The organism is Sphaerisporangium sp. NPDC004334, assembly GCF_053602655.1.
This window is the reverse complement of record NZ_JBSGDZ010000005.1, coordinates 57,506-112,915: the sequence shown is the minus strand read 5'-3', so window position 1 is coordinate 112,915 and position 55,410 is coordinate 57,506. Positions and strand designations below refer to the sequence as shown.

Below are 55,410 nucleotides of genomic sequence, written 5' to 3'. Positions count from 1 at the left end.
CCGGTGAGGTGCTGGTTCGCACCCTCTATTCCGGCGTGAGCCGGGGCACGGAGAGCCTCGTCTTCCGCGGCGATGTGCCCGAGAGCCAGCACCGGCTGATGCGGGCGCCGTTCCAGGAGGGCGATTTCCCCGGGCCGGTCAAGTACGGCTACCTCAATGTGGGAGTGGTCGAGGAGGGGCCACCGGCCTTGCGAGGCCGTACCGTCTTCTGCCTGTATCCGCACCAAACCCGCTATGTCGTCCCGGCCGACGCGGTGACCCTGGTGCCGGAGGAGGTGCCGCCGGCGCGGGCGGTGCTGGCCGGCACGGTGGAGACCGCGGTGAACGCGCTATGGGACGCGGCGCCGCTCATCGGCGACCGGGTCGCCGTCGTCGGAGCGGGCATGGTCGGCTGCTCCGTGGCCAGACTGCTCGCCGGGTTCCCCGGCGTACAGGTGCAGCTGGTCGATGTGGACCCGGCGCGGGCCGCCGTGGCCGAGGCGCTCGGCGTCCGCTTCGTGACCCCCGAGCAGGCCGCCGAGGGATGCGACATCGTGGTGCACGCCAGCGCGACCGAGGCGGGTCTCGCGCGGTCGTTGCAGCTCGTGGCGGGCGAGGGCACGGTGATCGAGCTGAGCTGGTACGGCGACCGGCGGGTGAGCGTGCCGCTCGGCGAGGCCTTCCATTCGGGGCGCCTGACCATCCGTGGCAGCCAGGTGGGCTCCATCTCTCCCGCGCGGCGTTCCCGGCGGACCTACGCCGACCGGCTGTCGCTGGCTCTGCGTTTCCTCGCCGACCCCGCGTATGACGCGTTGGTCACCGGCGAATGCGCCTTCACGGACCTACCCGAGGTGATGGCCCGCATCGCCGACGGCGATCTGCCCGGATTGTGCCACCGCGTCGTGTATGGTCCCGCGGAGGACTGATCGGCAGCCGACCTCTCGGAGGATGAAACTCCTTGTTCAGTGTCACCGTTCGCGACCACATGATGGTCGCGCACAGCTTCCAGGGTGAGGTCTTCGGCCCGGCTCGTCGGTTGCACGGCGCGACGTTCGTCGTGGACGCGACGTTCCGCCGGGCCGAGCTCGACGGCGACAACATCGTGGTCGACATCGGCCTGGCCACCGAGGAGCTCAAGGCCGTGCTCGGCGAGCTGACCTTCCGCAACCTGGACGACGAGCCGGCCTTCGCCGGGACCAACACCACGACCGAGTTCCTCGCCAAGGTCATCGCCGACCGGCTCGCCGACCGGGTGCGCGAGGGCCGGCTGGGCGAGGGGGCGCGCGGACTGGCCGGGATCACCGTCACCCTGCACGAGTCGCACGTCGCCTGGGCGAGCTACGAGCGCGCCCTTTGAGCTCGCCCGCCGCGTACATGGACGCCGCGTCCATGAGCACGGTGTACTTCGTCCTGCCCGGTGACGTGGACGACGTGTCCGTACCGAGCGGCGGCAACACCTATGACCGGCGCGTGTGCCAGGGCCTGGCCGCCGCGGGCCGGACGGTCCGCGAGGCCGCCGTCGGCGGCGCCTGGCCGGCGCCCGACGCGGACGCCCGGGCGGAGCTGGCGCGGGCGCTGGCTTCGGTCCCCGACGGCGCCGTGGTGCTGATGGACGGGCTGGTGGCGTGCGGCGTCCCCGAGGTCGTCCTCCCCCACGCCCGCCGGTTACGCCTGGCGGTGCTGGTGCACCTGCCGCTGGCCGCCGAGACCGGCATCGCGCCCGCGTCGGCGAAGGAACTGGACGCCGCCGAGCGGGCGACGCTGCACGCGGCCGCCGCGGTGGTGGTGACCAGCCCGTGGGCCGGGCGCAGGTTGATCGGCCACCACGGCCTGGCCCCCGGCCGGGTGCACGTCGTCCCGCCCGGCGCCGACCCCGCGCCGCTCGCGCGCGGCACCGACGGCGCGTCGCGGCTGCTGTGCGTGGCCGCGCTCACTCCGCGCAAGGGGCAGGACCTGCTCCTGCGGGCGCTCGGGACGCTGACCGGCCTGTCGTGGACCTGCGATCTCGTCGGGACGCCGGACCGCCGGCCCGAGTACGTCACGCACCTCCGCGAGCTGGTCGCCGGGCTCGGCCTGAGCGAGCGGGTACGGCTGACCGGCCCGCGCACCGGCGAGGCGCTCGACGCGAGCTACGCCGCCGCCGACCTGGTGCTGCTGGCCTCGCGCGGTGAGACCTACGGCATGGTGGTGACCGAGGCGCTGGCCCGCGGGATCCCCGTGCTGGCGACGGCCGTGGACGCGGTGCCGGAGACGCTGGGGCACGCCCCCGATGGGAGCGTCCCGGGGCTGCTGACGCCCCCGGAGGACCCGGTGGCGCTCGCGGACGCGCTGCGCCGCTGGCTCGGCGAGCCCGGCCTAAGAAAACGGATCAAGGGGTCGGCGTGTGACAGACGTGACATGCTGGACGGATGGGACGTGACTTCACGGCGCATGGCGGAGGTGCTGGAACGGCTCCGGCGACGGCCCTGGCCGGCGACGTGACCGCGCCCTCCTACAGCCCGCGATGGCTGGCACTGCGCGAGGCCGCCGACGCCGCGGCCCGCGCGGCCGGCCTGCTCGGCCCGCTACGCGCCTGGCTGGCCGGCTCTGGTACGAGCACGGGACCGGGAACGGGTGCGGCCCCGGGAACGAGCGCGAACCTGGGAACCAGCGCGGAGCCGCGAACGGCCGCGGACTCGGGAACGGGCGCGGAGCCGGGAACCGGCGGGGGCTCGCCGGCCGGCCCGCTGGTCATCCGTGATCTCGGGTGCGGCACCGGAGCCATGGGGCGCTGGCTGGCCACCCGGCTGCCCGGACCGCAGCACTGGATCCTCCACGACCGGGACCCCGGCCTGCTCGCCCTCGCCGCCTCCGGCGTCCGCGGCCCGGCCGGCGACGGCACCCCGGTCACGGCGCGCATCGAACAGGGCGACCTCACCCGCCTCGGCCCCGGCGACCTGTCCGGCACCTCGCTGGTGACCGCCTCCGCGCTGCTCGACCTGCTCACCGCCGAGGAGGTGGACGCCCTCGCCGGCGCCTGCGCGCAGGCCCGGCGGCCCGCGTTGCTGACCCTCTCCGTGGTGGGCCGGGTCGAGCTCGACCCGGCCGACCCGCTCGACGCCGACATCGCCGCCGCCTTCAACGCCCACCAGCGCCGGGTCACCGGCGGCCGCCGCCTGCTCGGACCGGACGCCTCCGCCGTCGCCACGGCGGCCTTCACCCGGCGGGGCGCCACGGTGCTCACCCGGCCCAGCCCCTGGCGGCTCGGCGCCGGTGAGCGGGCGCTGACCGCGGAGTGGTTGCGCGGCTGGGTCGGCGCCGCCTGCGAGCAGCGCCCGGACCTCGCGGCGGAAGGCCGGGCCTACCTCGCGCGCAGGCTGGAAGCGTGCGCGGACGGCGCGCTGCGGGTTGTGGTCGGGCACGACGACCTGCTCGCCCTCCCCGCCGGCGCCGAACCCGTCCCCGCCCCACTGGCGGACCACAATGACCCACCCGACGGTGAACCCGCGACCGGTGAACGCCGTTGATGAGCCGGATGTGGCCCTGGCTGCGGATGATCGTCGCGGTGGTCATCCTGCTCGTGCTGGTGTGCCGGCTCGGCACCGGCGCGTTCGTCGACGGGTTCCGGCTGGTCGACGGCCCGGCGGTGCTGGCCGCGCTGGCGATCGGACTGCTGACCACCCTGCTCAGCGTCTGGCGGTGGTCACTGCTGGCATGCCGGCTCGGCCTGCCGCTGCCGGTGCGCACCGCGGTCGCCGACTACTACCGGGCGCTGTTCCTCAACGCCGTACTCCCCGCCGGTGTGCTCGGCGACGCGCACCGCGCCGTACAGCACGGCCGGCAGGCCGGTGACGTCGGCCGCGGCGTCCGCGCCGTGGTGCTGGAACGGACCGCCGGCCAGGTGGTCCTGATCGCCGCCGGGGTGACCGCGCTGCTGGTCGAACCCTCGCTGGCCGCGACCATGGCCCGCGCCGTCCTGCCGGGGCTCGAGGTCACCGCCGCCCTGCTGGGCGGGCTCGCCACCGCAGGAGCGCTCGCGGCCTGGGCCTGGCGCAGGAAGGACGTTCCGCGATGGCGCCGCGCGGTCACGACCGCCTTGGCGGACGCGCGCCGCGGCCTGCTGGCCCGGGACGCCTGGCCGGCGGTGCTGGGGCTGTCCGCCCTGGTGCTGCTCGGGTACGTGGCGATGTTCGTCGTCGCCGCGCGCACCGCCGGCTCTGCCGCGCCGATCGGGCGGCTCGTCCCGCTGGCGCTGCTGGCGCTGCTCGTGATGGCCCTGCCGGTGAACGTCGGCGGCTTCGGGCCGCGCGAGGCGTTCTCCGCGCTGGCATTCGGCGCCATGGGGCTCGGCGCCCAGCAGGGGCTCACCACCGCGGTGGTGTACGGGGTGCTCGCCTTCGTCGCGAGCCTGCCCGGCGCCGTCGTCCTGCTGCTGCGCCGCGGCACCCGCCCCGCCGGCCGCGTACCGGCACCCGCACCGTCACCGGCTCTGGCACCGGCTTTGGTATTGGCGCCTTCTGCGGCCCTACGAGCCGAGGACGGCGAGGTAGTCGCCGAACGAACCGGTCAAACTCTCCAGAACGGCCTTGCCCTTGCCCGCCGAAGCCAGTGACGGCCTGCCGATGACCCCCGACTCCGTGTACGCCGCCATGCCGAGGGTGAGCAGATGCTGACGATCGTCCGCCAGCCGGTCGCCCGTTTCGTAACCGGGCCTGACCAGCCGCGGATGCGCGTGCAGCAGGATGGACGTCTCCAGTTCCCCCGCGTGCATGTCGCTCCAGGCGGAGGTCTCAATGCCCGCCGCGGCCCACGCCGCCTCCCAGTCGGCGGCGCCCGGGAACACCGCCATCCGCATCCCGGACCCGGCGGCCTCCTGGACGACGTTGCCCAGCACGTAGTTCCCGCCATGGCCGTTGACCAGCACCAGCCTGGTGATGCCGGACCGCTGCAGCGAGACCGCGATGTCGCGCACCACGGCGTACAGCGTCGCGGCCGAGATGCTGACCGTCCCCGGCCAGGCGGCGTTCTCGTGCTCGTGCGAACAGGAGACGGTGACCGGCGGCAGGAGCAGCACGTTATGGGCGGCCGCGAGCGCGCCGGCGATCGTGCAGGCGACGATCGTGTCGGTGGCCAGCGGGAGAAAAGGCCCATGCTGCTCGAAACTGCCGATGGGCAGCAGTGCCACCTCGGCGTGCCGCTCCCGTACTTCGGTCGTGGTGGCCAGCGGCAGCAGGTACGCGGAGTCGTCCATAGGCCGCCAGCCTGGGGCACCACCCGCGATCTCGCAACATTCAGCTTCAGCCGCCGAATGCCGGACGCCGGGCAACGAGGAGAGACAGATGGGTGAGCTCAGCATCTCGGGCGAGAACGTCGCCGAGGCCGACCTGGTGACCCGCCGGGGCACCTTCCGCTCGGTCGCCTTCCGCGACCCGCTCGACGGGCACGAACACCTCGCGCTCGTTTACGGTGAGACGAAGATGCGGGAGAACGTCCTGGTCCGGGTGCATTCCGAATGCGTGACGGGCGACATCTTCGACGCGATGCGGTGCGAGTGCGGCGACCAGCTCAACGCCGCGCTCGACGCGATCGTCCAGGCCGGAAGCGGGGTCCTGGTGTACCTTCGCGGGCACGAGGGGCGCGGCATCGGCCTGGTCGCCAAGGTGCGCACCCACGTGCTGCAGGACCACGACGGCCTGGACACCGTCGACTCGGCCACCGCGCTGGACCTGCCGGTGGACACCCGCGACTTCGGCCCGGCGGCCCGGGTGCTGAAGTACCTGGACATCCGGTCGATCCGGTTGATGTCCAACAACTCCGACAAGATCCATGCGCTCGAGTCACACGGCATCACGGTGTCCGCCCGCGTGCCGCTCCTCATGCAGGTGAACGACCACAACATGCGCTACCTGGTGGCGAAACGCGACCGGCTCGGGCACCACCTGCCGCACCTGGACGCGTTCCCGCACGGCCGGCTCGGCACCGCCGGCGCCTGACATGACCGACCACCTCGAACTGCTGCCCATCGCCAGGGAAGCCGTGGCGACGGCGCACCGGATCATCCGATCCCGGATGCCGCTTTCGGTCATGGCGAAGGGCGAGCGCGACATGGTGACCGACGTCGATCTCGCCGTCGAGGACGCGGTGCGCGGCTTCCTGGCCCGCGAGACCCCGGAGATCGGGATCGTCGGCGAAGAACGCGGACGTACCGGCTCTGACGGCGACGCGCTGTGGTGGGCCCTCGACCCGGTGGACGGCACGGCGAACTTCGCCCGTGGCATCCCGCTGTGCGCGGTGTCCCTGGCCCTCGTCAAGGGCGAGAACAGCGTGCTGGCGGCGATCGACCTGCCGTTCCTCGGCGTCCACTACACCGCCGCCGCCGGGCACGGGGCGTACATGGGAGACGAGCGCATCCGCGCCTCGGAGACGCGGGACCTGTCCGAGGCGATGATCTCGATCGGCGACTTCGCCGTCGGCCCCGGCGCGGATGCGAAGAACCGCGTCCGGATGACCCTGCTCGCCCGGCTCGGCGGGCAGGCGCAGCGCATCCGGATGATCGGCACCGCTGCGATCGACCTGGCGTGGGTGGCGCAGGGCAAACTCGACGCGACCATCATCCTGGCCAACCAGCCCTGGGACACGATGGCGGGCGTCCTCCTGGTACGCGAGGCCGGCGGCCTGGTGCTCGACCGGGACGACACCCCCCACACCGCCGCCTCAGCCGCCACCATCGCCCTCTCCCCAGCCCTCCGCACCCCCATCATGACCGCCCTCCACCACGCCCAGCGGTAGCAGAGCCTGATCCATACCAAAAGCGCGAAAGCCGGGCACCCGATATCCCTCGGTGGTCCCGGCCTCACTTCCGCACTCCCAGAGGCGCGGCATTGCCCGCGACACTACACTCCGCGGCCAGTAACCCGCAGGCATTCCCGAATAGCCGCCAACGCATCCGAGATGCCCGCTCATTCGTATTCGATATGCCCTTCTTCCTGCGCCCATCGCCTGAAGCCACCGGGACCGAAGGGGAGGAAATACTCACCCGAGATCAGATCATCGGCAAGCGCCTCCACCATGGGAAGAGTCAGCTGACGTTCTCTGATCGCACGGCACAGCAGCGGCAGAGTGGCTGTGACCCGGATGCCCTCCTCTTCGGCGATGGTGCGTGGAACGCTGTCATCGAGCACCACCTCGAACCCCCGGGTCTTCCCGAGAGCGAGCACGCCACATTCGCCGCGATTACGCCCATCGGCGACCAAGCGCTGCTGGTAGCCCGCGAAGGCGGCCAAGAAGCCCATGTCGTTGCTGCGGTCGACAGTGATCCACCCCGCGTCGAGGACCTGGTGCAAGGCGGGGTGATAATGAACCTGGCTCTTGAGTTCGTGTTCGACACTCTCCGGGAAGACAACGGGGCGGTCGCCGGCGAGGAACTTCAGAACGCCCAACCACCCATTCAATGCGAAATGCCGTAGCGGGCCGGTATCGAAGACCAACGCGTCCGACATTGGTGCCGGTGTCACGAAACGAACTTCCAGATCTCGTCTTCCCTGCGCACGCGGCGCGCGGGCAGATCGGATTCGGTGAAAGTGTCATGGAGTAGCTCAAGCGCACGTTCCTGACTGATCCGTTCGTCGCGAGTCGCGCGCAGGACCGCTCTCTGATAGGGGACGGGCAGACTTGTACCTTCGAGGTCGGCTGCGACAATCAGCCCGAGTTCTACGATATCGGCACGAGTCGTGGCGACACCTCGGACCAGTGCAGCGCCTTCCCCATCTAGGAGATCCAGCTCTTCGAGCCTTCTGGCGAGCGTCGCCATGTCGACCCGGAACTTACTGGCAAGGATTACTGCGGCTTCGCGAAGCTCACGCGACTCGCACTCAGCCCACGCGGCGCGCACCCCGCGCTCGGGCAGCAGCAGCGACCGCGCGAACCTGTCCAGGCGCGTCTCAAGGTCACTGCCCTGTCGATCAGCGACTCTCCAGTCGACGGTGTACTCGTCGGCTATCAGGTAGCGACCCAACTCATGCGCCGCTGCAAGGCGACGGCGCCCCACCTCGTTATGGCTGTTCACCAGGGCGACCCCGCCACGACGGAGCAAGATCGTCCCTGCGTCGGCCGTATCGACCCCCAAGTCGACGGAGAAGATCAGGAGGCCGATCGTGGCGGCCTTCCCCACCAGGTCGTGTATGGGCTCTGCGTCAGTGAGGCCGAGCATCGTCCGGGCGGAGATCACGAGAGCGTCAGCGTCCGATGGTGTTGTGGGAGCGGGCGGCGGCGCCAAGCCACCGTCAGGCAGCGCGAGTTCGTCAGGGGCCAGTCCGTCCACGAACTCGACATCGGCGGCGATATTCGCCAAAAGTCTGTCGATCTTCGAGTCGGCCGTGTCCAGCCCTTGGCCAGAGCGATGAGAGACCAGCGCTGGAATGGGCTCCGCGAAGAAGGAGGCCATGCTCACGCCAAGAGACGCCGCGATGTCCGACAGTTCGAGCGCGCTGACCTTACGGACTCCGCATTCGATCTTGTTCACCGCCGTGCGCTCAAGGCCCACGAGCTGAGCGAGTTCGCCCTGCTTCAAGCCGGCCCGCTCGCGCGCCTCACGGACTCTGGCACCAAGCGTCTTCTCGTCGACCTCAGCCACGTGTACGATTTTCGCACAGATGAAGGCCAGAGGCCTGCAGCGGTCACCCCAGTTGCCTCCGGTCAAAAAACTCGGCCGCACGCCAGGGCCCATGCGCCCTTGCTCCGCCGCACCTGGACCGGCCGTGCGCGTTCGATGCGCCATCCCTGCGCCTCCACGACAGCTCCCTCGGCAATCGTACGACCACAGACGGTGATGACCATTGCGCTCGCTGGGCCTGGGCTGCAAGCCCTTTCGGCCGAACGACCAGAGATCGACCAGTTGACCGGTTCGACATGTGTGATCTGAACCGGCCCGGTCGAGCGGCGGGGAACTGGACCTTACGGCTGCACCGGATCCCGTCCTACGGTCAGGACCGAGCGAAAGGCGGGCCCATGACGAACGTCGTGCTGAACATGAGTGTGTCCGTGGACGGCTTCAGCGCCGGACCCGATGTGACCGTCGAGCACCCCATGGGCGAAGGCGGCGAGCGGCTCCACGAGTGGCTGTTCACCAGCGGTTCGGATCGGGCCACGGCCGCCGGCGGCACATCACCGAAGGGAGTGGACGCCCAGGTCGCACAGGAGATTCTCGCGTCGACCGGAGCCGTTGTGCTGGGCCGGCGCACGTTCGACGTGGGAGTGGAACTGTGGGGGGACACCCCGTTCCCCGTGCCCTGCTTCGTGCTCAGCCATCAGGCCCGCCAACGGTTGGTCATGAAGAGCGCGGCGTTCACCTTCGTCACCGACGGCATCGAAAGCGCGCTCCGGCAGGCCCGAGCGGCGGCGCGTGGCAGGAACGTCCTCATCATGGGCGGGGCGAACACCGCACAGCAGTTCGTGAGGGCCGGGCTCGTGGACGAGATCCAGATTCAACTGGTGCCCGTGCTGCTCGGTTCGGGCACCCGGCTCTTCGACCACCTGGACACCGATCAGATCGAGCTGGAACGAGTCAGGTTGCTCGAGTCACCGAACGTGACGCACCTGCGATTCCACGTCGCAAGGTAGCGGGCCCGCCCGGAGCCTCCCGGCCGCAGCAGGTGATCGCCCTGGCCGTATATCCCGCGCCGTGATCGGGCGGTTTTGTTACGGTTTCTGGATGTCTTCTCAGCGTGTCCTCCTGCCGCGGGCGGCACCGGCCGCGGCAGGAGTGTCGTCCCGTGGGGTCGCCGCGCTGCTGGATCGGCTTGAGGCGGAGTCCGTCGAGTGTCACACCATCATGGTCGTGCGCCACGGTCACGTCGTCGCCGAAGGCTGGTGGGCGCCGTACTCGGCCGACCGCCCGCACCTGCTTTACTCGCTGACCAAGTCGTTCACCGCGATCGCCGTGGGGCTCGCGATCGACGACGGGCTGCTCTCGCTGGACGATCGGGTGGTGGAAGTGCTGCCCGACCACGTGCCGACCGGCATCTCAGAGCAGGGACGCCGCCTCACCGTTCACCACCTACTGTCCACGGGATCGCGGCACCCCAGTACTCGTCAGGTTCGATATCGACCGGATCGCCCGCCATGGCCTCGGTGACCTCGGCGATCAGCCGATCAGTGATGATCGCAAGATGATCGGCCGACGTGTCGTTGTCGAAGTTGCCCGAACCCCAGGTACCCACTCGATCCCCTTCGCCGACATTTGCGACGACGCCACAGCCTGCCCGGGCCCCATCGCTGATCGACGTTGACACTGACGAACGAGTTGGCCGACCCGAGCTTTCAGGTCGGGGTCAACGTAAGGGCTTCAGGCGGCCAGTTCGGTGCGCGTAGGTGGTCGCGGAACTCGCGGACGGCGACGGTGTCGGCGTAGGGGGCGAGGTGCTGTTCGAAGCTCTTGAGGAAGCCGACCGTGCGGGGAGAGGTGAGGGCCCTGGTCGCGGGGATGGCCGGGCGGGCCATCTCCAAAGCCTGATCCAACTCCCCCCAGCTCAAGTAGGCGTCAGCGGCGTTGACACGGTTGATCTGGGCGGATCGTGGGAGACGGTCCTGGAACTCGGCGATAGCCGCTTCCGCGTTCGCAAGCGCCCGTCAGAGCTGGAGTGACTGAGTACCTAGAACGATGGCGAGGGCCAGGCGGTCGGCGTCCTCGGTGCCGGGCTCGGCGGTGTAGACGGTGATGCGCAGGTCGTCCAGTGCGACGAACAGCGTGTCACAGGCCAGGGTGATCGGGCCGACCGCCGGGTGGTCGATGGTCTTCTGCCGGGACGGGTCGGTCAGAGGCGGTGGTGTCTCGGCGTCCCAGAGTTCGGCGAAGCGCGGGCTGCCGGAGGCCAGGTCGGTGATCAACCGTCGCAGGGTGCGGTCGGCGGGGTAGCGCGAGGCCGTTAGTCGCAGGTCGGCCACGAGCCGGGCTTCATGCTCGGCTTGCTCCTGCGGGGTGTGCACGACCCGGGAGGGCAGGCGGGCGACGTTGCGCCAGACGGCGTTGCGCTCCAGGCCGCGCCAGGTGGTCGTCTCGCCCATGAGCGCGTCGTAGGGCGCGTTGGCCAGCACGAGTGTCCAGCCGGCGTCGTACACGACGACCGGCGTGTACGACAGCCGGTCGAGCAGACGTTGCACGCTCGGGGTGACCCGCGACGGCACGACGTCCGGGCCGGGCGCGGCGTGCCCGGCCAGCCGGTAGAGCAGGTCGCGTTCGGTGTCGGACAAGCGCAGCGCCCGGGCCAGCGACTCCACGACCTGCGCCGACGGTGCGGTCGCGCGGCCCTGCTCGAGGCGGGTCAGGTAGTCGGCCGAGATGCCGGCGAGCGCGGCCAGCTCCTCGCGGCGCAACCCGCTGGCCCGGCGTCGGCGGCCCATCTGCACACCAACGGCCTCGGGTGCCACCCGGTCGCGCCAGCGGCGCACCGTCCGGCCGAACTCCCACACTTCCACGCTCTCCATTCTGCGGGCACCTGCACAAATTGTCCTGGCCCTGGCAGTCCTACGAAAACCGGACGACTGACTGCGGCCCGGCCGGTCCCGCAGGCTGGGGCCATGACCGAACCCGGAACCGTTCTGATCACCGGCCCGACCCGCAACCTGGGCCGTCACGCCGTGCTGGCCATGGCCGACCGCCCGGACGGACAGCGACCCGACCTGCTGCTGGTCGGCCGCGCCGGGCGGGACCTGAAGGTGGTCGCCGACGAGGCCCGCGCGCGCGGCGGCAGCGTCCGCGAGATCGGCTGCGACCTGTCTCGCCTGGCCGACGTCCGTGCCGCCGCGGCCACCGTGCGCGCCCTGCTCGCCGCCGGCGCCGTACGGCCGCTCCGCGCGTTGGTCGCCAACGCCGGCACCATGTCAAGCGACACCCGGCGGACCTCGCCCGACGGCTACGAGATGACTTTCGCCGTCAACTACCTCGCCCACGCCCAGCTCATCGGTGACCTGCTCGGTTCGTTCGCCGTCCCGGCGCGGATCGTGCTGCTCGGCTCGAACACCTATCACGCCAATCTCTGGCGCAAGCTGCTGGGCGTAGCCGAGGCCAAGTGGGCCGATCCCGTCGAGCTCGCCCGCCCGGCCACCGGTGAGCGGGCCCCGGGCATGGCCGCGTCCGGTGTCGCCTACTCCAATGCCAAGCTGGCGATCCTGTACTACGCCCATGAGCTGCAGCGTCGCGCCGACGCCGGGATCAGCGTGTCGGTGTTCGAACCGGGATGGATGCCCGGCACGGCGCTGGGCCGTGGCGCCCCCGAGGCGGTTCAGGCGATGAGCCGCGCCTTGGGCCGTGTACCCGGCGTGTCGACGCCGCAACGCTCGGGGCCGCTACTGGCTGCGATGGCCCTCGACGACAAGTGGGCGCACTTGCGCGACGGCGCGTTCGTGGTGAAGACCAAGCTGACCGAGGTGCAGCCGGTCGCCCACGACCGCGACCGGGAGCGGCGCCTGTGGGAGGCGACCACCGAGCTGTTGGAACGCGCAGGCGCGTCGCGTTAGTACGTACCGCCCGGGGCCGTGCCACGGCCGCCTCGATCGCCGCATCCACGTAGCCATTCCGGTGGCATCGGCCGCGTGGTGCGGGTTCATGGTCTTTGGCGATGCCCCTGGCCGAGGCCACTGTGGCGAGCTCAATCCGCGCTTCCTTGCCGGGGTCGGCACCAGCCAGCCGGGGAGGCGTCGGTCAACGGTGGGCCGTCGCGGTGAGGCGTCGCAGGGCGGCGTGGGCGGGCGGGCCCCAGGTGGGCTTACCACCGGGGCGGCCGTGAACACCGGCGTCTCCGATGAGGAGGCAACTCACGGCGCGTCCCACCGCCCACCCCCGGGCCCGGCGTACGGTCGCGGCGTCCGGGGCCGGCCGGTAGGCGCTGAAGAAGCGGTCCGCCGTGCCGTCCGGGAACAGACTCCACGCGGCGGCGAGGTCGCAGGCCGGATCGCCGGCGAACAGGTCACCGAAGTCGACCACGCCGCAGATGGTGCCGTCCGCGGTGAGGACGTTGGCCGGATGCAGGTCGCCGTGGACCCACAGGTCCGGGCCGCCCCAGGCGGGCGCGGCGGCGGCGTCGTCCCAGACCGCGCGGACGGCGTCCGGGTCGGGGATCAGCCCCCGCTCGGCGGCCACGGCGAGTTGCCCGGCGAAACCCTCGGTGTGTCCGGCCAGCGGCCCTCCGCGGGTCTGGCTGCCGGGCGCCTGCTCGGGGGCGGGCTGGTGGAGAGCCGTCAGGAACGCGGCCAGAACGTCGGCCGCTTCCGCTGCTCGCCTGACGGGGGCACGGTCGGCGGGCTCCCCCGGGACCCAGGTGGTGACGATCCAGGGGCGCGGGAACCGCGCGGAGGGCTCACCAAGGCGCTGCGGAACGGGCACGGGCAGAGGAAGGCGCGGGGCGAGACCGGGCAGCCAGGTGTGCTCCTTGCGCAGCAGCGCGCCGGCGGACTCCGTCGCCCAGGGCAACCGGACGGCGAGGTGGTCGCCGAGCCGCCACATCTGGTTGTCCCAGCCCCGGGCGCCGAACCGCAACGGGAGGCCCGCAAGATCGGGATGCTGGTCCCGGAGCAGATCACGCACCAACTCCGCGGTGACCTCGATCTCGGTGTGCGTCATGCCGAGCAACAGTAACCAGATCGCGGTTCGCCGTGGCCGAGAATTCCGGCCATCTCTGCCACAACCCGTCCGTGCAGCGCACCTGTCGTATCGCCACGGCCGATGCGTTCGCGGACGGCGGTCGCGACATCGCCAGAGCCCGTGCGGGCGGCCGGCGGTCGACACCGGAGGAGGGCAGGCGGCGCACCAGCACGGTTCGCGAGTCGTAAATTATTTGTGCATCGAGTTCACATATGCTTCCATGATGGGGAACGCACACCGCAGATGGCTGGAAGGACGCGTATCGTGATCACCCCCGTCACGCACCTGGACGAGTTCCGCGCATCGCGGAGCGGCCGCCGTTCCCGCAGGCTGAAGCACGACGAATCGCTGCGGCACGGCCGGGCCATGCACCTGATCGACATCGAGAACCTCGTCGGCTCGACCCAGCCCACGACCTTCGAGGTCGAGGAGGTGATGACGGTCTACGAGGGGCTCGTCCCGGCCGGAGCGATGGACCACCGCGTCGTGGCGGTGAACCACACCGCGCTCCTGCCGACCGGCATCGCCTTCCACGGCGTACGGCTGCTCGCGCGCTCCGGACCCGACGGCGCCGACCGGGCGCTGGTCGAGTCGGCGTACGTCGAGCGTGTCGACCGGCGGTTCGAACGGGTCGTCATCGGCTCGGGCGACGGCTACTTCACCGGCCTGGCCACCTGGCTGACCGAGGCCGGCCTGCACGTCACGGTCGTCTCCCGCGCCGGCTCCCTGAGCCGCCGCCTCGCCGCCGCCGTCTCCGACGTCATCCGCCTCGAACCCCCCGCTTCCCACGCCGCCTGAGAGCCCACGGCCGGGTGTCGCCCGGGTCATCCCGGGCGACACCCCACCTCCCTGCCCGGGTCCGTCCAAGGCGGCATCCGGCCATTCGCGAGAAGGACCCGCGTCATGCACGTCACCGCCCATCTGGACCTCGACGTGGTACCGCTCGACCAGGAGGACGATGGCCGCCGGCCGCCTCGCCGGGGCGCAACGGGCGCTCCTCGCCCTGGTGGACCGGCTCGACCCGGCCGACGACTTCGGCCTGGTCACCTTCGACGACAGCGCCACGGTGAACGTGCCGGCCGGCCCGCTGACCGACAGGCGGGCCGTCAAGCAGGCGATCAGCGCGCTGCGCCCGGGCGGCTCCACCGACCTGTCGAGCGGGCTGCTGCGCGGCGTCCAGGAGGCCCATCCGGCCTCCGCCGGGACGGGCGCCACGCTCCTGCTGATCTCCGACGGGCACGCCAACCTGGGCACCACCGACCCGGTGAAGCTCGGCCAGGTGGCGATGGCCGCGCAGCGCCACGGCGTCACGACGACCACTCTGGGCTATGGCCTCGACTACGACGAAGAGCTCATGGCCGCCATCGCCGACGGCGGGGCCGACAGCGCGCTGCACGCGGCGGACCCCGACACCGCCGGGGTCTTCCGGTACGTGGACGCCGGGACGCTGACCGCCTACACGGTCACCGTCCCGGTCACCGTCAACGTGCTCCCCGGGGACGTCGCCGCCGGCCGCGTCCCCGACCTGACCGTACGGGCCGAGCGCCTGTTCCAGCAGGCGCAGGACGCCAAGAGCGGCCACCTCTCGCGGCACCGGTGACCAGGTGCTCAAGCTAACCCCTACCCGTGGACTGCGCACCATGCGCGCCACGCACGACGGCGACTCCAACTTCATCGTGTACGGCTACTCGCGCATCGGCTCCTACCCTGAGCTTCTCGTCAACGAGATCGGCGGCTACAAGGGCAAGGTGCTGCTGCCCGCCGGTACCCGGCTGATCACCGTCAAGGCCGACGGCGCCTGGACCCTGGTCCGCCGCTGATCCCGCCCAGAGCCGCGGGTCTCGGCCGTCCGCTCAGGCCCGCGGCGACCTGCTTCTCGAGAGTGGGATCCCCGTCCGCCGCGGGAGCCGGGCACGCAGTCCCGTGCGCCGGTTCAGAAGAGGCGGGTGAGGGTGACGTCGTCTCCGACGATCTTTTGGGCAAGGAGGAGTTCCACCTCGGAGGCGTCCGCAGGGCTGGGACCGACGATCACGTCGGCCGCGGCGAACAGGGAATGCAGCACGTCCGCGCCCTCCCGGCTGATGACGGGCACCCCCGCCGGCTCGGCGCCGGTGTAGACGACCTTGGCGATCGACCGGCCGCCGGAGTCCTCGAACCCGTGGGCCACCGTCCACCCGTGGTCGGTGGCCGTGCCCATGTCCAGCGCCGAGTTCCCGAGGAAGGTCACCCTGAGCTGCGGCGCCACCCAGCGCCCGGCGTCGCGCAGATAGCCGGCCGGCGACAGATAGGCCCATGGATCGCCGAGGAGGACACCCACCATGAGGCGCCGGGCGTGGACCAACTCCTGGTAGCCGTCCAGGATTCCGGTCACCCAATCGACGAGGTCAGGCTGTACGTGGTCGGTGGAGGCGCGGAACGACGCGAGGGAACGCTCGTCGCGGTCCAGAGATTCGCGCAACGCATCGAGGGTGGGCGGCTGCCCGGTCCACTCGTCCCACCGGCGAACGCGCGCGTCGTGTCCCGGTCTCCGAAGAACGCGCGGGGACCGGTCGCGTGCATCGCCTTGGTGAGCAGCGCGAACCGGATCAGAGGATCGGCCTGGTCCTTCGCCGCGACCGGGTCGCCCAGCAGGACCCAGCCGGTGAACATGGCCATGAGATCGGACATCGGGGGCGCACCGGCAAGAGCGAAGGCGTTGCCCAGGTAACGCAAGGCAACGCCGTACCGGTTGCCGGCCGCCGTCATGAGGGCCAGGAAGCGCTCCGCGACGTCCGGTCCGAGGGAGTCGGACGCGTCCTGCGCCTGGACGAGGAAAGCCGACGCCTCCTTCAGGTGCGCCGCCGTGAAGCCGCTTCCCGCCACAGGCGTCTCGACGAGCCGGGCGCGATACCCCTCGCACACGGTCACGAGATGCGCCAGGCTGGTCGCATCCGTCGGCATGACGTTCGTCTTCGTGTAGATGGAGTAGTCAGGGTCATCGGGAAGAAGCGGAAGGTCCATCGGTAACCGGAGCCGCACCCCCATGTCGGCGAGCATGGCCGCCCAGTCCTCACACTCACCCGGTGACATGCGGCACCACGTGGTGATCGGCACGGGTAACGCGTCCGCGCGGTCCCAGATGCCGTTCTCGCGCAGGTTGATCAGAAGCTCGAGCACGTTCAGGCCCAGCACCACGCGCGTGCGCATGTGCCGTGCCCCAGCCGGAGACAGCAGGAAGTCATGGAAGTGCCGCATCTCGTGAGAGAGCACGGACGTGCTGGAGACGGCGTCCAGGAAGGCCCGATCGTCCAGCTGGGACAACCGCTCCGGCACGTCGGGCCCAAGCGCGTAACGCCGCAACTGGTCCCACCTCTCCGCCCACCCCGCCGTGCGTGAGCGCGATGCCGGGGAATCGCGGGTCGAAGTCGCCGAAGACCGTGCTCACGGTTCGACCATGCCGGTCACCAGCCGGAACGCCGCCCTGATCTCGTCCTCGGTCAGATCGGTCTTCGCCTCGATCGTCACCTTGCGCAGGGGCCCCTCGAAGACCAGACGAGACCGCCAAGCGGCAACTCACCATCGCCGAACGCCTGGCGGAACTGCCCATCAGCGGCATCGTCACGGTGTGCCTCTACAGCAGCGGAGTCAGGACCGAGCGCGCCCGTCGGCGATGCCTGGAAAGGCTGCCCCCAGAAGTCGAGCGAGCGGGGGCCGCGACGGTGTCCATTGAAAGCCGCCCGCCCGGACAAGATCACCTTGACCGAGGGCTCTTGACCGGGCTTCGCGCGACCGGCGTTGTCCCCAAGAGCCTGATGGTCACATGGCAGCCCTCCGTCGGCGAGCCGCTTCTCTGGGCGGCGGATGCCATCGTCAGCGCTACGACCTGGTGGCTGGACGGTCGGACCCGCTGCTATGACGTGCTTTCCGAACGCATCCGCATGATCTGCTTGGAATGACTCCTGGCAGCGCGAAGGCCGGACGCCCGATTCCATCGGGAGGCCCGGCCTCACTTCCACACCCCAGAGGGTGTGGCACTTCCCAGTGCGCCTCACTCGAGGTGATCAGGCAAGCGCATAGTGTCCCCACAAGGCGGCGGCGCCGCGCACATGGTCCGCGAGCGTGGCTGCGGGCAGCGGGCACTCTCATCCTGTTCCGGTCCCCGCACCCGCAGTCAGCAGGACAAGACTGCGCGTCGTGTATGGGTTACACGTCTTCTCGACCCGTGACTCTATAGTGAGGGAGTCTTGAGCTACGTTGACTCCACACAGGGAGACCGGCGTGCCGATGCGCCGGGTACGGAAGACCGGGAGGCCGGCGATCAGCGGGGATGAGGCGACGATCACTTCGGCCGACATCGCGCGGATGGCGGGTGTCGGCCGGGCGGCCGTGAGCAACTGGCGGCGGCGGTACGAGGACTTTCCCGAGCCGGTCGGCGGGACGGCGACCAGTCCGACGTTCTCCCTCAAGGCCGTCGAGGCGTGGCTGCTCGGCCAGGGCAAGGTCGAGGAGCTGCCGCTGCGTGAGCGGGTCTGGCAGCACATCAGGATGGCGGCCGACGATCTGCGCCTTGGGGAGGTGGTCGCCGAGGCGACCGAACTGCTGCACGGCCAAGGAAAGGCGCGGCTGGTCCCGCGGCCGGCGTGGAAGCTGATCAAGCAGTACGCCGAGGAGCAGGGCGTCGCGGAGGTCGTCCGGTTCCTGCTCGACCGTTTCGCCGATGTCCAGTCACGGCGGCTGGCCGAGACGCCCGCCGAAGTGGCCGCCTTCATGGCGGACCTGGCCGGCCCCGATGTCAGGACCGTTCTGGACCCGGCCTGCGGACTGGGGACGCTCCTGGCCGTGACGACCCAGGCCGACCGGGCGCACGGGCAGGAGTACGAAGAGCCGCTCGCCCGGCTGGCGCAGGCGCGCCTGGCCCTGTCCGACGTGGACGGCAGCGTGAGGACGGGTGACTCCCTCCGCGAGGACGCCTGGCCGGGCCTGATCGTGGACGCGGTGGTGTGTCATCCGCCGTTCAACGAGCGCAACTGGGGCTACGAGGAGCTGGCGAGCGACCCGCGCTGGGAGTACGGGCTGCCGCCCAAGTCGGAGTCCGAACTGGCCTGGGCGCAGCACGCGCTCGCGCATCTGCGGCCCGGCGGCGTCGCGGTGCTGCTCATGCCCGAGATCGCCGCGAACCGGCGGTCCGGCCGCCGCATTCGCAGCAACCTGCTCCGCCGCGGCGCCGTCCAGGCGGTGATCGCCCTCCCGCCCAAGATCGCCCCCGGCACCGGCCTGCCCGTGCACGTCTGGGTGCTGCGCAAACCCGCCGGCGATGACCGCACGCCGTCGCGCGTGCTGATGGCGATGGCCGAGCCTTCCGCATTCGGCACGGTCGCGGAGCGGTGGCGGGAGTTCTGCCGCGATCCTGAACTGGTGATCGACGTGCCCGGCGAGAGCCGCACCGTCCCGATCATCGACCTGGTGGACGAGGACGTCGACATCAGCCCGACCCGGCACGTCGGCGTGGCGGACGGAGAACCGGGCGACTATCTCACGGTCCGGGCCGACTTCCTGGGCCGACTGGAACGCCTCGCGGCGCTGGTGCCCCAGGCGGTTCCCGGCCACGCGCGCGAGATGCCGATGGTCGCGCTGTCCGAGCTCGAACGCACTGGCGCCCTTTCCATCCTCCAGTCCGGCCGCTACGACGCCGAAGGCGCCGGTCACCTCGTGCTCGAAGCCGGTGAGGTCTTCACCGGCGGGCAGCCGATGACGCGCGCACAACCGGAGGACAGGGTCCTGATCAAGCCGGGTGACGTGGTGGTCGCGACCCGCGACCGGGAGATCGCGACCAGGGTGGTGGAGGTACCGGGGCTGCTCCTCGGCCCGCGTCTCACGCTGCTCAGACCCGACCCTGATCGCCTGGACTCCTACTTCCTCGCCGGGTTCATCCGTACGTCGTCGGCCGGCGGGGGTGGCACGCAATCAGGCGTGAGCCGCTTCGACCCCCGTCGCGCCCACGTGCCCCGGCTTCCCCTCGACGACCAGCACCGGTACGGCAACCTCTGGCGCGACCTGTTCCTCTTCGAAACCGAACTCCGCGAAGCCGGCAGACACGGCCTGCTGGCGGCGTCATCCCTCGCCATAGGCCTCATCAATGGCACGTTGAATCCTGCGTGACCTCGACATCGTCATGCGGTCACGTACGGAGGGACTCCGGTTCGGGGGTGGCCGCAAATGCTCGATCTCAAGCCCCACGACTCTGATCACGGTGGATCCCGGCCGCCGGGTGGCGGCCGGGATCCTGTCGCTACGCCTCGTCGCGCGAGCCGCTCAGCAGCTGATGTCTACCGCGTCGACCAGGTTGTTGTAGGCCGAGGGGAGATTGCCGGCCGTCCAGGGAAGTATGCTTCCCAGGTAGGTCCATTGGCCGGTCCAGTTGTACAGGTCAAGGTAGCTCGCGCTGTTGTTGTCGACAGACGTGAGACGGTCGTTGATCACAGGGTTGAACTGGCTCGTGCTGCCGAAGTTCCACCAGCCACAACCCGGCGCCCGCCATAAGAACGCGGTACCGTTCGAGCCGTCGTAGTAGCTGGAGCGATACTTGGGGCTGCCATAGGCGCCACCGGCGAGAGATGCGATTCCTGCTTTCGAGGCGTCCCCCTGCTCGCTCGACGCCCCCTTGACGTTGGTGAGCTCGATGCGAACTCGATGCGCGGGAGGGCCGATCACTGTCGGGCCGGGGCCGATCGCCGTCGGGCCGATGCCGGTGCTGGAGTCGGCCATCGCCTGGCTCGGGCCGGTGGCGGCCACGATCACGGTGACGATGCCGGCCAGCAGTCCGGCCATGATCCTCGATCTGGACATGTTTCTCCTCTGTATTCGTGGCTGTATCGCTCGGCTGCGGAGTGGGCGCGAGAGTTCGCGGCTGCCGCTGCCTCACCGAGGCCACTGATGCGATGTCGTGAGCACCGCTCGGCGCCTGAACGGTGATCTCTGTCCTGGACAGCATGGCGACCGGGGCTTGACGTGGACCTGCCACGGCCGCTGCTCGTCCCGGCCGCTGCCGCGAGCGGGATCAGGCCCCGAGGGCGCGGAGGCGGGACGGCGCGAGGTGGAGGGATTCGTCCGCGCGGATGATCCGGTCGTGGAGATCCTGGAGTTTCCTCGTGGGATCGAGGCCGAGTTCCCGTCCGAAGTCCCGGCGGGCCGTCCGGTACACCGCCAGCGCGTCCGGCTGACGGCCGTCGCGGTACAAGGCGAGCATGTAAGCGTGGATCAGTTTCTCCCTGAAAGGGTGGCGCCGCACCAGGTCGGCGAGCTCCGGGAGGAGCTCGCGATGCCGGCCGCATTCCAGCTCGGCGTCGACCCACGACTCGGTCGCCGACAACCGCAGCTCCTCGAGGCCGGTGCCCACCCGGTCCCGCAGCCGGTCCATAGCGGCATCGGCGAGCAACGGCCCACGCCAGTACGACAGCGCGCCCCTCAGCAACCGAGCCCGATCTTTGGGGCCTGCCGCACGACGGGACCGTCCCACCAGGTCCTGGAATCGATGGACGTCCACCGCGTTGAAGTGGGTCTCGGCCAGGTATCCCTCACCCCGGCGCAGCAGCCGGAACCCCCGGGAACCGGTCCGGTCGGGATCGAGCGTCCCCCGGAGTCTGGCGACGTGACTGTGCAGGCTCCCCCGGGCCTGCTCCGGCGGCTCGCCGTCCCAGAGCAGCTCCAGCAGCCGGTCCACCGGCACGACCCGCCCCGTCTCCAGCAGCAGCAGGCCCAGCAGGCAGCGTTGCGCGCGCCGGCGCAGAGCGATCGGGCCGTCGTCGCCCCACACCTCGACCGGACCCAGTAATCGGAAGTACCAACCCCCGTGATGCATGTTCTTCTCCCTCGTGCGCGCCTGAAGCACGTCCCCGTGGCCATGAAGCCCTCTTCGAGGACGGCCGGTGAAGCCCCCGAGCACCCCCGTTCTGATCGCGGGTTCGGGAGCACCATGGAGAACCAGGCCGGCGAGACGGACCTGGCCGATCTCGCTGCCCTCTACGTCGGCGGAGGGCCGACCGCGCTGGTGGTCCAGTGGCTGGTCATGCCGCGAACGCTAGATGCTAGACCGAGGTCTAAGTCAATGGGTTGTTCACGTGCGGCGGCCTCCCGGTGTGAGGGCAGGCGCGGGGAGTCCGTGATGTGCCGCACCGGGTTCCGGTGTCTCACCCGGCGGCGGGCTCGTTGAGGCAGCGTAGGACGGGCGGGGTCGTCAGGGCGGCGGGGTCGAGGGCGCGGGTGGTGGTGACGTGGAAGGTCGCCGTTTCGCCGGGGAGGAGGGTGAGGAGCATGTCGTCGACCTCGGCGGCCGGGTCGAGGCGGTCGGGGAACAGGGCCAGTTCGCGGACGATCGTCCGTGCGGTGACGGTGACCCGGTAGCCGCCGGGGGCCGGTTCGGCGCGGGCGTCGAAGTCGGCCGCGGGGAAGGCGACGGCCGCGTCCTCGGCGAAGAACGCGAGCGTCCGCCGGTCGTCGAGGCGGGCGACGAGCACCTCGGCGGCCGGGTCGCCGGGCGTGGCCAGCGGGCGGGGCAGCTCTACTCTGGCCACCGAGCGGGGCTCGGCGGTCACCTGGAAGGTCTCCTTGGCCAGCGGCTCACCGCCGAGCGCGTACCGGATCACCGACAGGTCGCCGCGCCAGGGCTCGTCTGAGTCGTTGACCGCCACGACGTCGCCGTCCCTGATCTCCAGGATGCGGTCGGCGTAGACGCGGCGCAGGGCGTACCAGAGGGGCTTGCGCCGGGCGTCGCCGTCGACGGCCGACCACGACGTGACCGGCCAGCAGTCGTTGAGCTGCCACATGATGGTGCCGGAACAGTACGGCGCCAGGGTGCGGAACCAGCCGATGCCGAAGGCGACGGCGTGGGCCTGGTTGACCTGGGTCAGGTAGTGCCAGTCGTCGAACCTCTCCGGCCGGGTCAGGTAGTGCCAGTCCTCGACACCCTCCGGGCGGGGCAGGTGGTCGGCGAGGCCGCGCAGGAGTTTGGCGTTGCCGTCGATGGCCTTCTGGTGGTGCAGGACCAGCGGGGCGTCGGCCGACAGTTCACCGCTGACCGCGCGGCGCAGCGTGGCGTAGGCCGGCGGGCCCTGGAATCCGAACTCGGCGGCGAACCGGGGCCGGTACTCGGCGTACCGGGTGTAGTTCTCGCGGTTCCAGACGTCCCAGATGTGGATCGTGCCATGTGCGGGGTCGTTGGGCGGCAGGTCCGGGGCGCCGGAGTACGGGCTGCCGGGCCAGTACGGGCGGGTCGGGTCCAGCTCGGCGACGATCGAGGGCAGCAGGTCGTGGTAGAAGCCGGCGCCCCAGCTGCTGCCGCCGAGCCGGTCGCGCCACCCCCAGTCGGCGTGGCCCTCCAGGTTCTCGTTGTTGCCGCACCACAGCACGAGGCTCGGGTGCGGGGCGAGCCGGGAGACGTTCTCGCGCGCCTCGGCCGCCACCTCGGAGCGGAACGGCTCCTCCTCCGGGTAGGCGGCGCAGGCGAACGGGAAGTCCTGCCACACCAGCAGGCCGAGGGAGTCGGCGAGGTCGTAGAAGTCCTCGCTCTCGTACAGGCCGCCGCCCCAGACGCGCAGCAGGTTGACGTTCATCTCGACGGCCTGGCCAAGGCGGGCGGCCAGGCGGTCGCGGGTGACGCGGGCGGGGAAGCAGTCGTCGGGGATCCAGTTGACGCCGCGGACGAACACCGGCCGGCCGTTCACCGAGATGGCGAACGCGTCGCGGTCCAACTCGACCGAGCGGAAGCCGACGCGCCGGTGCCACCGCTCTTCGCCCATGCTGACGGTGAGGTCGTACCTGGCCTGGCCGCCGTGGCCGCGCGGCCACCACAGCTCGGGGTCGGGCACCTCCAGCCGCAGCACCGCCTCGCGGGCGCCCGGGGCCAGAAGCGCCCGAGCCTGGACTCCGGCCACCTCGGCGGTGATCTCGTGCGGCTCCTCGGTGGTGCGCTCGGCCCGTACGCGGACCTCGACGTGGCCGGTGCGGCCGTCGGTGGTGACCAGCGGACGCACCTCGGCCAGCCGGGCGCCCGACCAGCTCGACAGGCCGATCGGCCGCCAGATGCCGGCGGTGACCACCGTCGGCCCCCAGTCCCAGCCGAAGTTGCAGGCCATCTTGCGGATGAACTGGTAGGGCTCGTCGTAGGCGCCGGGCCGGTCGCCGAGGGCCGCCCTCCGCGCCTCGGCGTAGGCGTAGGCGGAGGCGAAGCGCACGGTGAGGGTGTTGTCCCCCTCGCGCAGCAGGTGGCGCACCGGGAAGCGGTAGGACCGGTGCTGGTTGGCGGTGCGGCCCACCTCGACGCCGTTGAGCACGACCGTGGCCACGGTGTCCAGGCCGGCGCAGACCAGGTCGGTGCGCTCGTGCTCGTCCGGGGCCCAGGCGAAGGAGGTCTCGTACACCCACTCGGTGCGGCCGATCCACGACAGCCGGGTCTCGTTGTCGTCGAGGTAGGGGTCCTCGATCAGCCCCGCCGCGAGCAGGTCGGTGTGCACGCACCCGGGAACCGCGGCCGGCACCCCGGAGATCGGGACACCCGTGCCCGGCAGGCCCGAGGTGGGGCCACCGGCGCCCGACTCGTCCGAGATCGGGACGTCCGCGTCGGCGGCGGTGAGGGTCCAGCCGTCGTGCAGTGCACGATAGGCGCTCAAACTAGCTCTCCTTAGGGCAGTCGCCCAGCCTGGCGCAGGCGACGAGGTGGTCCTCTTCGGCGGCGTACAACCGCCCGGAGGCGCCGTGCTTGTGGTAGAGGCAGGTCTCGACCGGCTCGGCATCCTCCCACGGGGCGTGCAGCCGCGGCACCGCCGACAGCAGCTGACGGGTGTAGGGGTGCAGCGGGCGGGTGAAGAGGGCCTCGGTCGGGCCGGTCTCCACCACCTCGCCGTGCCGCAGCACGATGGTCCGCTCGGCCAGGTAGTGGCCGAGGGACAGGTCGTGGGTGATGTAGAGCACGCCGAGGCCGCGCTCCTTGAGGTCGGCGAGCACGTTGAGCACGTCGATGCGGGTGGAGGCGTCCAGCATGCTGGTGATCTCGTCGGCCACCAGCAGCCGGATGTCCAGCAGCAGGGCGCGTGCGATGAGCAGGCGCTGCAGCTGGCCGCCGCTGAGCTGGTGGGGGAACCTGCCGAGCACCTGGCCGGGGTCGAGCCGCACGTCCCGCAGCGCGATGTCCAGGCGGTCGGTCCAGTCGGCGTCGGGCACGCCGGGGAAGTACGCCTCGCGGATCATGGCGAAGACCCGGTCGGCCTTGAAGACGGGGTTGAACGTGCTGAAGGGGTCCTGGAAGACGCCCTGCACGTTGCGGTAGTACGCCTTGCCGGGCTTGACAGGAGCGCCGTCGAAGGTGATCGTCCCGCCGGTGGCCGGGGTCAGGCCGAGGATCATGCGGCCCAGCGTGCTCTTGCCGCTGCCGCTCTGCCCGATCAGCGACACCACCTCGCCCTGGCGGACCTCGAAGCTGACCCGGTCGACGGCGGTCAGCGTCTTGCCGCCGAACGCGCCGACCTTGAACACCTTGGTCACGTTGTCCAGTTCCAGCATCAGGCGTCCGCCTTCCAGCACGCCACGACGTGGCCGGGCTCGACCTCGCGCGCCGGCGGCTCCTGGACGCACCGGTCGAAGGCGAGCGGGCACCGGTCGCGGAACCGGCACCCGGCCGGCGGGTCGAGCAGGGAGGGCGGGCCGCCCGGGATGCCGGTCAGCCGCCGCTCGGTGTGCCGGACGCCCACCTCGGGCAGCGAGTCGATCAGCAGCTTGGTGTAGGGGTGCCGGGGCGACTCGACGATCGTCTTGGCCGGCGCCTTCTCCGCGAGCTTCCCGGCGTACATCACCATGATCGTGTCGGCGATCTGGTAGGTGAGCGAGATGTCGTGGGTGATGAACACCATGCTCTTCACCACCCCGCCGTCGCGGAAGCCGGCCAGCGCGGTGGCCACCGCCTTCTGCGTCGAGACGTCGAGGGCGGAGGTGATCTCGTCGGCGATCAGCAGCGAGGGGTCCAGCAGCGTCGAGATGACCATCACCATCCGCTGCTTCATTCCGCCGGACAGCTCGATCGGGTAGCGGCGCAGCACCTCGCGCGACAGGCCCACCAGCTCAAGGCGGCCCTCCAGCTTGGCCTGGTCGAGCGGGACGCCGCGCGACCTGAGCAGCTCGCCGACCATCTTCCCGATCTTGCGGGTCGGGTTCATCGCGCTCATCGAGTACTGCGGGACGAGCGAGACCTTGTGGAAGCGGAAGGGGTTCATCCGCCGGTCGTCGCCGATGGGCAGCTTCTCGCCGTCCAGCTCGACCTCGCCGCCGACGTGGCGCATCCGGCCGTCCAGCCGGATGAGGCTCTTGCCGAGGGTCGTCTTGCCGCACCCCGACTCCCCCGCGACGCCCAGGATCTCGCCGTCCCCCACCTCGAAGGAGACCCCGTCGAGCGCCCGCACGTCGCCCTTCAGCGTCGTGTAGTGCACCCTCAGGTCGCTGACGCGCAGGCTCATGTCCGCCTCAGTTTCGGGTTGAAGACCTCGTCGAGGCCCACGTTCGCAACGTACAACGCGCCGACGATGGCGGTGATGGCGGCGCCGGGGGGGACGAACCACCACCACAGGCCGAGTTGCATGGCGCTCCACTGGCCGGCGTTCTGCAACATCAGGCCCAGCGAGACGCCCTCGGTCGGCCCGAGGCCGATGAAGTCGAGTGAGGAGGCGATCAGGATGGAGTTCCCGAACAGCAGGATGAAGGTCAGCAGCAGGTAGGAGCTCATGTTCGGCCCGATCTCCCTGGTGATGATCTTCCAGGTGTTCGCGCCGCTCAGCCGGGCGAGGTCGACGAAGTCCCGGCCGCGCAGCGAGAAGGTCTGCGCGCGGATGGCGCGGGCCGCCCAGGGCCAGGAGGTCAGGCCGATGAACAGCGCCTGGGCGCCGACGCTGCGGATGCCCAGGTAGGCGTTGACGATCAGCAGCACGGCCAGCGCGGGCAGCACCAGGATGATGTTGGTGATCATGTTGAGCACCTCGTCGACCATCCCGCCGCGGTAGCCGGCCACGAAGCCGACCACCATGCCGACGATCGCCGCCACCCCGCCGCCGAGGACGCCGACCAGGAAGGTCGTGCGCAGGCCGTGGACGAACTGGGCGAAGACGTCCTGGCCGAAGGTCGTGGTGCCGAACCAGTACTGCGCGGACGGCGGGTCCATCGGCCGGCCGACGTACTCGTTGGGCGCGCCGCTCACCAGCAGGGGGCCGACGATGCCGGCCAGCAGGAACACCAGCACGACGGAGACGCCGACGATCAGTTTGGGGTTGCGCAGGGCGAAGTACAGCGCCTCGCGGCGGGCGCTGCCCGGGGCGGGCGTCCTGCGGGTGGAGATCTCCTGCAGAGCGGTCATGCCGACGCACCCGCCGTCGCAGTAGGTGTCCGCGTCTCGCGTGGAGCGGTCATGCCGACGCACCCGCCGTTCCAGTAGGTGTCCGCGTCTCGCGTGGAGCGGTCATGCCGACGCACCCGCCATTCCCGTGCGCGTCCGTGGGTCGACCAGCACGTAGACGATGTCGATGACGAAGTTGGCGACCAGCACGCCGAGCACGATGAACAGGAAGATGCCCTGCAGCAGGAAGAAGTCCTGGTTCTGGATCGCCTTGAGGATGAGGCTGCCGAGGCCCGGATAGGAGAACACGATCTCGGTGACCAGCGCGCCGGCCACCAGCACGCCGAGCTGGAGCGCCAGCCCGGTGATCTGCGGGAGGACGGCGTTGCGGAACGCGTACCTGCGGATCAGCCGCTGGGGCGCGCCGAGCGCGGACAGGTAGGTGGAGTAGTCCGACTCCAGCTCATAGATGATCATGTTGCACATCCCGATGGCCCAGCCTCCGAGTGCGACCAGGAAGAGCGAGAAGAACGGCAGCACCCAGTGGTGCAGCAGGTCGAGCAGGAAGTCCAGCGACCAGTTCGGCCGGATGGAGAAGCTGTAGCCCCCGGCGACCGGGAAGAGGCCGGCGACGACGCCGAGCCCCCAGGCCAGCAGCACGGCCAGCCACATGTACGGGGTGGCGGTCAGCACGTAGCCGATCGGCAGCACGGTGTTGTCCAGCAGCTTGCGCCGGGCCGCGTACGCGCCGACGCGGTTGCCGACGAAGTAGCTGAGCAGCACCGAGGGGATCATCAGGCCCAGGGTGTAGGGCACGGCTCCCATGATGACGGTGCCGACCGGCGTGGGGAACACCCAGATGCTGGTGCCGAAGTCGCCGCGGAACAGGGCGCCCCAGAAGTTCAGATACTGCCGCCACAGCGGCTGGTCGAACCCGAACAGGCTGGAGTAGTACGAGCGCATGGCCTCCACGGCCTGCGGCTGGGACACGTTGGCCCGGGCCAGCATGCTCGCGACCGGGTCGCCGGGCATGAAACGCGGGATCATCCAGTTGACCGTGACGGCGACGACGAACGTCAGCCCGTAGATCAGTAGTTTCCGGCCGAAGTAACGACGCACGAGATGCCTCCCGGGCAGGCCCCTCCCCCTCGCGCGAGGCGGGAGGGGGAGGGGCGGCGGCTTGCGAGTTCAGGAGCCCGCGGGCTGGAGCTGGGTCAGCGTCTCGAAGCCGCCGAGCTCCCACCAGTTGCGCCAGGTGACGGCCGGGGTCTTCGGCGCACCCTGGGCCGAGGAGGGCCAGTTCTTCCACACGGCCGTGCTGGTCTGCGACCACAGGCCGTTGTACCAGAGCGGGATGGCCGGCAGTTCGTCCAGGTGGATCTTCTCGATCTCCGACAGGATCGACTTCATGCCCTCGATGTCGTCGGTCTTGACCTGGTCGAGCTTCTGCACCAGCTCCCAGGCCTTCTTGTTCTCGTAGCGGCCGAAGTTGACGGTGTTCTGCACCTTGTTCACCGGCAGCTGGAACACGTACTGGTAGTAGGTGAACGGACTGTTGGACAGTTGCCGTTCGTTGTTGATGACCAGGTCGAAGTCGCCTTTGCCACGCTTTTCCACCAGGGCGTTGAAGTCGGGGAAGTCCGGGGTGACGTTGATGCCGGCCTCCTTGGCGCTGCCGGCGATCGACCTGGAGGCCTCCATCCAGTCCGTCCAGCCGGACGGCACGATGAGGCTCAGGCTGATCTTGGAGCCGTCCTTGTTCTCCACGAACCCGTCGCCGTCGCCGTCCTTGTAGCCGGCGTCGGCGAGCAGCTTCTTGGCCTTGGCCTTGTCGAAGGAGAAGCCCGCGCCGCCGGTCAGGGTCTTGTCGATGTACTGGTCCCACTGCGGCAGCAGCCCGGTCGGGTCGGAGGCCTTGACCAGGTTGCCGTAGACGCCTTCCACGATCTTCTTGGTGTCGATCGAGGCGGCCAGCGCCCTGCGGAACGCCGGATCGTCCATCGGCTTCTTCTTGGTGTTGGGCACCAGCCAGGCGGTGTTGGCCGACAGCATGTACGGCGGCTCGTTGTAGTAGGTGGTGATGCCGAACTTGCCGCCCTGCACGAGGTTGGCGATGCCGGGCAGGAAGTTGTTGCTGAGGTCCAGGCCCTTCTGCAGCAGCAGACCCATCGCGACCTCGTTGCTGCCGTTGACGATGTCGACGATGTACTTGGGCTTGGGCTCCATCTTCAGCGCCGTCTTGCCCCACCAGTCGTCACGGCGCTGGAGCACGACGCGGTCCTGGTCCTTGCTGAGGAACTTGTAGGCGCCGGTGCCGACGGCGTTGTCGTTCACGCCGTTCAGCACATCCGCCTCCGAGAGCTTGCTCCAGATGTGCTGTGGGAGGATGGCGCGGCCGTAGAGGTTGAAGTCCCACTCCTGGTAGTTGGCGGTGGAGAAGGTGAACTTCACCGTCTGGTCGTCGACCGCCTCGGCCTTCTTCAGCCACTCCCACAGCTGGTGGTACGGGCTGGTCTCCATCTTGCCGAGTTCGTAGGTGAACGCGACGTCCTTGGCGGTGAACGGCGTGCCGTCGGACCACTTGACGCCCGGGCGGAGCTTCAGCGTGTAGGTCGTGTCGTCGGTCCAGGAGCCGCTCTCGGCCAGCCAGGGGGTGAGCTTGAGGGTGGTGGTGTCGAAGTGGAACAGGGTCTCGTAGACCAGGCCCTTGGTGCCGGCGGCGTGGTCCCATTCGCGGATCGGGTTGTAGTTCGCCGGCGGTCCCCACTGCACGCCGCTGGTGTACAGGGTTTCGTTGCGCGGAAGCGAGTTGGGGTCGGCGGCGGCGCCGGTCGCCGGGGCGCCGCCCGCCTGGGAGCTCTGGGAGGCGGAAGGGGAGCCTCCGCCGGTGCACCCGGCGGCGGCCAGCACACCCGCCGTCGCCAGGATCGGGAGCAGGGTCCGTAACCGGTTTCGCATCACATCTCTCCTTCCTCCGCACGTCCGGCGGAGGTCCGCGGTTCGCCAAGCCCCGATGGAATCGGCCCGTGAGGCGAACCCCACTGGCTGTGGGAGCGCTCCCAGACCGGGCCGGCGGAGATGCGCTCGATGTTTCCGTGACCGGCCAGGATTCCTGCCTCACCCGCACACGCGCCCCTGACCAGGCGCTGTGCGGCCGGCCGAGCCGCCATACTGAACCGGATAAGTAGGCCCGAACGTAAATTCCGGATGTCCGTTCTGTCAATACTCGTGACGCGTTCGAAACCGTGCGCGCCATCGGAACGGCGGAGATCGCGGCCGGCGGGGGATTCGAGGTGCGCACCGCCGTATCCGGGGCGTGGTGGTCGACGGTGTTCCGCACCTTGTTCACCGGCAGTGGAGAGGGCGTCGCGGGTGCGCACGGCGCCCGTCCTGCGTACGGTGGTCGGGGGCGACGGGAGGAGGCGGTCATGGAGATGGTGGAGGGCAGGCCCGCTCCCGCGTTGCGCCCCCTGATCGGCCACTACCACGGCTACCGGGAGCTCGACGGGACGCCGGGCCACCATCGGGGGCTGCCGTCCCCGTATCTGACGCTCATCGTGACCCTGGACGAGCCGCTGGTCGTCGAGGCCCATCCCGACCCCGCCCAGTCGCCGGGCCGATACGAGACGCTGGTCGGCGGCCTGCACACCACGCCCGCCCTGATCGCCAACGGGGTCAGGCAGGCCGGCGTTCAGGTCGCGCTGAGCCCGCTCGGCGCGCGCGCCCTGTTCGGCCTGCCCGCGGGCGCGCTGCGCAACCTGGACGTGGACGCCGCCCTGGTCCTCGGCCACGCGGCCCACGAGTTGCACGAGCGCCTGAACGCCGCGCCGAGCTGGGAGCGGCGTTTCGCGATCCTGGACGAGCTGCTGCTGCGCCGGGCCGACCTCGGCCGCGACGTCCCGGCCGAGGTCGCACGGGCCTTCCGGCTGCTGATGTCCACCGGCGGGGCGATGACGGTCGCCGAGCTGGCCCGGGAGGTGGGCTGGAGCGCCCGCCACCTGTCCGCCCGGTTCGCCACGGAGACCGGGCTCGGCCCCAAGGCCGCCGCCCGGGTCATCCGCTTCGACCGGGCGCGCCGCGAACTCCAGCGGATGGGTGCGGCGCGGGGCTCGTCCGGCTCGGCACCCGGTCCGGCGGGGGCGGGTCTCGCCGGGCTGGCGGAGGTGGCGGTCGAGCACGGGTACTACGACCAGGCGCATCTGGCCCGGGAGTTCCGGGAGCTGGCGGGATGTCCGCCGAGCAGGTGGCTGGCGGAGGAGTTCCGATTCGTCCAAGCCTCCGGCACGGCTCCCGCGCCAGACTCGACGGCATGACCCAGACACCACCTGCCCAGGTATGGCCCACGCTCCGCGCCCGTGACGCCCGGCGGCTCATCGCCTTCCTCGTCGAGGCGTTCGGCTTCGAGGAGACCGTCGTGTACGGCGACGGCGAACGCGTCGACCACGCCCAGCTCGACTGGCCGCTCGGCGGCGGCGTCATGCTGGGCTCCGACCGCGAGCGCGGCGAGGACAACCCCTGGTGGCTGCCGCCGGGCACCTTCGGCGCGTACGTCGTGACCGACGAGCTCGACGCGCTGTACGCCCGGGCCACGGCGGCGGGGGCCGAGACGCTCTACGCGCCCCGCGACACCGACTACGGCTCCCGCGACTTCGCCGTTCGCGACCCCGAGGGCAATCTGTGGTCTTTCGGCACCTACCGCGGCGAACCGCGCAAAGGCTCGTAACTTACGCTAGCGTAGGTTACGGTCCGGTAAGCCAAACGGGGGGAACGTCCTGTGCGCGAGTTCACTGACACCGAGTTGCTGTTCGAGCTGGAGCCGGTGGTCGCCGGCGAGCTGGACCGGCACCTCAAGGTGGCCAAGGAGTGGTTCCCCCACGAGTACATCCCCTGGTCCAGGGGCCGCGACTACGACGGCATCTTTGAGGGCGAGGCCTGGGCCGACACCCACTCGGCCATCCCGGAGGAGGCCCGGGTCTCCCTGGTCGTCAACCTGCTGACCGAGGACAACCTGCCGAGCTACCACCACGAGATCGCCACCACGTTCGGCCGGGACGCGGCCTGGGGCACGTGGGTGCACCGGTGGACCGCCGAAGAGGGCCGGCACGGCGTCGCCATCCGCGACTACCTGACGGTCACCCGCGCCGTCGACCCGGTCGCCCTCGAACGCGCCCGCATGGTGCACATGGGCGAGGGCTTCGCCAACTCCTACGAGGGCGTGCTGCACTCGCTGGCCTACGTCTCCTTCCAGGAGCTGGCGACCCGCGTGTCCCACCGCAACACCGGCAGGGTCTCGCTGGACCCGGACTGCGAGCGCCTGCTCTCCCGCATCGCCGCGGACGAGAACCTGCACATGCTCTTCTACCGCAACCTGCTCGGCGCGGCGTTCGAGCTGGCCCCGAGCCAGACGATGCGCGCGGTCACCGACGTGGTGACCACCTTCCAGATGCCCGGCGCCGGCATCGAGGGCTTCACCCGCAAGGCCATGACCATCGCCAACGCGGGCATCTACGACCTGCGGCTGCATCTGGACGACGTCCTGCTGCCCGTGCTGCGCCAGTGGTCGGTCTTCGACCTCACCGGCCTGTCCCCGGAGGGCGAGAAGGCACGTGAGGAGCTGTCGGAGTTCCTCGGCCGCCTGGAGGTCTCCGCCACCCGCTTCACCGACCGCCGCGACTCCCGCCGCGCCCGCCTCGCCGCCACCGCGACGAGCCCCGAGTAGCCGTACGAGGGCCTCGCCGCCACCGCGGCCGGCCGCGAGTAGCCGTACGAGGTGTCGGCCGGTCGAATCACCGACGATCCCGGTCCTGGCCTTTGCCCGCGCGACGTGATCGTCCGCGGCTCCGTGACTAGCGTGATCAGGAGTGGACGTCGTTCCGGCGACCCTTGCGCAGCCGGTTCGGCGCTCCGTTGAGTCCAGGCACCACGCCGGGCTCGATCACCAGACACGGAGGTCTCCGATGCTCAAGACCGCTCTCGCCGCCGCCTCGCTGGCGGCGTTCGGCCTCGCCGTTCCGGCCGCCGCCCTCGCCCGGTCCGCCGGCGCGGACGCCATGACCGCGGCGGCCGGCTCCCCGGCCCACCCATGCCCCCAGGCTCCCTACGGCCGGTACGCCAACGGGTGCTACTACGGCCAGCCGCAGGGTGTCCACCACTGGCACCCCGGACATCCTCATGGCCACCACCACTGGCACCACGGGCATCCCTACGGTCACCACCACTGGCACCCCGGGCACCCGTATCCCTCCGGCCCGGGCTACACCCCGCGGGGGTAGGCCCCCGAGGAGCCGGTGGTCGCGCCGGGCACGCGCGCGCGCCGGTCGACGCCCGCCTCCACGGCCGCGACCGCGGCGAACCGGCCATGGAGGCGAGGCCCGCTCCCCGCTATTGTCGGCGGCCGACGCTATTGTCGGCGACCGACGGTTTTCCGATGGACGCCTAGCGGCACTGGAGCGACTGATCCGTGAGCGAGTACCAGTACTACGAGTTCGTGGCGATCGACCGCCCGCTGACCGACGACGAGCGAGCGGAGGTGCACTCCATCTCCCCCGATGCCCGGGTCACCTCGACGACCTTCGCCGACGACGACGCCTCCGGAGAGTTCGGCGGAGACCCGGCGCTGATGATGGAGCGGTACTACGACGCCCACGTGTACGTCGCCGACTGGGGCGCCGCCCAGGTGATGCTGCGCATCCCCGGCAAGCTGCTCGGCATCGACGCCGTGGAGCCCTACCTCCTCGACGAGCGGGTCGAGGCGTGGGTCGCGGGTGAGCACCTCATCCTCGACTTCCGGAGCGAGGACGAGGACGCCGACCCGATCGAGGCCCCTGACCGCCTGCTCCCGGCCATGGCCGGCCTCCGCGCCGAACTCGCCTCCGGCGACCTGCGGCCGCTGTACCTGGCCTGGCTGGCCGCCATCGGCGCCTGGGAGCGCGACGAGGACGCCTTCGACGAGGAGATGGAGGACGAGCAGGAACCCCCCGTCCCCCCGGGCATGGCCTCGCTCACCCCGGCCCAGCGGGCCCTGGCCGACTTCCTGCGCCTGGACGCCGACCTGCTCGCGACCGCCGCGACGGCGAGCCCCGAGCCGCCGTCCGGCCGGGACGACCCGCTGACCGCGTGGCTCGAAGAGCTGCCGGAGCAGGACAAGAACGCCCTTCTCCTGCGCGCCGTGCGCGGCGACGCCGACCGTGTGCGCATGGAGGTGCTCCACCGCTTCCGCGAGCGGACGCCGCTCCGTCCCCAAGCCTCGGACGACCTGCTCCGCCGCACCGTCGCCCAGCTCCTGGACGCCACCGCGGCGCGGCGCTCCGGGTAGGGCCGACGCGGCGGCCCGCGGGACGTCCGTCGCCGCTGTCCCCCGGAACCGATCGCGCGATCGGCCTTGACGGGGTGTTCGGGCGCGAGCAAGCATGGAAGTCCGGTTCGTGCCGACAGGGAGACGGTCATCCGCTGGCTTCGGAGTTCTCGCCGGTCATCACGATGCTCCATTTTTTCAGCCGATTCGCCGAAATCCCCGATATGCCGGGTCTTCTGGGTACCGGCGGCATCATGAACGGCGGTCCCGGCGACGACGAGGTGCGTGACGGTCACGTCAACGACGTCAGCGGGTCGCTCACGGGGCCGCTCGTCCAGGCCCGCGAGATCCACGGCGGCATCCGGGTCCACCACGGGTTCGAGCCGCTTCCCCCGCCGTTCCAGCTCCCCCCGGCCGGCATTCTGGTCGACCGGGGGGAGGCGCTGGCCGCTCTCGACTCGGTCCGCATGGACGACCGGGCGGCCGGGGCGCCCAGGGTCGCCGTGCTGAGTGGCCCGGCCGGCATCGGCAAGACGGCCGTGGCGCTGCACTGGGCGCACCGCGAGCGTCGGGCGTTCCCTGACGGCCAGCTGTACGCCGACCTGCGCGGGCACGCGGAGGGCGAGCCTGTCGAGCCGACGGAGGTCCTCGGCCGGTTCATCCGGGCGTTCGGCATCTCCCCCGAACGCATCCCGGCCGACGCCGCCGAACGTGCGGCGCTTTACCAGTCCCTCGTCAGCGGACGCCGCATCGTCGTCGTCCTGGACGATGTGCTCTCCGCCGCCCAGGTCGGTCCGCTGCTGCCCGCCTCGGCGGCAGGCATGGCCGTCGTCACCAGCCGGTGGCGGCTGGCCGGGCTGCTGATGCGCGGCGCCCGCGGCGTCCGGCTCGAGCGCCTCAGCACCGAGGGGGCGCTGGACCTGCTGCGGCGGACCCTCGGCGACGACCGCGCCGAACGGGAGCCGGATGCCGTCCGCGAGCTGGCCGAGCTGTGCTCGGGGTTCCCGCTCGCGCTGTGCGTGGCGGGGGCGCGGCTCGCGGCCCGGCCGGGCTGGGACCTGGCCGAGATGGCGGACGCGCTGCGCCACGAGAGGCGGCGCCTGAACGCGCTGTCCGTGGAGGAGGACATCACGATCCGGGCCACCTTGACGCTGTCCTACCGCGGCCTCAGCCCGCCGGAGGCCGCGCGCGTCTACCGGCTGCTGGGGCTGTTCCCCGGCCCGACGTTCGACAGCCGGGCCGCCGCCGCCACGGTGGGGCTCCCACGTGCGCGCACCCGGCACCTGCTCGGGGTGCTGGTCGACGCGAACCTGCTGGACGACGTCCCCGGCGGGCACTACCGGTTCCACGACCTGACCCTGCTCCACGCGCGGGAGACGGCCGAGGAGGTCGACGCCCCGGCCGTGCGCGAAGAGACCGTTCGGCGGGCGCTGGACTGGTTCCTGCACGCCGCCTTCGCCGCGAGCGGCGCCGTCCTGCCGTACCGGCGCCTGTCCGCGCCGGAGCCGGCCTACCCGCCGGCGGAGCCCCCGGCCTTCACCGGCCGCGACGAGGCCCTGGACTGGCTGGAGAACGAGTTCGCCAACGTGCGGGCCGCCGCGCGCGCGGCCTTCGAGCTGGGAGCGTTCCAGACGGCGTGGCAGATCGTCGACGCGATCTGGCCGCTGTTCCTCTACCGGGGCCACCGCGCCGAGCGGCTCGCGGTGGACCGGCTCGGGCTGGAGGCCGCCCGAGCCTGCTCCGACGTCCGGGCCGAGGCGAAGATGCTCAACCGCACGGGGCTGGCGCTGCGCGACCTCGGCCGGCTGGAGGAGGCGGCCGAGGACTTCCGCGAGGCGCTGCGCATCTGGCGGCGGCTCGGCGACGCGCAGCGCGTCGCGGGCAGCCTGCGGCGGCTCGGGCTGGTGGAGCGGGACCTGGGGCACCTCGACAGGGCCCTCACCTTGTTCGGCGAGGTCCTGGAACGCCACCGCTCGCTGGGCGAGTCCCGCAAGGCGGCTCTCACGCTGTGCGACATCGGCGAGACGCTGATCGCCAAGGGCCGGGCGGCGGAGGCGGTCGCGCCGCTGACCGAGGCCCTGCACCTGCTGACGGCGCAGGCCGACCCGCACAACGAGGCGCGTGCGCTCATCCTGCTGGGGCGCGCCGATGCCGCGGACGGGGGCGCCGCGGCCCGTCTGCTGACCCGAGGTCTGCGCCTCATGCGCGACATCGGCTCGGCCACCGGTGAGCTCCAGGCGCTGCGGGCGCTGGGCGACCTCGCGCTCTCGGAGGGACGGACCGACGACGCACGGCGCTACCGGGAAGAGGCCCGGCAGGTCGCCGAACGCACCGGCACAGGACCGGATCCGACCGGGTGACCGGACCGCGCTCCGCCGTCCGGACCGCACCTCGGCCAAGGCCGGTCCGCGCGGCCCTGGCGGATCAGTCCCAGCGCCCGTCGTCCCAGCGCCCGGTCGTGGCGCGGGGTGGGTGCGCCCGTGCCAGCTCCGCCAGTTCGGCGCCGGTCAGACATGCCGCGACCGGCAGCCGATGGCCGATCTTCCAGCCCGCGTACGCCACGGCCGTCCGCAGGGCACGTGACGGGTCGCGCGTGCGCAGCCAGACGCGCAGGAACGCCGCGAAAAGCGCGTCGCCCGCCCCCGAGGTGTTGACCACCTCCCCCGGCACGACCGCCTCTACCCGGAACAGTCGCCCGTCGCGGGTGCCCAGCACCGCTCCGCGCGCCCCCAGGCCCACGCACGCGAGCCGACACCCCGGGTAACATCCGAACAGGCGCCGCAGCCAAATCTCGGGCGGGCAGGGAAGTCGCTCGTGGCTGCAGAAGACGATGTCGGCGGCCTGGAGCCAGGGCCGGTTGTACTCATCGGCCGGATCCGCGATGAGGTGCGCGTCCACCGCGATGGGCACGCCGAGCCGGGCCGCCCGGGCGACCAGCGGGCGGACGAACTTGGCGTTGGTCAGCACGAGCAGATCGGCGTCACCCGCCGCCGCCCGCACCTTCGCGAAGGGATAGCGCACGTCGTTCACCGGCGTGAGGTGCGGCAGGCCCATGCGGCTGCCGTCCGGCGCCACCAGGGCGACTCCCATGGACGACTCCTCTCCGTCCACCACACCGGGACCGAGCAACCCGCGCCGGTCCAGTTCCGCGCGTATCCCGACTCCGGCGGCGTCGCGGCCGACGACCGTGCAGAGGCGGACGTCCTCCCCCAGCGCGTGCAGGACCTGGGCGATGTGGCCGGCCGCGCCGGAGACGCCGGCGGCCGTCCATCGGGGCGTGCACTTGGAGGCGTAGGCCAGCGGGAACTCCGGCACCCCGACCGACAGATAGAAGCTCACCGCCCCCGCGACCACGATGCGCCGCGGCGCCTGTTCACCTCGCGGCCCGGCCGTGCCGCTCCGCGGCGCGGCCTCGCCCGCCGGTTCGGGCCGCGTGCGCCGCCGCGCCGCCGCGTCCCCCGCCGCGTCCCCCGCCCCGGCTGTCACCTCGCCCTCCCTGCGCACGCGGAAGAGGCGGCGGTGAGCGTGATCTGAGCCCGGCCCGCGACCTCCAGCGAACCCGGCTCCCCGGCCCGCGACCCGGCGTACCGGCCGTGCAACACCGAGGCCGTGCTCAGGCAGCTCAGCGGCAGGCCGGCGACCAGCCATCCGTACAGGAACGATCCGTAGACGGCGGGCCCGGGATCGGCCCCGACCGACGCCTGACCGGCCGCCTCGGCGATCTGGACCAGCCGTCCGTCCCGCAGACCGGCGAGGCAGCCGCGTCGCCGCCGGCCGGTCGCGACCTCGCACCCCGGGTACCGGTCGAGGATGCGCGTCACCCGGTGCGCGGCGAACGGACCCACCCGCCGCCTCGCCCCCACCACCACGTCGGCGACGTTGTTCCAGCCTTCTCCCGCACCGTCGTCCAGATGCACGACAACGTGGACGCCCTCGGTGACGAGCGTGCCCCGCGGCATCGCGCGTAAGCTCCGCGAGCCGGTGAACAGCATCAGATGAGGGTCGCGAAGCGGGCCCTCGCGCGGAAGCACCAGCACCGCCGGCGCCCGTGGCTCCGCCACCGGGGCCGGGCACGCACGACTCATCCGGAACGCCTCCTGCAGCCGGAACAGATGAACACCGACCAGCTTCTCCAGCACGACCGCCTCCTTGGACTGACGAATGGCCGCCCCCACCGCTCGCATCCGGCGAAGGTGAGGTGCCCGCGGGCTAGGCACGGCGCCGGCCGCGCGTCCACCAGCGCGTCGCGGGGTCCGCCTGCACGGGCCGGGCGCCGATGTCACCGGGACGATCCGCGCAGTGCGCGCACCCGGAGGGGCGCTCGCCCGGCGACCGGCCCTCCCACGGGTCGCGGACCTGCCAGGGCCACCTGCCCAGGAGGTACGGCACCGCCGCCGGTGACGGCGCGGTGATGGCCGCGGGCTGCCGCAGGCCCAGCAGCCGGTACATCAGCCGGCGCATGTTGCGGTCGAAGTGCCCGGGCTCCGAGGTGATGCGCGCGACCACGCCGTCGTACCGGCCGCCGCGCGTCTCCTCCACCGCCGCCGCCAGTTGCTCGTGCAGCGGCCGATCCAGGGACAGCCGGGGCGCGACGGCGGCCAGTTCGCCGGCCGGGGAGGCCGGGTCGACACCGGCGTCGGAGAACTCCGCGAGCAGCACCGGGACGCCCGCGACGGTCCCGTACGCCGTCGCCGACCCGTGGTCGCCGATGATCACGTCCGCCGCGGCGATCACCCCGCGCCAGTCGGCGTCGGGCGGCACCAGCCCGAGTCCCTGCCGCAGGCCGTCGGCGAGCCAGGTGCGCACCTGCCGGCTCCCGTGCCCGGACCAGACGTTCGGGTGCAGAAGCCCCACGACACGGAACCGGCAGGACGGCAGTTCGGCGGCCAGCCGGGACAGCAGCTCGGACCGGCGCCCGAACAGGGACGCCGTCCCCCAGGTCGAGGTGACCACGACGAGGGTGTGGCCGGGGCCGACGGCGAGGGCCCGGCGGTAGGCGTCACGATGCGGCAGGCTGGCTCTCAGCCGGTCGAAAGACGGGTCGCCGACCACGGTGGCCGCGGGCATCGCCTCCGGGCAGGAGCGGCCCAGAGTCCCGAGGTCGGCCTCGTGCGGCAGAACGATCGCGGCCGGGACGACGGCGCCGTCGTACATCAGACGCTGGCGGTCCAGCCCGTACACGACGGACCCGCCATGAGCCGCGGGTGCCTCACCCCCGTACACGACGGACTCGCCGTCGGCGGCCGATCCGTCGACCCCGTACACGACGGACCCGCCGTCGGCCGCGGGTCCGCCCGTCGCGTACGAGACGGTGCCGCCGCCGATGACGCGCAGGCCGGGGCGGCCGCGTACCCGCTTGGTGAAGCCCGCGCCGTGCGGCATGACGACCAGCGGGGTGTGGAGCTCGTGGATCGCGCCCAGGCTCGCGGCGAGCGCGAGGTCGAACCGCTGGCGGGTCGCCTGCTCCCAGGGGACACGCAGCGCGCCCAAGCCGTCGAGGAACTCGGCCGCCCCGTCGCCGAACACGTCGGGCGCCGTCGTGTACACCACCTGAACGCGCAGGTCCGGCTCGATCAGCCGCACGGCCTCCAGCAGCCGCTGCCCCGAGGTCACCGTGTGCACGACCGCGAGGACCGCCTTGCAGTTCGGACGGGTCACCCACCTGTCGGCGTCGAGCCCGATCGGAACCCGACGCCATTGCTGACCAGACATTCGGTTCGCGTCTCCCCCTCGCCGGCCACCGGAATCGGGCGAGACATCTCGCCCTCCGTCACAGACTCGGCGAGGGCCCCTGCGGAAATCCTTGCGGCGGCCCTGCGTTTTACAGGCGGCGCCACTTGCCGGCAACAGACGCTTTTACCGATCGAGGCGCATCACTGGATCGATCGGCTCGCGGGTGATATTAATCCGGACGGAGGGGCGGTGTCCCGAGAAGGGACTCGAATGGAATTTCGCATTCTCGGCCCGGTGGAGCTGTGCGTCCGAGAGCGGCGCCACGATCTCGGCTGGACCCAGGCACGGCTGGTCATGGCCGCTCTGCTGCTGACCCCAGGGCGTCCGGTCCCGATTCGCTCGCTCATCGCGAAGATATGGGACGGCGACCCGCCGACGAAGGCGGCGGCACATTTACAGAGCAGCGTCTCGCGGCTGAAGAAGCGGCTGCGGGAAATCGGCGCCGCCGCGGACGGCACGACCGGCGGCGCCCGCCTTCACCGTGTTTCCGGATCATACATATTGGAAACGGACGCCGAAAACATTGATTACCACCAGTTCCTGGGACTGCGGTCGAGGGCCCGGGCCTCCGCGGCATCGGGGGATATCGAGAACGCCTTGCGGCTGTACCGCGACGCGCAGGACCTGTGGCGCGGAGAGCCGCTGGAGGGCCTGCCGGGGAGCTGGGCGGACAACACCCGCAGGCGCCTTGAGGACGAGATGGTCGGCGGCATCGTCGAGCGGATCACGCTGGAACTCGCCCGGGGGGACCATTCCCGGCTCATTCCGGAGCTGTCGGACCTGGTGACCCGTTTTCCGCTGGACGAGACCCTCGTCGGCCTCCTCATGCGCGCGTTGTACGCCGGCGGGCGACAGGGGGACGCGCTGTCGGCCTACCGGCAGGCGCGCGAACGGCTCCACGACCAGCTCGCCGCCGAACCGGCGGCCGACCTGCGCGACCTGCACCAGCGCATTCTCCGCCACGATCCCGCGCTCGCCGTACGGTCTCGTGCCGGGCGCGCCCCGGAACACGCTCCGCCCAACGACCTGCCGCGCGACCTGCGCACCTTCACGGGACGAGCGGCCGAACTGGCGTCCCTGACCTCCGAGCGCGTGCTCGGCGGGACGGCGGTACCCGTGCTGGCCATCGACGGCATGCCGGGCGTCGGCAAGACCACGTTCGCGGTCCACCTGGCGCACCGCCTGGCCGCCAGGTACCCCGACGGGCGGGTCTACCTCGACCTGCACGGCCACAGCGCCCGCCACCAGCCACTGGATCCCGCCGCCGCCCTCGACCGCCTCCTGCGGCATCTCGGCGTGCCGGGCGACATCCCCGAGGACCTGGACGCACGTGCCGCGAAGTGGCGTAAGGAACTGGCCGGGCGCCGGCTCCTCATCGTCCTGGACGACGCCACGGGACACCAGCAGGTCCGTCCCCTGCTGCCCGGCGAGCCGGGGTGCCTGGTCATCGTCACCAGCCGTCGCAGGCTGTCCGGCCTGGAGGGCGTCGAGCCGCTGTCCTTGGACGTCCTGCCGCCCGAAGACGCCGCCGAACTCCTCCGCCGCGCCGCGGGCCCGCACCGTCCCCTCGAACCCGAGGGCGTCGCCGCCGTGACCCGGCTGTGCGGCCACCTGCCGCTGGCGATCCAGCTGGTCGGCAGCAGACTGCGCCACCACCCCGCCTGGACGGTCGCCGACCTGGCCGAACGGCTGAGCAGGGAAGGCCGGCGGCTGGCCGAGATCAGGGCCGAGAACCGGGAGATCACCGCGGCGTTCCAGCTGTCCTACGAGGGGCTGAGCGAGTTCCAGCGGCGTGGCTTCACCCGTCTCGGCTTCCATCCGGGAACCGAGATCACCGCCCACTGCGCGGCGGTGCTGCTGGAATGCCCGCTCGCCGACGCGGAGCGATTCCTGGAGGACCTGCTCGAATACCACCTGCTGGCCGAACCGCGGCCCGGCCGCCACCGCCTGCACGACCTCATCCGCGACTACGCGGTCTCGCTGGCGGAGCAGGAGCCGCAGGGCGTGCGCGCCGGGGCGGTCCGCCGCGTCCTGGACCACCACCTCTTCCTGGCCGACCGCGCGGACCGCCTGCTGTACCGGCACCGCACCCGCATCCCCGTCGGCCTGGAGGCGCCTCCACGCACCTTCCCGGACATCACGACCGCCGACCAGGCGAGGCGGTGGCTGACCACCGAGCTGGACGACCTCATCCGCCTGACCCGCTACGCCGCCGACCACGGCCACCCCCGCCACGCCGCCATGTTCGCCCACGTGCTGAGCGGCTACCTGTATTCCTGGGGTCACTGGGGTGAGGCCGTTGCGATTCACCGGAGCGCCATCGACGCCTGGCGACGGCTGGGAGACGAGCGTGGCGTCGCGCGGGCCATGACCGATCTCAGCGAGGCCCTCGGCCGTACGGGCCGTCTCGATGAGTCTCTCCGCCTGGCCACCCGGGCTTTGCGCATTCAGACCGGCCGCGAGGATAGGCAGGGCTCTGCGGAGCTCCTCGACCAGATCGGCCTGGCGCACTGGCACCGCGCCGACTTCGACGTGGCGCTGGGCCACTTCGAGCGCGCCCTCGCCCTGAAACGGGACGGCGGCGACCGCTACAGCCAGGCGGTCAGCCTGAACCACATCGCGGGCGTCGCGGAAGCCAAGGGCGACTACCGCACGGCGGCCGATCGGTTGCGCGAGGTCCTCACCTTGCACGAGGAGGACGGGGACCTTAGGGGCCGTCAGGTGGTGCTGAACAACATCGGAGAGGTGAAGTCGCGCCTCGGTGACCACCAGGCCGCCCTGCGCCACTACGAGCAGGCCGCCTCCCTGGCGATCGAAACCGCGCCCAAGGACAGGGCCATCCTGGCGCACAACATGGCCGGCGCCCTACGGCACCTCGGCCGGCATTTCGAGGCGCTGGACCGCTACCAGGAGGCCTTGCGCCTATACCGCCATCTGGGCGACCGGCGTTCTGTGGCACAGACCCTGAACAGCATCGGTTCATGCCATACGAGCATCGGCCAGGTAGAGCAGGCGCTCGCCCACCATCGCACGGCGCTGCGAATCTCGACCGAGCTTCTGGAGCGGCAGCAACAGGCGCGCGCGCTCCGCGGCCTCGGCGACGCCTCCCAGAGGGCAGGGCGCCATCAAGATGCGCTCGCCTTCTATGGCAGGGCGCTGAGCATGGCCCAGACCATCGGTGATGTCCGGGAGGAGGCCGAGATCCTCCATCAGATGGGCAGCACTCATGAGCACCTCGGTGCCCTCACCCGCGCCGACCGGCTATGGCGGCGAGCCGCGGCATTGTACGAACGTCTCGGCCTAGCCGAAGCCCGTGCCCTCCGGACTCGCATTGACGAGGGTCGACAAGCCCCCTGACTCCCGACATTTCACGCCAAGTACAGCAAACCCCGCATCCTTCACTTAGAACACATAAGTGCTGCTAGGCTCGCTTTGCGCCCCAACATCGGGCTTTACTCACCCATCCCCGTAGATTCTGAAATGACCTTACATCGCGGGCTGGGATCCACTAGGTTTGAGACCGCCCAGACAGGGCCATCTTGTCGGGCCTTAAATAGCCCTCACCTGAAGGTTGCAAATGAAAATAGCTCGAGTGCTCCAGTGGGTCGCACTGTCCTCGGCCTTCATCTGGATGACGCACGTCGCGTCGGCACTGCCGATTCCCGGCACGCTCGCCGCATAACGCGCCAGCCGGGTGGCATGAAGCCAGAAGGCACGCTGACCTCCCCGTTCCATGCCACCCCGTCACCTATTCGAGCGACGGTACAAGCACTCCTCCAAGGATACGAACAAACGGGGTCAATGACTCCCGACAGGACGCCGAGCATCGCGGCTACTCACCATCACACTCCGTTCTCGGAGGAACGACGATAGAGGTGGCGTTCAGCCGTTCTCGGTCGCCGGTGATGTCGATGAGGTGAATGACCCCAGAGTCGATGGTCAGCCGCATCACCGCTTTGAGCCGCCCGCGTGGGGCGATCACGACGCCGGGGGCGCCGTCGATCCACGCGAGGGCGGCGGCGCGGGCCCGGTAGGCGAAACGCCTCGTCTCCTCGGCCACGGCCCGGCTCCCGCTGATCTCGGTCGCCACATCGGCGGGGATCAGGAGCGGGTCGACGCGCCGGACGACGCCGGGGGCCAGCAGATCGAGCAGCGCGGGCAGGTCCCCGCCCCGGGACGCGGCGATGAACGCCTCCACGAGCGGAAAGTGCTCGGCGCCCAGGCGCCGCCCTCCGGCGCCGAGCCCGTGCACGAGCTCCCTGGCCCTGCTGGCCAGCTTCTTGGCCGCCGCCGGCGAGCGGTCGAGCACGCGGCCGATCTCCTTGAACGGGACCGCGAACAGGTCGTGCAGCACGAAGGCGACCCGTTGCGCCGGCGAGAGCCGGTCCAGGACCACCAGCAGCGCCAGGCCGACCGATTCGGCGAGCAGCACCTCCTCCTCGGCCGTCCGGGCAGCGGCCGAAACGGCGGTGACGGCCTCGACCTCGTCACCGGGCAAGGCCACCTCGCCGCGCCGCCGCCTCGCACGCAGCAGGTCCAGACACTCTCTGGCCGTGATCGTGGTGAGCCATCCGGTCAGGTTGCGGACCTCGCGCGAGTCGGCCTCGCAGGCTTTCAGCCACACCTTCTGGACGGCGTCCTCGGCGTCCGCCAAGGAACCGAGCAGCCGGTACGCGACACCCCGGAGGTGGGGCCGGGCGGCCTCGAACCGTTGGGCGAGCAATTCATGGGCGCTCACAGGTCACCTTTCCCGCGTGTAGCACGTCATGGGGGGCGACCGACCCGAACCCATGGAAATCGTATCGAGCATTGAGGAGACCGACGCCGTGACCCCGCAGCCGGCCCGCTTCACCGCCTTCCGCGAGCGGATGGCCCGATGGGCGGACGCCGCACCCGCACCGCACCCGCCGACCGTCCCCGGCGACCGCCGGCTCGGCTGAGCGGGAGGACGGACTAATGCCCACCATTCATGTGATCGTCACCGTCGTGACCATCATCGGCAACGCCGCGATGGCCGTGGCCGACTTCTCCCGTTCGCCGTTCGTGCTGGCGAACTCCGCTGAAGTGGGCGTACCGCCGCGGTCGTTGCCGCTGCTGGGCGCGCTCAAGGCGGCCGGAGCCGCCGGCCTCCTGATCGGCCTGCTCGGCGTCCCCGTCATCGGGCTCGCCGCAGCGACCGGCCTCGTCCTGTTCTTCCTGGGCGCCGTCGCCACCCATGTCCGCACCCGCGTGTTCCACAACCTCGCCTTCCCCGCCGGCTACCTGCTCCTCGCCGTCGCCACCCTCACCCTGACCCTCGCCACCTCGACGTAGCCCTCACCCCGGCCGGCCCGGCACCGGCGGCCGACGCACGGCGCGGCGCGGCGCGGCGTTTCCGTCCGCGCCGCCCCGGCCGTCGCGCGCCTTGACACGTCGCGATGTGCCGCCTACTTTCGTAGTTGACCGTTCGTCTAGTGCCGTCGATCCGCCATGACGGCACCAAGGCGGATGATCGACGATCATTCAAATAGACGACCGGTCTACTAAATCTCGTATCTCATCAAAGAAGGTCATTCATGAGCAGCCAGGGTCAGAAAGTCGCCGTCATCACCGGAGCGTCCCAGGGCATCGGCGCGGGCCTGGTCGCCGCCTACCGCAAGCTCGGTTACGCGGTCGTCGCCACCTCGCGCGGCATCGCCCCCTCCGGGGACCCGGACGTCCTCACCGTGCAGGGCGACATCGCCGACCCCGGCACCGGAGAGCGCGTCATCGCCGCGGGCGTCGCGCGGTTCGGCCGCATCGACACCCTGGTCAACAACGCCGGGTTCTTCGTCGCCAAGCCCTTCACCGAGTACACCGAGGAGGACTTCTCCTCGCTGGTCGCGGTGAACCTCGGCGGGTTCTTCCGCACCACCCAGCAGGCCCTGCCGCACATGCTGCGCCAGGGTGGCGGGCACGTCGTCCAGATCACCACCAGCCTGGTCGACCAGCCGAACTCCAGCCTGGCGTCGGCCCTGGCCTCGCTGACCAAGGGCGGGCTGCAGTCCGCCACCAAGTCCCTGGCCATCGAGTACGCGACACGCGGAGTCCGGGTCAACGCCGTCTCCCCCGGCATCATCAAGACCCCCATGCACGCCGAGGAGACCCACGGGTTCCTGTCCGGCCTGCACCCCGTGGGCCGCATGGGAGAGATCGACGACATCGCCGACGCCGTCATCTACCTGGAGAACGCGCCGTTCGTCACCGGCGAGATCCTGCACGTCGACGGCGGCCAGAACGCCGGCCACTGAGCGCACCCGCTCCTCCCGGGAGCGGTCACGGGCGCGCGGACCACACCCGGCCCACCGGAGCGGCCGGACGGGTGTGGCCGCGCGCCCGCGCGCTTCACGGGGATGCTCCGGCGGACCCCACCCGCCGGTCACGAGCGGGCCGTGCTCCGGCAGATGCCACTCGCCGGTCACGAGCGGGCCGGCGCCTCCTGCCGGGGACGGGCGCCCAGCAGCGCCAGGCAGTTCGCCCACAGCGCGTCCAGGCGGCCGGTGTTGTTGAAGAGCTTCGCGAACAGCACCTGCCCCTCCAACTGGGCCACCAGGGACCGGGCGGCGTCACGGGTGTCCGGGACGTCGACCTCGCCGCGCTCGCCGGCCTGCGCGACCACCGCCTCCACCATGTCGACCTGCGCGTCGAAGATCTCCTGCAGCCGGACGCGGATCGTCTCGGCCTGGTTGCTCAGCTCCAGGGTCAGGTTGCCGAACAGGCATCCGGACACGGTGCCGCAGGTCTGCTGGCCGGCGCGCTGCGCGGCCTCGGTGATCTCGAACAGCCGGCGCAGCCGATCGAGCGGCTCCCCGTCCCCGTCGAGGACGGCGGACCAGTCACGACGCTGGCGGCTCCAGTGCTCGCCGATGACGGCCAGCGCGAGGGCTTCCTTGGACTCGAAGAAGTAGTAGAAACTGCCCTTGGGCACCCCGGCGGCCTTGCAGATCTCGGCCACGCCCAGGGCGGAGTAGCCGCGCGACTCGATGAGCGACTGGGCGGCGGCGAGAATCCTGTCCCGCGCATCACTGGTGCGTCCCATGTCCCCAGTGTACGGCCGGTCCGCTCTAAGTAGTAGACCAGTTGACTACTTCCTTCCTCCCCCGCGGAAGAGCCCGGATGTGATCGGCCGTCAGCTCAGCTCGCAGCCGGAGCGTCCAGGGCGGCCACCATGTCCTTCAGGCGGCCTATGGCGTGGAAGGTGCCGAAGACGTCCATGTAGTCGCGCATCTCGACGATCTCGCCGCCGCGCACGCGGAACATGAGCAGCCCGGACGCCTCGAACGGCCGCCCGTCGGGCCCGGCCGTCCCCGTGCCGCGCCACTCCGCCACGATCACCTCCGGGTCGGCGGCCTCGTGCACGACCACGTCGCCGACCTCCGCCAGCCGGACCGGGCTCGCGTCCCACGCCTTGTGGTAGCCGGCGCGCACCTCCTCGCGGCCGTGGAAGCGGGCGGGGAACCCCGGCGCCCGGAACGGGAACTCGTGGACCGCGTCCACCGCGTACAGGCCGGCGAGATCGTCGGCCGATCCGGCCACCATGGCCTGCTGGTACAGGGCGAGCACGTCGCGAGGGGTGCGGTCGGACCGGGTCGTCATCGGCTGACTCCATTCGCTCTACAACCGTTGAGTCAACGACTGTAGAGCGAGACGGCGACATCGGTCAACACCGGTAGAGTCAAGCGGTGATGGACACGCCGACCAGCCGTGCCGAGCGCCGGCGCCGCTCCGAGGAGCGCATCCTCGCCGCCGCGCGCACCGTGTTCGCCGAGCGCGGCTTCGAGCGCGCCACCATCCGGGCGATCGCGTCCATGGCCGGAGTGGACCCCGCGCTGGTCATGCAGTACTTCGGCTCCAAACAGGAGCTGTTCGACCAGGCCGTGCGCATCCCCGCGATCCCGCCGCTGGACGGCGCCCTGGACGAGCTGGTCGAGGAGCTGCTGGCGAGGATCGGCATGAAGATCGGGCCGATCCCGCAGGCGTCGCTGGCCATGATGCGTTCCATGCTGACCCACCCCGAGGCCGCCGCGGGCGTGCGCGCCCGGCTCGACGAGCAGGTGGAGCAGCTCGGCCGCGCGATATCGGCGCGAGACCCCGAGCTGCGCGCCGCCCTGATGATCAGCACGATGCTCGGGGTGACCATCGCCCACCAGCTGCTCGATCTCACCGCCCTGCGCGAGGTCTCCCCCGCCCGCATCGCCGCCATCGCCCGCCCCGCCCTGATGGCCCTGACCCACCCCGACGCGAGCCTCGACACGAACTCCGGCGCGTACCCCGACACGAACTCCGGCGCGAAGCACGACGCGAACGCCGGCACGGCCTCTGAAGCGAGCACCGGCGCCCCGGTGAGGACACCTGGGGCCACCGACCACGGGGACGGACATGGCGAGCACGCGACTGACCTCTGACCGGCTTCGGCTCGACCCGCTGGCGCCGGGCGACGCCGACGAGATGGTCGAGGTGCTGGCCGGCGACGATCTCTACACCTTCATCGGCGGCTCCGCGCCCACCCTTCCGCAACTGCGCGCCCAGTACGCCCGGCAGGTCGCCGGCGGCTCCCCCGACGGTCTCCAGGAATGGCACAACTGGATCATCCGCCGGCAGGCCGACGGGCGCGCGGTGGGCTACGTCCAGGCGACGATCATGGACGACGGGCGGCGGGCCGAGATCGCCTGGGTCGTCGGTTGCGGCTGGCAGGGGCAGGGGTACGCCTCCGAGGCCGCTCGGGCCATGGTCGCCTGGCTCGGCTCCCGCGGGGTCGTCCGCGTGCAGGCGCACATCCATCCCGACCACGCCGCCTCCGCCGCCGTCGCCCACCGCGCCGGGCTCGCTCCCACCTCCCACTTCGACGACGGCGAGCAGCTCTGGCAGCACGACGCCCCACCGTGAGCGCCGCCGAGGGCTAGCTCACGCGGAACCAGGCTCTGATCATGACCGGGGCGCGGACCATGCCGTGGTAGTAGGTCGAACGGAAGGCGTAGAGCTCCACCCGGCGGTGGTCGACCTCGCCGGTCACGGCGAGTCCGCGCCGGCCGGGGCCGGCCTCTCGCTGGGCTTCCTCTTCGGGAATGGGCGTCCAGAGGGGCTTGCGGAAGCCGCGCAGGGCCTCCTCCAGCGAGGAGGACGCCAGATCGACTCTCACCCACGGGCCGCCGCTCTCGGGCGGGCCGCAACCGTCCTCGAACCCGAAGTCCTCGGCGGTCACGGACGGCAGGTGCGGGGCGAGCGCCTGGGCCAGCCTCCTGTTGTCGGCCGCGCTCTGGGCGACGCATCGCGGGTCCGGTTCCTCCCGCACGATGTCGTACACGGGCTTGAGTTCGGCGAAGATCAGGGCACCGGCGACGACGGCGCCGCTCAGCACCGCGGCGATGAGGAGGTACAGGCTCCGCCCGCGCAGACCCATCTGCCGCCTCTCTCCGTCGCGCCGGACGCCACCGGCGGGCAAGGGTTCGCGTCCCGCGAAGGCCACCGGCGGGCGAGGGGGACCCGGCCCCGCGAACCCCACCGGACGGCGGGGCGTCGCGTCCGTGTCGCCGGACAGTCTCGCCCATCTTCGGCGAGGCCACAACGCCGACGCCCATCGGGGATCCGGTCCACCTGCGCCTTCTCCGGGACGGGAAGCGGAGGCCGGGTCCCGGCGTTGACGCACGACGTGGACGATCGTTTCGCGGATGTGGATGTCATCAGAAGGCTGCTCGGCGAGTCCGAGACGTGGGCGTTCGTCGGGCTCGGCGACGACCCGTCGCGGACGGCCTACGAGCAGGCGCGGCTGCTCCAGACCAGGGGCAAGCGGATCTTCCCGGTTTACCCGGCGGCCAGGACCGTGCTGGGTGAGCAGGGATACGCGTCACTGGCCGAGGTGCCGGTCAAGGTGGACGTCGTCGGGGTGTACCGGCGGTCGGAGTTCGCCGGGCAGGCGGTGGACGAGGCGATCGCGGCGGGCGCCGGAGCGGTCTGGCTCCCGCTCGGCGTGGTCGACGAGGCCGCCGCCCAGCGCGCCCTCGACGCCGGGCTCGACGTCGTCATGAACCGCTGCCCGGGAGTGGAGTGGGCCCTGCGCCGCGGGTGAACGTCCCCTCACTCGGTGGGGACGGCGACGGCTTCGTCGTGGGAGGTCTCGCGGCCGCCGAGGCGGCGGATCGCCACGCCGATGAGGCGGTCGCCGGACACCGGTCCGTAGTGCCGCGAGTCCCAGCTGGTGGCGCGGTTGTCGCCCAGGACGACGAGCGATCCGGGCGGCACCACCGTGCCGGCCATGTGGTGGACGTCGGGCTGCTCCCATTCGTCGGGCACCCGTTCGCCGGGCACGGCCACGGCCCGTTTGATGAGGAGCGCGCCGTCCCGTCCGGGTACGGAGTCTTCGTCGTGCGCCGCGACGGAGGAGCCGGAAGGCGCGGAGTAGCGGAAGACGACGACCTGGCCGGCGCGGACGCGTTTGGTCCTGCGGACGAGCAGGCGGTCGCCGGGGCGCAGCGTCGGCTCCATGCTCGTGCCGTGGACGGTCGTGGCCAGGAAGCCCCGCCGCACCCAGAGCGCCGCCAGGCCGGCGGCGGGCAGCACCACGGCGAGACAGAGGACGAGCGTCATGGCGCCTCCTCACCTCCGGCGGCGACAGATGCCGGTGTCATCAGCGCCTCCCCGTGTCCGGGGACCCGACCGCGCCCCTCCCGTGTCCGGGGACCCGACCGCGCCCCTCCCGTGTCCGGGGACCCGACCGCGTCCCTCCCGTGTCCGGGGACCCGACCGCGTCCCTCCCGTGTCCAGGGACCCGACCGCGCCCCTCCCCGTGTCCGGGCGGGCGGGAGCGCGGGCCTCACCAGGTCCCCTGGTAGCCGGTGGCCTGGAGGCGGAACAGGCGGGCGTAGCCGCCGCCTGCGGCCAGCAGCACGTCGTGCGAGCCGTGTTCGGTGATCCGCCCCTCTTCCAGGACCGCGATGTAGTCGGCGTCGCGGACGGCGCTGAGCCGATGGGAGATCAGCAGGCTGGTGCGGCCCTCGCGGTAGGCACGCATGCGGGTGTGGATCTCGTGCTCGGCCTCCGGGTCCAGGCCGGAGCTCGGTTCGTCGAGGATCATCAGGTCCCTGCCGTCCCGTACGAACGCGCGCGCCAGCGCGAGGCGCTGCCACTGCCCGCCGGAGGGGACGATGCCGGTCGCCGGGCCGTCCTCGTCCTCGCCCATCATGAAGGTGCGGGTGAGGGGCGTGTCGTATCCGCGAGGCAGCCCGGCGAGCGTGTCGTGCAGCCCGGCGAGCGCGGCCGCCTCCCTGACGCGCCTGGGGTCGTCCCGCGCGCTCAGGTCACCGAGGCCGATGTTGTCGCGGGCCGTCATGTCGTAGTTCATGTGGTTCTGGAACACGGCGCTGATCCGCTCGCGCAGGGCGGCCGGAGGAATGTCGCGCAGGTCCGTTCCGTCCCACAGGATCCGCCCTCGGGTCGGGTCGTACATCCGGCACAGCAGCTTGACCAGCGTGCTCTTTCCCGCGCCGTTCAGCCCGACGAGCGCGACGGCGCACCCGTGCGGGATGGTCAGGTTCACCCCACGCAGGACCCAGGGATGGTCGTCGCTGTACCGGAACCACACGTCCCGAAGTTCCACGCCCTTCCGCAGCCGCGGCGCCCGCCCCCGTTCGGCGCGCGGCAGGTCCGGTTCGGCCGTGACGACGGCGACATAGTGGGCGAAGGCGAGCAGCCGCGCCTGCCACCCGGAGAGGGACGAGCTCAGCGCGCCCAGGGCGGACTGCACACCGGTGACGGCCGCGAGGAACATGGCGATGTCGCCGATGCCGAGTTCGCCGCGCCGCGTGGCGCCGACCGCCCACCACAGGCCGATCCCGCCCACCATGGCACTCACCGCCGTCAGGCCCGCCTGGGTGCGCAGTTCGCGCAGGTCCATGCGCCGGATCGCCGCGTTCGCCGACCGGCGTTCGTCGGTCATCCGGGCGCGCAGGAACGCGCCGATGCCGAACAGGCGGATCTCGGTGGCCGCGGCGACTCCGGTGAGCAACTGGCTGTAGAAGAACTCCCGCCGGTAGTACCGTTCGACGCTCCACTCCGTGCCCGCCCGGCTCCGGGAGAGATACAGCTCGGCGACGAGCGCGGGCAGGGCCGCCAGGACCACCACGGCGGTCATCACCGGGCTGAGGACCAGCATGGACGCCACGAAGCCGACGAGGGAGAGCGCGCCGCCCAGGCCGTTGCCGATGCCGTCCACCAGTTCGGCGATGCGCCCGGTCGCCCCCTGGGCCAGTCTGAGCCGGTCCTGGAACGCCGGGTCCTCGAAGGCGCGCAGGCCGACCTGGCGTTCGGTCGCCGCGAACAGCCGCTCGGTGGCGGCCAGGTTGGCGGACCGGCCGACGTGCGCCCTGAGGTAGCGCAGCGCCACCGGCAGGGCGGCGGCCCCCAGCCCGGTGGCGACCAGCCCGAGTGCCGGCCCGGCGACCGCGCCGTACGGGGTCGCCAGCCCGTCGAGCACCAGCTTGGTCAGCCAGGCGGCGGCGACCGGAGCGGCGGCCGCGAGGAGGGTGAGCAGCAGGACGCCCGTCACGTCGGCGGGCGCCGACCGCCAGATGAGCGAGAGGGCCTGCGCGACGGAGGCCCGCAGGTGCCGCGCGCCGATGTGCCGCGGGTCCGCGTCCGGGGCGGCGCTCACCCGCGCCCCTTGCCCGCGAGCCCGGCGACGTCCGCCGCGCCCGCGCCGGGAGCCGCGCCCGCGCCGGGAGCCGCGCCCGCGCCGGGAGCCGCGTTCGCGCCGTCGTCGCGCCGGATCGGGAGGGGCAGCTCCTCCATCCGGGTGCCCACGGCGGCGATCCGGTGGTCCTCGCCGATCAGGTACAGCATGGGGGTCCAGGTGTTCTGGAACGCGCGCGCCACCGGCCCGCCGTCGCGCTCGGCCACGACGACCCGGGCGACCGGGCCGAGGGCCCGCAGCGCCGCCTCGTCGGCACCGCCGAGCACCGCCAGCACGTTCTCGCGGCCGAGCTCTCGCGCACGTTCGGCGAACCTCGGCAGCAGCGTGTGGCAGGGCTCGCACCCGGAGGAGAAGAACCCCACCAGCCCGGTCAGCGTCGCGGAGGACACCGGTTCGCCGTCCGTCGTCACGGCGGTGAACGTGCCGGCGGCGGCGCCCGGCCCCAGCGCGGACGGCGCCCCGGCGGGCCCGCTCGTCAGCGTGGCCTGCGCCCGCATCCGGCGCAGGATGCCGAGCGTGAGCGCCAGGTTCAGCAGGCACAGCGCGCCGAGCAGCACCACGGCGGCGGCCAGGTAGGTCATCGGGAACTCCTCGTGAACAGGTCGACGACGACGTCGAACGAGATGATCAGGACCGCTCCGACGAGGCCCGGCCGGCAGGCCGAGCACGGTGACGGCCATCAGCGCGCCGTTGCGAACGAGGTGACGAGGCCCGGCGGGCGCGCCGGAGGCGCCGAGGCACCGGCCGGGCGGCGGCGTGGGGCCGCCACCGCCCGGCGTCGTCACGGCGACCGGTCAGCAGGGGCCGACGTAGGTCCAGTGGCAGCCGGTCTGGGCGCAGCACTCGCGCCACCACAGGCCCGGGTGGCCGCCGGCGTTGCAGACGTCGCGGTAGTCGCAGGCGGAAACGGTGGCCTTCGGGACGATCCGGTCGATCATCCGGTCGATGAGACGGCTCATGCTTTCTCCTTCGCGTTCTGGACCGGATCGCCGATCACGCTGCTCGGACGTTCCGGTCCGTACCTCGCCCCGTGAACCCGTTGACACGGGGTGATCACCGGGTTCAGCATCGGCCAAGAAAGTGGCCAAAACCCTGCAACTTTCTCAATCACCAGGTCAGTGCGTGAGCAGGCGAAACCGGGGCTACGGGGGATCGACGTGGAGTTACGGATGCTGGGCCCGCTGGAGTTATGGTCGGGGAGCGGGCCGGTGGATCTCGGACCTCCGCGGCAGCGGACCGTCTGGGCGGCGGTGGCGGTGGACGCGCCACGGCCGGTGCCGGTGGAGACCATGGTCGACCGGGTGTGGGGCGAGGCTCCGCCGGAGCGGGCCCGCCACGCGCTGCACGTCTACCTGGCCCGCATCCGGCGGGTTCTGGAACAGGTGAGCCTCGGCGAGGACGGGCCGGCCAGGCTCGGACGCCGCAGCGGCGGCTACGCGCTGGAGGTCGATCCCGACAGCATCGACGTGCACCGCTTCCGGCGCCTGGTCGGACAGGCCAGAGACGGGCGGTGCACGGGGGCCGAGGAGGCGGGGCTGCTGCGGCGGGCCCTCGGCCTGTGGCGGGGCACTCCCCTGGGCGGCATCGACGGCGACTGGGCGGACCGCGTACGGCAGGCGTGGCACCAGCAGCACCTGGACGCGGCGGTGCGCTGGGCGCAGGCGGAGCTGCGCCTGGGTGAGGCCGCCGCGGTCATCGGCCCGCTCGCCGACCTGCTGCTGGAGAACCCTCTGGCGGAACCGCTGGTCAGCGCGCTGATGCGCGCTCTGCACGCCACCGGGCGCGTCCCGGAGGCCCTGGACTGTTACGCCGCCTTCCGGCGGCGGCTGGCCGACCAGCTCGGCCTGGATCCGGGGGACGAACTACGGGAGCTGCACCGGGCGATCCTGCACGGGAACGCCGGCGAGGCGGGTGCGGCGCCCGCGCCGCCGCGACCCGCCGTGGTCGGCGCCGCTCCACCGGCGACGCCCGCAGGCGCCGCGAGTCCGGGTGGTCCGGGGAGCCCCGCGAGTCCGGGCGGCCCGGCGGCGGACCTCAGGTACACCCCACCGGCGCAACTGCCCCTGGACGTTCGCGGGTTCACCGGGCGCGGCACCGAGCTCGCCGCGCTCGACGCGGTGCTCGCCCACGCCGCCGACCAGCCGACCGCGGTCCTCATCGCGACGCTGTCGGGGACGGCGGGCGTGGGCAAGACGGCGCTGGCGGTGCACTGGGCCCACCGGGTCGCCGCCCGGTTCCCCGACGGCCAGCTCTACGTCAACCTGCGTGGGTTCGGCCCCGACGGGACGGTGATGACGCCGGCCGAGGCGCTCGGCGGGTTCCTGCACGCCCTGGCCGTGCCGGTCGCGAGCCTGCCGCCCGACGTGGACGCGCAGACCGCGCTGTACCGCAGCCTGCTCGCCCGGCGGCGCATGCTGGTGGTGCTGGACAACGCCCGCGACGCCGAGCAGGTGCGGCCGCTGCTGCCCGGGGCGCCCGGCAGCCTGGTGCTGGTGACCAGCCGCGCCCAGCTCACCAGCCTGGTCGCCGTCGAAGGCGCCCATCCGCTCGCCGTGGACCCGCCGGACGCCGCCGAGGCGCGGCGGCTGCTCGCGCGCCGCCTGGGCCCCGAACGCGCCGCCGCCGAACCCGAGGCGATGGACGACATCATCACCTGGTGCGCGCGGCTGCCGCTGGCGCTGGCGATCGTGGCCGCGCGGGCCGCCGGGCGTCCGGCCTTCCCGCTGGCCGTGTTCGCC

At 71.6% G+C, this 55,410-nt stretch carries 55 protein-coding genes (2 of these 55 only partly in view); 27 read left to right on the top strand and 28 right to left on the bottom strand.

Going from position 1 to position 55,410, the window contains the following annotated elements; genetic code table 11:
- The 5 genes in view from ACWEN6_RS07735 to ACWEN6_RS07715 are tightly spaced (at most 32 nt apart) and all read left to right on the top strand, a layout consistent with a single transcriptional unit that may run on beyond the window.
- Positions 1-905: the 3' portion of a zinc-dependent alcohol dehydrogenase gene (locus ACWEN6_RS07735; RefSeq protein ID WP_452569471.1), read on the top strand. 82 nt of this gene lie to the left of the window's left edge; 905 of the gene's 987 nt are visible here — the last part of the coding sequence; its start codon lies off the left edge, out of view; its stop codon occupies positions 903-905.
- A 32-nt stretch (positions 906-937) separates the two neighbouring features.
- On the top strand, positions 938-1,336 hold the full coding sequence (locus ACWEN6_RS07730) for a 6-pyruvoyl trahydropterin synthase family protein (RefSeq protein WP_452569470.1): 399 nt from the start codon (positions 938-940) through the stop codon (positions 1,334-1,336).
- Between the two features lie 32 nt (positions 1,337-1,368).
- Entirely contained in the window at positions 1,369-2,460 is a 1,092-nt protein-coding gene (locus ACWEN6_RS07725) for a glycosyltransferase family 4 protein (RefSeq protein ID WP_452569469.1), read from the top strand.
- Positions 2,388-3,485 (top strand): methyltransferase domain-containing protein, encoded by a 1,098-nt coding sequence (locus tag ACWEN6_RS07720; protein WP_452569468.1) that lies wholly within the window; start codon positions 2,388-2,390, stop codon positions 3,483-3,485. Before ACWEN6_RS07725 ends, ACWEN6_RS07720 begins: the two co-directional genes overlap by 73 nt.
- Complete coding sequence (locus ACWEN6_RS07715; RefSeq protein ID WP_452569467.1) at positions 3,485-4,570, top strand: lysylphosphatidylglycerol synthase transmembrane domain-containing protein; 1,086 nt, start codon at positions 3,485-3,487, stop codon at positions 4,568-4,570. Before ACWEN6_RS07720 ends, ACWEN6_RS07715 begins: the two co-directional genes overlap by 1 nt.
- Here the strand turns inward: ACWEN6_RS07715 and ACWEN6_RS07710 are convergent.
- A complete protein-coding gene (locus tag ACWEN6_RS07710; RefSeq protein ID WP_452569466.1) occupies positions 4,484-5,209 on the bottom strand; it encodes a creatininase family protein in 726 nt (241 codons plus the stop codon). The genes ACWEN6_RS07715 and ACWEN6_RS07710 overlap by 87 nt on opposite strands.
- A gap of 88 nt (positions 5,210-5,297) precedes the next feature.
- Here ACWEN6_RS07710 and ACWEN6_RS07705 point away from each other — a divergent pair, with 88 nt between their 5' ends.
- Together ACWEN6_RS07705 and ACWEN6_RS07700 are read left to right on the top strand one after the other, a co-directional pair.
- On the top strand, positions 5,298-5,951 hold the full coding sequence (locus tag ACWEN6_RS07705; protein ID WP_452569465.1) for a GTP cyclohydrolase II: 654 nt from the start codon (positions 5,298-5,300) through the stop codon (positions 5,949-5,951).
- Between the two features lies 1 nt (position 5,952).
- Complete coding sequence (locus ACWEN6_RS07700) at positions 5,953-6,747, top strand: inositol monophosphatase family protein (protein ID WP_452569464.1); 795 nt, start codon at positions 5,953-5,955, stop codon at positions 6,745-6,747.
- Positions 6,748-6,917: 170 nt separating this feature from the next.
- Here the strand turns inward: ACWEN6_RS07700 and ACWEN6_RS07695 are convergent, their stop codons facing one another.
- Positions 6,918-7,397 (bottom strand): hypothetical protein, encoded by a 480-nt coding sequence (locus ACWEN6_RS07695; protein WP_452569463.1) that lies wholly within the window; start codon positions 7,395-7,397, stop codon positions 6,918-6,920.
- Positions 7,398-7,468: 71 nt separating this feature from the next.
- Positions 7,469-8,590: a helix-turn-helix domain-containing protein gene (locus tag ACWEN6_RS07690; protein WP_452569462.1), complete on the bottom strand. Its 1,122-nt coding sequence runs from the start codon at positions 8,588-8,590 to the stop codon at positions 7,469-7,471.
- A gap of 374 nt (positions 8,591-8,964) precedes the next feature.
- Here ACWEN6_RS07690 and ACWEN6_RS07685 point away from each other — a divergent pair, with 374 nt between their 5' ends.
- A complete protein-coding gene (locus ACWEN6_RS07685; RefSeq protein ID WP_452569461.1) occupies positions 8,965-9,576 on the top strand; it encodes a dihydrofolate reductase family protein in 612 nt (203 codons plus the stop codon).
- Between the two features lie 91 nt (positions 9,577-9,667).
- Complete coding sequence (locus ACWEN6_RS07680; RefSeq protein WP_452569460.1) at positions 9,668-10,090, top strand: serine hydrolase domain-containing protein; 423 nt, start codon at positions 9,668-9,670, stop codon at positions 10,088-10,090.
- On the opposite strand, the gene ACWEN6_RS07675 is transcribed toward ACWEN6_RS07680, so the two are convergent.
- The 3 genes from ACWEN6_RS07675 to ACWEN6_RS07665 all read right to left on the bottom strand — a co-directional run bounded on the left by ACWEN6_RS07675 (position 9,999) and on the right by ACWEN6_RS07665 (position 11,439).
- Positions 9,999-10,247 carry a DUF4259 domain-containing protein gene (locus ACWEN6_RS07675; protein ID WP_452569459.1) on the bottom strand — a complete coding sequence of 83 codons (249 nt, stop codon included), beginning with the start codon at positions 10,245-10,247 and terminating at the stop codon, positions 9,999-10,001. The two genes, ACWEN6_RS07680 and ACWEN6_RS07675, sit on opposite strands and share 92 nt — an antisense overlap.
- A 28-nt stretch (positions 10,248-10,275) precedes the next feature.
- Positions 10,276-10,455 (bottom strand): hypothetical protein, encoded by a 180-nt coding sequence (locus tag ACWEN6_RS07670; protein ID WP_452569458.1) that lies wholly within the window; start codon positions 10,453-10,455, stop codon positions 10,276-10,278.
- A 129-nt stretch (positions 10,456-10,584) separates the two neighbouring features.
- Entirely contained in the window at positions 10,585-11,439 is an 855-nt protein-coding gene (locus tag ACWEN6_RS07665) for a helix-turn-helix transcriptional regulator (RefSeq protein WP_452569457.1), read from the bottom strand.
- Between the two features lie 93 nt (positions 11,440-11,532).
- Between ACWEN6_RS07665 and ACWEN6_RS07660 the strand changes: the two genes are divergently transcribed.
- Positions 11,533-12,471 (top strand): SDR family NAD(P)-dependent oxidoreductase, encoded by a 939-nt coding sequence (locus ACWEN6_RS07660; RefSeq protein ID WP_452569456.1) that lies wholly within the window; start codon positions 11,533-11,535, stop codon positions 12,469-12,471.
- Between the two features lie 184 nt (positions 12,472-12,655).
- Here ACWEN6_RS07660 and ACWEN6_RS07655 read toward each other — a convergent pair whose 3' ends face one another.
- Positions 12,656-13,573: an aminoglycoside phosphotransferase family protein gene (locus ACWEN6_RS07655; protein ID WP_452569455.1), complete on the bottom strand. Its 918-nt coding sequence runs from the start codon at positions 13,571-13,573 to the stop codon at positions 12,656-12,658.
- Between the two features lie 285 nt (positions 13,574-13,858).
- Between ACWEN6_RS07655 and ACWEN6_RS07650 the strand changes: the two genes are divergently transcribed.
- The 3 genes from ACWEN6_RS07650 (at position 13,859) to ACWEN6_RS07640 (ending at position 15,414) form a co-directional block, all read left to right on the top strand.
- On the top strand, positions 13,859-14,392 hold the full coding sequence (locus ACWEN6_RS07650; protein ID WP_452569454.1) for an NYN domain-containing protein: 534 nt from the start codon (positions 13,859-13,861) through the stop codon (positions 14,390-14,392).
- Positions 14,393-14,552: 160 nt separating this feature from the next.
- Positions 14,553-15,194: a vWA domain-containing protein gene (locus ACWEN6_RS07645; RefSeq protein ID WP_452569453.1), complete on the top strand. Its 642-nt coding sequence runs from the start codon at positions 14,553-14,555 to the stop codon at positions 15,192-15,194.
- Between the two features lie 40 nt (positions 15,195-15,234).
- Positions 15,235-15,414, top strand: a complete 180-nt coding sequence (locus tag ACWEN6_RS07640; protein ID WP_452569452.1) for a hypothetical protein — start codon at positions 15,235-15,237, stop codon at positions 15,412-15,414.
- A gap of 113 nt (positions 15,415-15,527) precedes the next feature.
- On the opposite strand, the gene ACWEN6_RS07635 is transcribed toward ACWEN6_RS07640, so the two are convergent.
- Together ACWEN6_RS07635 and ACWEN6_RS07630 are read right to left on the bottom strand one after the other, a co-directional pair.
- A complete protein-coding gene (locus ACWEN6_RS07635; protein ID WP_452569451.1) occupies positions 15,528-15,965 on the bottom strand; it encodes a hypothetical protein in 438 nt (145 codons plus the stop codon).
- On the bottom strand, positions 15,962-16,933 hold the full coding sequence (locus tag ACWEN6_RS07630; RefSeq protein ID WP_452569450.1) for a hypothetical protein: 972 nt from the start codon (positions 16,931-16,933) through the stop codon (positions 15,962-15,964). Before ACWEN6_RS07630 ends, ACWEN6_RS07635 begins: the two co-directional genes overlap by 4 nt.
- A 924-nt stretch (positions 16,934-17,857) precedes the next feature.
- On the opposite strand from ACWEN6_RS07630, the gene ACWEN6_RS07625 reads away from it, so the two are divergent.
- Positions 17,858-19,732, top strand: coding sequence for an HsdM family class I SAM-dependent methyltransferase (locus ACWEN6_RS07625; protein WP_452569632.1), 1,875 nt, complete (start codon positions 17,858-17,860; stop codon positions 19,730-19,732).
- Positions 19,733-19,885: 153 nt separating this feature from the next.
- On the opposite strand, the gene ACWEN6_RS07620 is transcribed toward ACWEN6_RS07625, so the two are convergent.
- From ACWEN6_RS07620 to ACWEN6_RS07585, 8 genes are all read right to left on the bottom strand, one after another.
- A complete protein-coding gene (locus tag ACWEN6_RS07620; RefSeq protein ID WP_452569449.1) occupies positions 19,886-20,419 on the bottom strand; it encodes a hypothetical protein in 534 nt (177 codons plus the stop codon).
- A 211-nt stretch (positions 20,420-20,630) separates the two neighbouring features.
- A complete protein-coding gene (locus ACWEN6_RS07615; RefSeq protein ID WP_452569448.1) occupies positions 20,631-21,431 on the bottom strand; it encodes an AfsR/SARP family transcriptional regulator in 801 nt (266 codons plus the stop codon).
- Between the two features lie 328 nt (positions 21,432-21,759).
- Positions 21,760-24,237: a glycosyl hydrolase 2 galactose-binding domain-containing protein gene (locus ACWEN6_RS07610; RefSeq protein ID WP_452569447.1), complete on the bottom strand. Its 2,478-nt coding sequence runs from the start codon at positions 24,235-24,237 to the stop codon at positions 21,760-21,762.
- 1 nt (position 24,238) lies between these two features.
- Positions 24,239-25,126: an ABC transporter ATP-binding protein gene (locus ACWEN6_RS07605; protein WP_452569446.1), complete on the bottom strand. Its 888-nt coding sequence runs from the start codon at positions 25,124-25,126 to the stop codon at positions 24,239-24,241.
- Positions 25,126-26,073 carry an ABC transporter ATP-binding protein gene (locus ACWEN6_RS07600; protein WP_452569445.1) on the bottom strand — a complete coding sequence of 316 codons (948 nt, stop codon included), beginning with the start codon at positions 26,071-26,073 and terminating at the stop codon, positions 25,126-25,128. Before ACWEN6_RS07600 ends, ACWEN6_RS07605 begins: the two co-directional genes overlap by 1 nt.
- Complete coding sequence (locus tag ACWEN6_RS07595) at positions 26,070-26,963, bottom strand: ABC transporter permease (RefSeq protein ID WP_354834619.1); 894 nt, start codon at positions 26,961-26,963, stop codon at positions 26,070-26,072. Before ACWEN6_RS07595 ends, ACWEN6_RS07600 begins: the two co-directional genes overlap by 4 nt.
- 102 nt (positions 26,964-27,065) lie before the next feature.
- Entirely contained in the window at positions 27,066-28,061 is a 996-nt protein-coding gene (locus ACWEN6_RS07590; RefSeq protein WP_452569444.1) for an ABC transporter permease, read from the bottom strand.
- A gap of 69 nt (positions 28,062-28,130) precedes the next feature.
- On the bottom strand, positions 28,131-29,900 hold the full coding sequence (locus tag ACWEN6_RS07585; protein WP_452569443.1) for an ABC transporter substrate-binding protein: 1,770 nt from the start codon (positions 29,898-29,900) through the stop codon (positions 28,131-28,133).
- Between the two features lie 470 nt (positions 29,901-30,370).
- Here ACWEN6_RS07585 and ACWEN6_RS07580 point away from each other — a divergent pair, with 470 nt between their 5' ends.
- From ACWEN6_RS07580 to ACWEN6_RS07555, 6 genes are all read left to right on the top strand, one after another.
- On the top strand, positions 30,371-31,255 hold the full coding sequence (locus ACWEN6_RS07580; RefSeq protein WP_452569442.1) for a helix-turn-helix domain-containing protein: 885 nt from the start codon (positions 30,371-30,373) through the stop codon (positions 31,253-31,255).
- The gene (locus ACWEN6_RS07575) at positions 31,252-31,665 is read left to right on the top strand and encodes a VOC family protein (RefSeq protein ID WP_452569441.1); all 414 of its coding nucleotides are present in this window, start codon (positions 31,252-31,254) and stop codon (positions 31,663-31,665) included. Before ACWEN6_RS07580 ends, ACWEN6_RS07575 begins: the two co-directional genes overlap by 4 nt.
- 51 nt (positions 31,666-31,716) lie before the next feature.
- A complete protein-coding gene (locus ACWEN6_RS07570; protein ID WP_452569440.1) occupies positions 31,717-32,661 on the top strand; it encodes an acyl-ACP desaturase in 945 nt (314 codons plus the stop codon).
- 238 nt (positions 32,662-32,899) lie between these two features.
- Entirely contained in the window at positions 32,900-33,214 is a 315-nt protein-coding gene (locus tag ACWEN6_RS07565) for a hypothetical protein (protein ID WP_452569439.1), read from the top strand.
- Positions 33,215-33,402: 188 nt separating this feature from the next.
- Positions 33,403-34,257: a hypothetical protein gene (locus ACWEN6_RS07560; RefSeq protein WP_452569438.1), complete on the top strand. Its 855-nt coding sequence runs from the start codon at positions 33,403-33,405 to the stop codon at positions 34,255-34,257.
- A gap of 203 nt (positions 34,258-34,460) precedes the next feature.
- Positions 34,461-36,596 (top strand): tetratricopeptide repeat protein, encoded by a 2,136-nt coding sequence (locus ACWEN6_RS07555; protein WP_452569437.1) that lies wholly within the window; start codon positions 34,461-34,463, stop codon positions 36,594-36,596.
- A 64-nt stretch (positions 36,597-36,660) separates the two neighbouring features.
- On the opposite strand, the gene ACWEN6_RS07550 is transcribed toward ACWEN6_RS07555, so the two are convergent.
- From ACWEN6_RS07550 to ACWEN6_RS07540, 3 genes are all read right to left on the bottom strand, one after another.
- Complete coding sequence (locus tag ACWEN6_RS07550) at positions 36,661-37,722, bottom strand: carbohydrate kinase family protein (protein ID WP_452569436.1); 1,062 nt, start codon at positions 37,720-37,722, stop codon at positions 36,661-36,663.
- Positions 37,719-38,375, bottom strand: a complete 657-nt coding sequence (locus ACWEN6_RS07545) for a hypothetical protein (RefSeq protein ID WP_452569435.1) — start codon at positions 38,373-38,375, stop codon at positions 37,719-37,721. Before ACWEN6_RS07545 ends, ACWEN6_RS07550 begins: the two co-directional genes overlap by 4 nt.
- A gap of 70 nt (positions 38,376-38,445) precedes the next feature.
- The gene (locus ACWEN6_RS07540; protein ID WP_452569434.1) at positions 38,446-39,894 is read right to left on the bottom strand and encodes a hypothetical protein; all 1,449 of its coding nucleotides are present in this window, start codon (positions 39,892-39,894) and stop codon (positions 38,446-38,448) included.
- A 285-nt stretch (positions 39,895-40,179) separates the two neighbouring features.
- On the opposite strand from ACWEN6_RS07540, the gene ACWEN6_RS07535 reads away from it, so the two are divergent.
- Positions 40,180-43,326, top strand: a complete 3,147-nt coding sequence (locus tag ACWEN6_RS07535) for an AfsR/SARP family transcriptional regulator (RefSeq protein ID WP_452569433.1) — start codon at positions 40,180-40,182, stop codon at positions 43,324-43,326.
- Between the two features lie 475 nt (positions 43,327-43,801).
- On the opposite strand, the gene ACWEN6_RS07530 is transcribed toward ACWEN6_RS07535, so the two are convergent.
- Positions 43,802-44,707, bottom strand: a complete 906-nt coding sequence (locus tag ACWEN6_RS07530) for a sigma-70 family RNA polymerase sigma factor (RefSeq protein WP_452569432.1) — start codon at positions 44,705-44,707, stop codon at positions 43,802-43,804.
- A gap of 218 nt (positions 44,708-44,925) precedes the next feature.
- On the opposite strand from ACWEN6_RS07530, the gene ACWEN6_RS07525 reads away from it, so the two are divergent.
- A complete protein-coding gene (locus tag ACWEN6_RS07525; RefSeq protein ID WP_452569431.1) occupies positions 44,926-45,282 on the top strand; it encodes a DoxX family protein in 357 nt (118 codons plus the stop codon).
- A gap of 242 nt (positions 45,283-45,524) precedes the next feature.
- Positions 45,525-46,238, top strand: coding sequence for an SDR family NAD(P)-dependent oxidoreductase (locus ACWEN6_RS07520; RefSeq protein WP_452569430.1), 714 nt, complete (start codon positions 45,525-45,527; stop codon positions 46,236-46,238).
- 167 nt (positions 46,239-46,405) lie between these two features.
- Here ACWEN6_RS07520 and ACWEN6_RS07515 read toward each other — a convergent pair whose 3' ends face one another.
- Positions 46,406-47,026 carry a TetR/AcrR family transcriptional regulator gene (locus ACWEN6_RS07515; RefSeq protein ID WP_452569429.1) on the bottom strand — a complete coding sequence of 207 codons (621 nt, stop codon included), beginning with the start codon at positions 47,024-47,026 and terminating at the stop codon, positions 46,406-46,408.
- A gap of 95 nt (positions 47,027-47,121) precedes the next feature.
- Positions 47,122-47,583 (bottom strand): nuclear transport factor 2 family protein, encoded by a 462-nt coding sequence (locus ACWEN6_RS07510; RefSeq protein WP_452569428.1) that lies wholly within the window; start codon positions 47,581-47,583, stop codon positions 47,122-47,124.
- Between the two features lie 89 nt (positions 47,584-47,672).
- Here ACWEN6_RS07510 and ACWEN6_RS07505 point away from each other — a divergent pair, with 89 nt between their 5' ends.
- On the top strand, positions 47,673-48,392 hold the full coding sequence (locus ACWEN6_RS07505) for a TetR/AcrR family transcriptional regulator (protein ID WP_452569631.1): 720 nt from the start codon (positions 47,673-47,675) through the stop codon (positions 48,390-48,392).
- On the top strand, positions 48,367-48,873 hold the full coding sequence (locus tag ACWEN6_RS07500) for a GNAT family N-acetyltransferase (RefSeq protein ID WP_452569427.1): 507 nt from the start codon (positions 48,367-48,369) through the stop codon (positions 48,871-48,873). Before ACWEN6_RS07505 ends, ACWEN6_RS07500 begins: the two co-directional genes overlap by 26 nt.
- Positions 48,874-48,886: 13 nt before the next feature.
- Here the strand turns inward: ACWEN6_RS07500 and ACWEN6_RS07495 are convergent, their stop codons facing one another.
- Positions 48,887-49,387 carry a hypothetical protein gene (locus ACWEN6_RS07495; protein WP_452569426.1) on the bottom strand — a complete coding sequence of 167 codons (501 nt, stop codon included), beginning with the start codon at positions 49,385-49,387 and terminating at the stop codon, positions 48,887-48,889.
- A 270-nt stretch (positions 49,388-49,657) separates the two neighbouring features.
- On the opposite strand from ACWEN6_RS07495, the gene ACWEN6_RS07490 reads away from it, so the two are divergent.
- Positions 49,658-50,053: a CoA-binding protein gene (locus tag ACWEN6_RS07490; protein ID WP_452569425.1), complete on the top strand. Its 396-nt coding sequence runs from the start codon at positions 49,658-49,660 to the stop codon at positions 50,051-50,053.
- 8 nt (positions 50,054-50,061) lie between these two features.
- Here ACWEN6_RS07490 and lepB read toward each other — a convergent pair whose 3' ends face one another.
- The 4 genes from lepB to ACWEN6_RS07470 all read right to left on the bottom strand — a co-directional run bounded on the left by lepB (position 50,062) and on the right by ACWEN6_RS07470 (position 53,631).
- On the bottom strand, positions 50,062-50,571 hold the full coding sequence (gene lepB / locus ACWEN6_RS07485; protein ID WP_452569424.1) for a signal peptidase I: 510 nt from the start codon (positions 50,569-50,571) through the stop codon (positions 50,062-50,064).
- Positions 50,572-50,797: 226 nt separating this feature from the next.
- Entirely contained in the window at positions 50,798-52,633 is a 1,836-nt protein-coding gene (locus ACWEN6_RS07480; RefSeq protein WP_452569423.1) for an ABC transporter ATP-binding protein, read from the bottom strand.
- A complete protein-coding gene (locus ACWEN6_RS07475) occupies positions 52,630-53,253 on the bottom strand; it encodes a peroxiredoxin family protein (protein WP_452569422.1) in 624 nt (207 codons plus the stop codon). The genes ACWEN6_RS07480 and ACWEN6_RS07475 overlap by 4 nt, the downstream gene beginning before the upstream one ends.
- Before the next feature lie 213 nt (positions 53,254-53,466).
- Entirely contained in the window at positions 53,467-53,631 is a 165-nt protein-coding gene (locus ACWEN6_RS07470) for a hypothetical protein (RefSeq protein WP_452569421.1), read from the bottom strand.
- A 249-nt stretch (positions 53,632-53,880) separates the two neighbouring features.
- Here ACWEN6_RS07470 and ACWEN6_RS07465 point away from each other — a divergent pair, with 249 nt between their 5' ends.
- Positions 53,881-55,410, top strand: the 5' portion of a protein-coding gene (locus ACWEN6_RS07465) for an AfsR/SARP family transcriptional regulator (protein ID WP_452569420.1). 1,326 nt of this gene lie beyond the right edge of the window; the window shows 1,530 of its 2,856 coding nt (coding positions 1-1,530); its start codon is at positions 53,881-53,883; its stop codon lies beyond the right edge, outside the window.

Bases quoted from the DNA above. Each gene is read 5' to 3' on its own strand.
- ACWEN6_RS07645 (WP_452569453.1), top strand. From the start codon at position 14,553: ATGGCCGCCGGCCGCCTCGCCGGGGCGCAACGGGCGCTCCTCGCCCTG.
- ACWEN6_RS07680 (WP_452569460.1), top strand. From the start codon at position 9,668: ATGTCTTCTCAGCGTGTCCTCCTGCCGCGGGCGGCACCGGCCGCGGCA.
- ACWEN6_RS07470 (WP_452569421.1), bottom strand. From the start codon at position 53,631: ATGAGCCGTCTCATCGACCGGATGATCGACCGGATCGTCCCGAAGGCC.
- ACWEN6_RS07555 (WP_452569437.1), top strand. From the start codon at position 34,461: ATGCCGGGTCTTCTGGGTACCGGCGGCATCATGAACGGCGGTCCCGGC.
- ACWEN6_RS07580 (WP_452569442.1), top strand. From the start codon at position 30,371: ATGGAGATGGTGGAGGGCAGGCCCGCTCCCGCGTTGCGCCCCCTGATC.
- ACWEN6_RS07640 (WP_452569452.1), top strand. From the start codon at position 15,235: ATGCGCGCCACGCACGACGGCGACTCCAACTTCATCGTGTACGGCTAC.
- ACWEN6_RS07655 (WP_452569455.1), bottom strand. From the start codon at position 13,573: ATGACGCACACCGAGATCGAGGTCACCGCGGAGTTGGTGCGTGATCTG.
- ACWEN6_RS07515 (WP_452569429.1), bottom strand. From the start codon at position 47,026: ATGGGACGCACCAGTGATGCGCGGGACAGGATTCTCGCCGCCGCCCAG.
- ACWEN6_RS07595 (WP_354834619.1), bottom strand. From the start codon at position 26,963: ATGACCGCTCTGCAGGAGATCTCCACCCGCAGGACGCCCGCCCCGGGC.
- ACWEN6_RS07685 (WP_452569461.1), top strand. From the start codon at position 8,965: ATGACGAACGTCGTGCTGAACATGAGTGTGTCCGTGGACGGCTTCAGC.
- ACWEN6_RS07510 (WP_452569428.1), bottom strand. From the start codon at position 47,583: ATGACGACCCGGTCCGACCGCACCCCTCGCGACGTGCTCGCCCTGTAC.
- ACWEN6_RS07670 (WP_452569458.1), bottom strand. From the start codon at position 10,455: ATGGCCCGCCCGGCCATCCCCGCGACCAGGGCCCTCACCTCTCCCCGC.
- ACWEN6_RS07475 (WP_452569422.1), bottom strand. From the start codon at position 53,253: ATGACCTACCTGGCCGCCGCCGTGGTGCTGCTCGGCGCGCTGTGCCTG.
- ACWEN6_RS07575 (WP_452569441.1), top strand. From the start codon at position 31,252: ATGACCCAGACACCACCTGCCCAGGTATGGCCCACGCTCCGCGCCCGT.
- ACWEN6_RS07600 (WP_452569445.1), bottom strand. From the start codon at position 26,073: ATGAGCCTGCGCGTCAGCGACCTGAGGGTGCACTACACGACGCTGAAG.
- ACWEN6_RS07620 (WP_452569449.1), bottom strand. From the start codon at position 20,419: ATGTCCAGATCGAGGATCATGGCCGGACTGCTGGCCGGCATCGTCACC.
- ACWEN6_RS07505 (WP_452569631.1), top strand. From the start codon at position 47,673: ATGGACACGCCGACCAGCCGTGCCGAGCGCCGGCGCCGCTCCGAGGAG.
- ACWEN6_RS07565 (WP_452569439.1), top strand. From the start codon at position 32,900: ATGCTCAAGACCGCTCTCGCCGCCGCCTCGCTGGCGGCGTTCGGCCTC.
- ACWEN6_RS07700 (WP_452569464.1), top strand. From the start codon at position 5,953: ATGACCGACCACCTCGAACTGCTGCCCATCGCCAGGGAAGCCGTGGCG.
- ACWEN6_RS07660 (WP_452569456.1), top strand. From the start codon at position 11,533: ATGACCGAACCCGGAACCGTTCTGATCACCGGCCCGACCCGCAACCTG.
- lepB (WP_452569424.1), bottom strand. From the start codon at position 50,571: ATGACGCTCGTCCTCTGTCTCGCCGTGGTGCTGCCCGCCGCCGGCCTG.
- ACWEN6_RS07715 (WP_452569467.1), top strand. From the start codon at position 3,485: ATGAGCCGGATGTGGCCCTGGCTGCGGATGATCGTCGCGGTGGTCATC.
- ACWEN6_RS07625 (WP_452569632.1), top strand. From the start codon at position 17,858: ATGCGCCGGGTACGGAAGACCGGGAGGCCGGCGATCAGCGGGGATGAG.
- ACWEN6_RS07500 (WP_452569427.1), top strand. From the start codon at position 48,367: ATGGCGAGCACGCGACTGACCTCTGACCGGCTTCGGCTCGACCCGCTG.
- ACWEN6_RS07495 (WP_452569426.1), bottom strand. From the start codon at position 49,387: ATGGGTCTGCGCGGGCGGAGCCTGTACCTCCTCATCGCCGCGGTGCTG.
- ACWEN6_RS07615 (WP_452569448.1), bottom strand. From the start codon at position 21,431: ATGCATCACGGGGGTTGGTACTTCCGATTACTGGGTCCGGTCGAGGTG.
- ACWEN6_RS07665 (WP_452569457.1), bottom strand. From the start codon at position 11,439: ATGGAGAGCGTGGAAGTGTGGGAGTTCGGCCGGACGGTGCGCCGCTGG.
- ACWEN6_RS07585 (WP_452569443.1), bottom strand. From the start codon at position 29,900: ATGCGAAACCGGTTACGGACCCTGCTCCCGATCCTGGCGACGGCGGGT.
- ACWEN6_RS07725 (WP_452569469.1), top strand. From the start codon at position 1,369: ATGAGCACGGTGTACTTCGTCCTGCCCGGTGACGTGGACGACGTGTCC.
- ACWEN6_RS07520 (WP_452569430.1), top strand. From the start codon at position 45,525: ATGAGCAGCCAGGGTCAGAAAGTCGCCGTCATCACCGGAGCGTCCCAG.
- ACWEN6_RS07535 (WP_452569433.1), top strand. From the start codon at position 40,180: ATGGAATTTCGCATTCTCGGCCCGGTGGAGCTGTGCGTCCGAGAGCGG.
- ACWEN6_RS07705 (WP_452569465.1), top strand. From the start codon at position 5,298: ATGGGTGAGCTCAGCATCTCGGGCGAGAACGTCGCCGAGGCCGACCTG.
- ACWEN6_RS07720 (WP_452569468.1), top strand. From the start codon at position 2,388: ATGGGACGTGACTTCACGGCGCATGGCGGAGGTGCTGGAACGGCTCCG.
- ACWEN6_RS07525 (WP_452569431.1), top strand. From the start codon at position 44,926: ATGCCCACCATTCATGTGATCGTCACCGTCGTGACCATCATCGGCAAC.
- ACWEN6_RS07710 (WP_452569466.1), bottom strand. From the start codon at position 5,209: ATGGACGACTCCGCGTACCTGCTGCCGCTGGCCACCACGACCGAAGTA.
- ACWEN6_RS07605 (WP_452569446.1), bottom strand. From the start codon at position 25,126: ATGCTGGAACTGGACAACGTGACCAAGGTGTTCAAGGTCGGCGCGTTC.